The following is a 50,829-nucleotide window of genomic DNA, read 5'->3' on the forward strand; positions in this document are numbered from 1 at the left end:
AGCTGGAACAGGGTTCCGTGAACGGTAAGGTGCATACCGGCAACAAACGTTGCGCATCCCAGAACCACGACCAGAATAACCCTGGAAATGCCTCTAGTGATGCACAGCAAAACAGCGAGAACAAACGCACCGGCCAGGTCGCCGGCAATCATTGCCAGAGGATCGGGAACGACACCGCTTTGCAGCACATAGCTCGCCCTGACAACAACCAGCCAGCAGAAAGCCAAAACCAGTGTCTGGCGGAAATGTCTGGCCAGGAGCCCAGAGAAAAATGTCATAGTGTGGTCCGGTATCGAGCGGCGGTTGAGGTCGTCAGCATTGGCGTGAAAGGCCGGGCGCCAAACAAACAGGTTATCGCTACCGGCTGGAGGCTGGCAATGTCGCGGAACGTTTATGAATCACTGGTAATCGGATGGCTGATCATTTTTACCCTGTCAGGGTGCTCCAATGAATTGGACCCCACGCCTGCGGGAGCAGAATCGACAAGCGTGCAGGACCTAAGCGCACCTACGATTACGCTAAGTGACGCTGAACTCGACTGGGTAGGGCAGCAGATTTTTCGAAATGAATGTTCTGCGAAGAAAGCCTGCCTTGTGCACTGGAACAAAGGAGAAGCCTTTCCGTCGCTCGGTATCGGGCATTTTATCTGGTATCCGTCGGCAGTGGAGGGGCGGTTCGTAGAAAGCTTTCCCGCACTGATTCGGTACATGGCCAAGCGTGACGCACCATTGCCCCGCTGGCTTGCACGGCTGGATCCATTTGACGCGCCATGGCCCGACAGAGCCGCTTTTCTCGAGGTAGCAGATTCTGCCCGTGTTGCTGAACTGAGGGAGTTTCTGCTGGCGACCCGGGATCTCCAGGCCGGCTTTATTGTCCAGCGGGCAAGTAGCTCCCTGTTACGCGTCATACAGGCAGCTCCTGACGCCCAACGAGCACGTGTAAAGCGGCACCTTGAGGAACTGGTCAGCACGTCCGGCGGGGTTTATGCCGTCATTGACTATGTGAACTTCAAGGGGGAGGGGTTGTCCGCCACGGAGCAATACAACGGTGAAGGATGGGGGTTGTTGCAGGTCCTTCTTGCCATGAAAGGCGATGACCGGCCGACCCTTGACCAATTCCGAAGCGCAGCCGCTGAAGTATTGACCCGTCGGGCCGGGAACGCCGACGCTCCGATCGAACGAGAGCGCTGGCTGGCGGGCTGGCTCAGTCGTTTGGAAAGCTATCGGGAGCCGGATCATACTTTGGTCGCACCAAAATAATTCCTGAAAACTGGTTCAATTCGCGAACGCCTTCTACTTTATAGGGAAGTGGTTGAGAAATTGCCTGCCCTATGGTCTGTCAGCGCGTGCTGATGTGAGGCATTCGCTGCACAAAGTTGTGGCCCGTAGAGGTTGAAGGCGGTATTCGAGGCTGCTTATTTGATAAAACAAATACTATAAATCAACACGTTGGTATATCTGGCTCGTAAATTGCTCATATTCAGTGCACCTCTAACCAACGGAATTTTGGAGATAAGATAATGAAGAACGCCAAGTCGATTGCCGTCGGCGCAGCCATGCTGTGTGGAGTTTTTACCGCTTCGGTTGCTAGTGCGGCTACGACGCTTGAAAGCGTCAAGGAAAAAGGGCATTTGCAGTGTGGTGTCACAAGTGGTCTTCCGGGGTTTTCACAGCCGGACGACAAAGGTAACTGGACCGGTATAGACGTCGACACCTGTCGTGCCGTTGCCGCTGCGGTTTTTGGGGACGCGCAGGCAGTCGAGTTCACGCCTTTGACCGCGAAAGAGCGTTTCACCGCACTCCAGTCGGGTGAAATAGACATGCTGTCCCGTAATACCACGTGGACTCTTACCCGGGATGCATCGCTGGGTCTCAACTTTGCCGGTGTTAACTACTACGACGGTCAGGGCTTTCTGATAAACAAAGGTATTGGCGTGGACGATGCCACCCAGCTGGACGGTGCGACTGTTTGTATCCAGGCCGGTACAACTACCGAGCTCAACCTGTCGGATTACTTCCGGGCCAAGGGCATGGAATACAAGCCCATTGTGTTTGACACCTCTGAACAGACGGTCCAGGGCTTTGCGTCCGGTCGTTGTGACGTGCTGACCTCAGACCGTTCGCAGCTTGCGGCACTTCGCTCCAAGTTGTCTGATCCCGATTCCGCCAAGATCCTTCCCAACACCATCTCCAAGGAGCCTCTTGGACCGGTTGTGCGCCAGGGGGATGATCAGTGGTTCAACATCGTGAAGTGGGTATTGTCTGTGCAAATCAACGCGGAAGAGCTGGGTGTTACCAGCGACAATGTTGATGACATGATGAAATCTGACAACCCGAGTGTCCAGCGCCTACTGGGCACTGACGGCGACATGGGGGCCAAGCTTGGCCTGCCGGATGATTTTGGTGCCAAGGCCATCAAACAGGTTGGTAACTATGGCGAGATGTACGATCGTAACGTAGGCCCGGACACTCCGCTTGGCCTGGATCGGGGCATCAATGCCCTGTGGACCGAAGGCGGTGTTATGTACGCGCCTCCGGTACGTTAATACCTGAAAGCACCCAGTGGGCGCGCTCCCGTTGGAGCCGCCCACTGACATCTGTGATTCGTTTCGTCGCGGGCTAGCTTTCCGGGAACATGCATGAAAAAACAAACCTTTGATTCCAAACCTGCGGGGCCAAAGCCCTGGTACGACCCGCGGGTTCGCGCTATTTTTTTCCAGGTAGTAGCCATTGCCCTCGTCTTCTGGGGTGGCTGGATTCTTATCGACAATACGCTTTCCAATATGGAAAGCCGTGGCATAAGCACCGGTTTCGGGTTCCTTGATGAATCAGCCGGGTTCGGCATCATCATGAGCCTGGTCCCCTACGACGCCACCATGTCGTACGGTCGAACCTTTTGGGTCGGCCTGACCAATACCCTTCTGGTGTCGGCAATGGGTGTGGTGACCGCCACTATCCTCGGTTTCATCATCGGTGTCGCCAGGCTTTCAAGCAACTGGCTGGTTGCCAAAGTCTCACTGGCGTACATCGAAGTGATCCGCAACATCCCCCTGCTGCTGCAGATTTTCTTCTGGTACTTTGCGGTGCTCAGTAGCCTGCCTTCACCGCGACAAAGCGTGGACGTCGGCGGCGCCTTTTTCCTCAACAACCGTGGCCTGTATGTGCCGGAGCCGGTGACTCAGGATGGCTTTGGTCTGGTGTGGGGAGGCGTTCTCGCGGCCATTGCAGCCGTCATTGGCATTCGTATATGGGCCAAGAAGCGCCAACTGGCGACCGGAGCGATTTTCCCAACGTTCAAGGTGGGCGTGGGCATCCTGGTTCTGGTTCCGATAATGTCGTACCTCCTCGCCGGTCAGCCCCTGGAATGGGATTTGCCAGCGCTGAAGGGCTTCAATTTCGGTGGTGGCATTTCCATCATTCCGGAACTGGCGGCGCTATGGATTGCCTTGTCCCTGTACACCGCCAGCTTCATCGCGGAAATTGTGCGGTCTGGCATCCTCTCGGTCAGCAAGGGGCAGACTGAGGCATCGAAGGCACTAGGCCTTCCGAATGGTCTTACGCTCAGGTTGGTGGTGATTCCCCAGGCGATGCGGGTGATTATCCCGCCGTTGACGAGCCAATATCTTAACCTGGTGAAGAACTCCTCACTCGCCACGGCCATCGGTTACCCCGATCTGGTCGCGGTGTTCATGGGAACCACGCTGAACCAGACCGGCCAGGCCGTGGAAGTTGTGGCCATTACCATGGCTGTTTATCTCACCATCAGCCTGTTGATCTCCCTGTTTATGAATATCTATAACCGGGCTGTAGCGATTAAGGAGCGATGATGGCTGAGTCAACCATGAAGGCGCCGAAAAAACGCATTGATCCTGTCCGGTGGGCGCGGGAGAACCTGTTTTCAAGCTGGCACAACACGATTCTGACCCTGTTGGTGGGCTACCTGATCGTGACCAGCGTGGGTCCCTTGCTCAATTGGGTATTGCTGGATGCGAACTTCCAGGGCAGTGACCCGAGTGACTGTACCGGAGCGGGGGCCTGCTGGCTGTTTATCAATCAGCGGCTTAATTTCTTTATCTACGGGTTCTACCCCGAGGAATTCCAGTGGCGCGTGGACATTATGTTCGGCCTGCTGGCACTGTCTTTCGCGCCTCAGTTCATTGAACGCTTTCCGGGCCGTAAATGGCTGGGGTTGTTCGGACTGACCGGGCTGCCGATTGTCGGCTACTTCCTGGTTCCGGGTGGCGTATTTGGCCTGGAGGAGGTTCAGAGTTCGAAGTGGGGTGGGCTGATGCTGACGCTGATTCTGGCGTATATCGGCATCATTGCCTCGCTGCCGATTGGCACCTTGCTGGCACTGGGACGTCGCTCCGAGATGCCGATCATCCGTGGGCTTTGTGTGGTTTTCATCGAAGTGTGGCGAGCAGTTCCGTTAATCACAGTACTGTTCATGGCCTCGGTGATGCTGCCGTTGTTCCTACCGGAAGGTATGAACTTCGAGAAGCTGGCGCGCGCGCTCATCGGCATCACGCTCTGGCAGTCCGCCTATATGGCGGAGGTCATTCGTGGCGGCCTGCAGGCCATTCCCCGTGGACAGTACGAAGCCGCCAGTGCGCTGGGCCTTGGGTACTGGAAGAAAACGGGACTGATCATCCTGCCCCAGGCGCTCAAGCTCGTTATTCCTGGCATCGTTAACACGTTTATCTCGTTGTTCAAGGACACAACGCTGGTGCTGATTATCGGGCTGTTCGATATTCTCGGCACCGTTCAATCGACGGTTACGGACCCCGCCTGGCAGAACGTGGCTGTGGAGGGGTATGTCTTTGTGGCGTTCTGTTTCTGGGTGTTTTGCTTCGGCATCTCCCGATACAGCCAGAACCTTGAACGCAAACTCGATACCGGTCACAGAACCTGATGGGTAAACCAATGACAGAACAAACGCAAACTCCTGAAACACAATCGTCACCGTCCTCAGACGTTGGCAAGTCCGACATTATTCGGGTGGAGGGCATGCACAAGTGGTACGGCGATTTCCACGTGTTGCAGGACCTCAACCTGACAGTCCGCCACGGTGAGCGGATCGTTATATGTGGCCCATCCGGTTCGGGTAAATCCACGTTCATTCGCTGCATTAACCGATTGGAAGAGCATCAGCAGGGCAAGATCATTGTCGACGACGTGGAACTGACGGACGATGTGCGCCAGATCGACAGCGTCCGGCGAGAGGTTGGCATGGTGTTTCAGCATTTCAACCTGTTCCCGCATTTGACGGTGCTCGAGAACTGCTGCCTGTCACCGATCTGGGTGCGGAAAACGCCGCGCAAGGAAGCCGAGGCCACGGCGATGGAATACCTGGAGCGGGTAAAGATCCCGGACCAGGCCAACAAATTTCCAGGCCAGCTTTCCGGCGGTCAGCAACAGCGGGTGGCTATCGCCAGGGCGCTGTGTATGAAGCCGAAAATCATGCTGTTTGACGAGCCGACGTCCGCGCTGGACCCTGAGATGATCAAGGAGGTGCTGGACGTCATGATTGAACTGGCCGGTAGCGGCATGACCATGTTGTGCGTCACCCATGAAATGGGCTTCGCCAAGACGGTGGCTGACCGGGTGATCTTCATGGACGGCGGTGAAATCGTTGAAGAGGCGCCGCCTCACGATTTCTTCAACAACCCGCAGGAACCCAGAACCCAGAAGTTCCTGAAGCAGATCCTGCAACACTGAACGGCCTGCAACACCGAACGGAAGGAGCCGGGCATCGCCCGGCTCTTTTACAGGGGGTGTTTGGTAAGAACCGGTTCCTTATCCGGCTCTACCTCCAGCCACCAGACGTTCTCGTCCCAGTCTCCCAGCACAATCCGCTTTGCCGGCTTACCGCCTGCCTCCAGCTCGTGAACCGCCGGACGGTGGGTGTGGCCGTGGATCAGGCGTTGCACCCCGTGCGCCTCCATTTCCTTCACCACCTCATCCTCGGTGACGTCCATAATGAACTCTTCCTTGCCCTGGTTCTTGGCCATGCTGATTTCCCGTAATTGACGGGCCATCTGCTGACGTTCGGCCAGGGGTCGTTGGAGGATCATCTGCTGCCATTGCGGGTTGCGCATGTTGGCACGAAACTTCTGGTACTCCACATCCGCGGTACACAGACTGTCACCGTGCATCAGCAGGGTGGGCGTGCCGTAAAGGTCCACCACCGTCGGGTCGTCCAGCAAGGTGGCACCGATTCGGTTGCAGTACTCCTCGCCAATCAAAAAGTCCCGGTTTCCGTGCATCAGGAACAACCTGGTGCCCGAGTCGCTGACCGCGCGCAGTGCCGTCGCAATCTGCTCCTGCAGGGGCGTTCGTTCGTCATCGCCAATCCAGGCTTCGAAAAAATCGCCGAGAATGTAGAGTTGCTCCACCCCTCGGGCCTTTTCTTCAAGAAATCCCAGAAATGCAGTGGTGATGTCGGGGCGAGACTCTTCCAGGTGTAAATCTGAGATGAACAGCGTGGTCACGCCGCGCCTCCATCCCCTGTGATCTCGGCTTTCTCGATCACCACGTCCTCAGCTGGCACATCCTGATGGCCTGAGCGCATAGTGGTACGCACAGCGCGAATGGCGTTTACTGTTTCCATGCCTTCCACAACCTTACCGAAAACGCAGTAGCCCCAGCCTTCGGCGTTTTCCGCAGTGTGATCAAGGAAGCCGTTGTTCTCGACGTTGATGAAGAACTGCGCCGTGGCGGAGTGCGGGTCCATGGTTCGGGCCATGGCAACGGTACCCTGCATATTGCTGAGGCCGTTGTTGGCTTCGTTTTGAATGGGCTCGCGGGTCTTTCGCGGGGTCATGCCCGGTTCAAAGCCGCCACCCTGAACCATGAAGTTGCTGATGACACGGTGGAAAATCAGCCCGTCATAGAAGCCGTCACGAACGTACTGTTCGAAGTTTTTGGCGGTCTCGGGGGCATTGTCGTAATCCAGTTCCAGAGTGATGTCACCGTGGGAGGTTTTCAGCAGAATCATCAGGGTTTCCTGTTCAAGTAGGTATTAAAAGCAACGTGGCTGTTATTGTACTGAAGAGTTTGTACGCGTGCATGAGTTAGGCAATGATTTGTGAGTATAATACGCGGTTTCAGATACACACCCTACGATTGAGATTGTATGAGCGCCGAGTCCAAGAAAGCCCATAACTTCATCCAGAGCCTGATCGAAGACGCCGTTGCCAAAGGCGAACACACGGGTAAGGTTGTGACCCGTTTTCCGCCCGAGCCGAACGGTTATCTGCACATCGGCCACGCCAAATCCATTTGCCTGAATTTCGGCATTGCGGAAACCTTTGACGGCGAATGCACGTTGCGGTTTGATGATACTAATCCGGAAAAGGAATCCCAGGAGTACATTGACTCCATCAAGAAGGATGTTCATTGGCTGGGTTGTGAATGGAGCGGAGAGGTTCGCTACGCTTCGGACTATTTTGACGCCATTTACGACTTCGCCGTTGAGCTGATTGAAAAGGGCAAAGCCTATGTGTGCGCGCTGACTGCCGATCAGATGGCCGAGTACCGCGGCACGCTTAAAGAGCCGGGCCAGAACAGCCCCTATCGTGACCGTCCGGTAGAAGAAAACCTTCAGCTGTTCCGCGATATGCGCGCCGGTAAGTATCAGAACGGTGAGCTGGTGTTGCGCGCCAAAATCGATATGACCTCCCCGAACATCAATCTGCGGGACCCGATTCTGTACCGGATTCGCTACGCCGACCATCACCAGACTGGCGATAAATGGTGCATCTATCCGATGTACGACTTCACCCACCCGATTTCCGACGCCATGGAGGGGATTACCCATTCCCTGTGCACCCTGGAATTCGAGGATCATCGCCCGTTGTATGACTGGGTGCTGGACAACATCTCCGCTCCCTGCCAGCCACGGCAGATCGAATTTGCCCGGCTGAACCTCAATTACACCATCACCAGCAAGCGCAAACTCAAGCGTTTGGTGGATGAAGGCTTTGTGGATAGCTGGAATGACCCACGCATGCCCACCATCTCCGGCATGCGCCGTCGTGGTTATACCCCGGAGTCCATCCGCACCTTCTGCGACATGATAGGTGTCAACAAGGCCGGCGGTACCGTGGATATGGGAATGCTCGAGCACGCCATTCGCGAAGACCTGAACACCCGTTCGCCTCGCGCCATGTGCGTAATGCGTCCGTTGAAGGTGACACTGACCAACTACCCGGAAGACAAGACCGAAACCCTGGTGTTGCCGGTTCACCCCCAGAACCCGGACATGGGCGAGCGTGAAGTGACCTGGAGCCAGACCCTGTACATCGACAGGGAAGACTTCGCGGAAGAACCGCCCCGTAAATGGAAGCGTCTTGCTCCGGATCAGGCGGTGCGTCTGCGTGGCGGATACGTCATGACCTGCCGTGAGGTTATCCGTGACGACAGCGGTGAGATTGTTGAACTGAAATGTGAATACGATCCAAATACCCTGGGCGTTAACCCCGAAGGCTACAAACCGAACGGTGTCGTTCATTGGGTGTCGGCCACTGACAGCGTTGAGACGGATATCAATCAATACGACCGCCTGTTCAACCATGAGTCGCCGGACAGTGATAAAGAGACTGACTTTGTGGACCTGATCAACCCGGAATCTCTGGTGGTCCTCAAAGGCGCCAGAGTAGAGAAGAGCTTGGCCCAGCCCCGTACTGATTTGCCATATCAGTTCGAGCGTGAGGGGTATTTTTTCTGCGATCAGGAACTGACTGCGGCAGCAGGACGTCCGGTCTTCAACCGCACAGTGACCCTCCGGGATTCGTGGGGCAAGGGCAAGTAAGTTCGGTGATACATTTATTCAAACTTTTAACGAGCGTAGCGTGATTAGAATCTACAACACCCTTAGTCAGCAGAAGGAAGAGTTCAAACCGATAGAGCCGGGAAAGGTTCGCATGTACGTCTGTGGCATGACGGTGTATGACTACTGTCATCTGGGCCATGCGCGGGTGTTGGTGGCGTTTGATGTGATCACGCGGTACTTGCGTCACAGCGGCTACGATGTCCATTACGTGCGCAACATTACCGACATCGACGACAAAATCCTGCGCCGGGCCGACGAGAATGGCGAAGTTTATAGTGACCTCACCAAGCGCATGATCAAGGCTATGCACGAGGATGAGGCCAAGCTGGGTGTCCTGTCGCCTACCGAAGAGCCGTGCGCGACCGATTACATTAATGACATTGTGGCCATGATCCACAAGCTCGTTTCAAGCGGTCATGCCTATGCCGCTGGCAACGGCGACGTCTATTTCTCCGTCGAGTCGTATTCCGACTACGGCAAGCTCAGCAAGAAAAAGCTTGAGGATCTGGTGGCCGGTGCCCGCGTAGACGTGCAGGAGGCCAAGCGAAGCCCAGCGGATTTTGTACTTTGGAAAGCCGCCAAAGAGGGTGAGGTAAGTTGGCCTTCACCTTGGGGTGACGGCCGGCCGGGCTGGCATATCGAATGCTCTGCCATGTCCAATCGCTGTCTCGGCGAGACCTTCGACATCCACGGCGGTGGGCCGGATTTGTTATTCCCGCACCATGAGAACGAAATTGCCCAGTCCGAGTGCGCCAATGGCCACACATTCGTAAACACCTGGATGCACGCCGGCGCTATTCGGGTGAACAGGGAGAAAATGTCCAAGTCCCTGGGCAATTTCTTTACCATCCGTGAGATCTTTGAGAAGTATGCGCCGGAGGTGGTGCGTTACTTCCTGGTGTCCAGTCATTACCGCAGTCAGGTGGATTACTCGGAAGACAATCTCGCGGAAGCAGGGCGTACGCTCACCCGGCTCTATCATGCCCTGCGTGGTCTGGTACCGGCCAAAAACGTGGCGGAAACGGTACACGACCAGCGCTTTGCCGAGGCCATGAATGACGACTTCAACACCGCAGGAGCCATTGCGGTTCTTCATGCCGTCGCTAATGAAATCAACCTGGACCGCAGGGAAGGGCGCGACGAAAAGGCTAACCAGCAAGCGGCGGTGCTTGTAAGGCTCGGTGGTGTTCTGGGTTTGTTGCAGCAGGACCCGGAAGCCTACTTTCAGGCCGATACTGGCGGCGAGCTCAGTGCAGACGACATTGAGGCGATGATCCAGGCCCGTGCCGATGCGCGTAAGCGGAAAGATTTCGCCGAGGCGGACCGTATAAGGGATGAGTTGGCCGATAAAGGCATTATTCTGGATGACAGTCGCGAAGGCACCAGTTGGCGCAGAGGATGATGTCAACCAAAGGTCGTGTTGTTGGCGCGGGAATGACCTTGTAGGGAAATTCCCGTACAATACCGCCCTCGAATTATAACGGCCCTGGCGGGTAAATCCGTAAAAAGGGCAGGGAATACAGTAACCCACTGAGGCAAACAACGATGACTGAACGCGTACAAGTCGGCGACCTCCAGGTCGCAAAGAACCTGTTCGATTTCGTTAATAACGAAGCAATTCCGGGCACGGGTGTCGACGCTGACAAATTCTGGGCCGAGTTTGACAAGATTGTTCACGAATTGGCTCCCCGTAATAAAGAGCTGCTCGCCAAGCGCGATGACATCCAGGAGAAAATGGACACCTGGAATCGTGACCACAAGGGCCAGAAGCTCGACATCGCCGAGTACAAGTCCTTCCTGAAGGATATCGGCTACCTGGTTGATGAGCCCGGCGACTTCAAGATCTCCACCTCAAACGTGGATCCCGAAGTGGCCACCATGGCTGGTCCCCAGCTTGTGGTTCCGGTGATGAACGCCCGTTTTGCGCTGAACGCTGCCAACGCCCGTTGGGGTAGCCTTTACGACGCACTGTACGGCACCGATGCGATCTCCGAGGACAACGGCGCCGAAAAAGGCCGTGGCTACAACCCGGTTCGAGGTGCCAAGGTCATTGAATTTGCGCGCAACCTTCTGGACAGTTCCGCTCCGCTGGCTTCTGGCAGCCATAAAGACGCAGCCCAGTATCTGGTTGAGGGTGGCAAGCTGGTGGTCAAGTTGCAGAACGGTGAGTCTACTGGTCTGAAAGACGAGTCCGGCTTTGTGGGTTACACCGGCGCCGCCGATGCACCTACTGGCGTACTGTTGGTCAAGAATGGCATGCACTTCGAGATTCAGGTCGATGCCAGCCACCCGATCGGAAAGGATGACGGGGCACATGTAAAAGATGTGCTGATGGAGTCAGCTCTGACCACCATCATGGACTGTGAAGATTCTGTCGCTGCCGTAGATGCGGATGATAAGGCTCTGGCCTACCGCAACTGGTTGGGCCTGATGAAGGGCGACCTGGAAGAAACCTTCGAGAAAGGCGGCCGGCAAACCACCCGCACGATGCACGATGATCGTGCCTACACCAAGCCGGAAGGCGGAGAGCTGGTGCTGAAAGGCCGCAGCTTGATGTTTGTGCGTAACGTAGGTCACCTGATGACCAACCCGGCCATCCTGCTGAAAGACGGCAGTGAAGTGCCTGAGGGGCTGATGGACGGTCTGATGACCTCGCTGATTGCGATTCACGACCTCAAGAGCACGGGCAAGCTTCAGAACAGCACCGCTGGCTCGGTTTACATCGTCAAGCCGAAGATGCACGGTCCTGAAGAAGTGGCGTTTACCAATGAATTTTTCGGTCGCGTTGAAGATGCGCTTGGCCTGCCGGCTTTCACCCTGAAAGTTGGCATTATGGACGAAGAGCGACGCACCACCGTTAACCTCAAGTCCTGCATCCATGCCGCCAGGGAGCGTGCCGTGTTCATCAATACCGGCTTCCTTGACCGCACCGGCGACGAGATCCATACCTCCATGGAATTGGGGCCGTTTATCCGCAAGGGGCCGATGAAGCAGGCTGCCTGGATCCAGGCCTACGAGCAATGGAACGTGGACGTCGGGCTGGAAACCGGTTTCCGTGGTATTGCCCAGATTGGTAAAGGTATGTGGGCCATGCCGGACCTGATGGCGGGCATGCTGGAAGCCAAGATTGGTCACCCGAAAGCCGGCGCCAATACCGCATGGGTTCCGTCACCAACAGCGGCTACGCTGCATGCCACCCATTACCATCAGGTGAGCGTTGCGGATATCCAGCAAGAGCTGGAAAGCCGCACCCGTGCCAACCTGGATGACATCCTGACCGTGCCCGTGATGGACGATCCGAAATCCCTGTCGGCAGAAGAAATCCAGCAGGAGCTGGACAACAATGCCCAGGGTATCCTCGGCTATGTGGTGCGCTGGATCGACAGCGGTGTCGGCTGCTCCAAGGTTCCCGATATCAACGACGTGGGCCTGATGGAAGACCGTGCAACCCTGCGCATTGCTTCGCAGTTGCTGACCAACTGGCTTTACCACGGCATCTGCACCGAAGAGCAGATCAATGAAACCATGAGGCGCATGGCCGCGGTGGTTGATCGCCAGAACCAGAACGACCCGTCCTACCGCGACATGGCGCCGGAGTTTGAGGGCAGCATTGCCTTCCAGGCTGCCATGGATCTGGTTCTCAAGGGCCGCGAACAGCCAAATGGCTACACGGAGCCGCTTTTGCATGCCTATCGTCTGAAGGCGAAAGAGAAGTACGGTCAGTAATCAGGGCCGGCGATAAAAAAAACCCCGCGAATGCGGGGTTTTTTTATGAGGCCAGATTAATCCTTGTGTAGCTCGTTCGCTGCATAGAGCGTGTTCTGTAGTAGCGTGGCAATGGTCATCGGCCCTACGCCTCCCGGAACCGGGGTGATGTAAGCAGCCCGCTCCGACGCCGCTGCGAAATCCACATCGCCACGCAGTTTGCCGTCTTCCATCCGGTTGATTCCCACATCAATCACCGTTGCTCCGGGCTTGACCCACTCGCCCTTGATCAGTCCTGGCTTTCCGACCGCGGCAATCAGAATGTCCGCTTCCCGCACAAATTTCTCGAGATTGTCGGTAAACCGGTGGCATATTGTGACTGTGGCGCCTTTGAGCAGCAGCTCCATGGTCATCGGGCGGCCGACGATGTTGGATGCGCCGACGATAACCGCATGCTGGCCCTTATAAGGGGTGTCTACGCTGTCCAGCAGGGTGATGACGCCTGCGGGCGTGCAGGGTCTCAGGGCCGGTTTGCGCTGCATCAGGCGGCCGATGTTGTAGGGGTGGAAGCCGTCCACATCCTTGTCAGGGCGGATCTTTACCAGAATGGGGTCTGGGTCCATATGGTCGGGCAGGGGAAGCTGCACCAGGATGCCGTCTACGTCAGGGTTCTCGTTGAGCTCGTCAACCAGTGCCTCCAGGGCCTCCTGTGACGTGTCTTCCGGAAGGTCGTAGGAGAGCGACATGATGCCCGCCTCGTCACAGGCCCTGCGTTTGTTGCCTACGTATACGTGCGAGGCCGGGTCATTGCCCACCAGCACCACAGCCAGCCCCGGCGCACGAAGCCCCTGCTGTTTACGGGCCTCGGTTCCTGCCGCAACCTGTTGTCGCACAGAGGCGGCGATATCTTTTCCGTTGATCAGTTTGGCGCTCATGTCTTTGTCTTGTCGGTTGTGCGAAAATAAAGGCGCAGCATTGTCTCATGCTTGGGCTCCGTCGCCAATCGATGGGCGAAAACCCCAAATGCGTGTTGACGGACCGGTTCGGCGCCGGTAATATGCGCGCCAACTTTGCTGAGGTATCTGTTGTTCAGTTTAGACGGGGTATAGCGCAGTCTGGTAGCGCGCCTGCTTTGGGAGCAGGATGTCGGGAGTTCGAATCTCTCTACCCCGACCACTTTCTGGCCAGTCCAGGATATTGAACAGTCAGGTGGGCGAACGGTTTATGCGCTCGTAGCTCAGCTGGATAGAGCATCGGCCTTCTAAGCCGGTGGTCGCAGGTTCGAGTCCTGCCGGGCGCGCCATACCGCAGACGGTTTGATCCGTCCCGGAGACACCGAATCAGCAAAGTTAACCTGAAGTACCTGTTGGGGTCTGCCCGGCGGTAGTCTGGATGTGGTGGACGTAGCTCAGTTGGTAGAGCTCAGGATTGTGACTCCTGCGGTCGAGGGTTCGAACCCCTTCGTCCACCCCACTTTCCCGCTTACAGTGATGCGCAGCTCCTTTAGATTGAGAATTCCGATTTTTTTGCCTCGGTGGTGGAATTGGTAGACACGATAGGTTTAGGTCCTATTGCCGCAAGGCGTGGGGGTTCAAGTCCCTCCCGAGGTACCAAATCAAAAACCCCCTCAGAATTTCTGAGGGGGTTTTTTTATGGGTTATAGAAGTGGCTGGAGAGTGATTCCTGTCACATTGATGTTTATAGCCCCCTTTCTTTTTTGGTTTTAATCCCCAACTCTCGTTTCAGATAAAAGAGCGGGGCGCCCATATTCCCGGAAGTTGCCTGTAACAGGTGGATTCTCTCGGCACGGCAAACCGTGATAAACTACCCGCTTTTAAATTTACGTCCTTTTCAGGAAATTCGTCCTGAAATCGATTTTAGCTTTTATTTTCATTCACATACCGAACCTGTAATTTGAGGATCTTCCATGCAAGTGTCTGTTGAAACGACCTCCAACATCGAACGTCGGATGACAATCGGTGTGCCCGCCCAGGAAATCGACCAGGCGGTTCAGAAACGCCTGCAGGAAACCGCTCGCACGGTAAAGATGAACGGTTTCCGCCCGGGCAAGGTGCCCATGCGTGTGGTGAAGCGTCGTTTTGGTGACAGTGTCCGTCAGGAGATTGTCGGCGAGGTTATGCGCGACAACTACATCAAGGCGCTGCAGGAGCAGGACATCAACCCGGCGGGTTGGCCGAAGTTCGAGCCGAAAACCATGGAAGAGGGCAAGGACCTGGAGTTCGTCGCCATTTTCGAAGTACTGCCGGAAGTGGAGCTGGGTGACTTCAGCAAGATCTCCGTTGAGAAGCCGAAAGCTGAGATTGCCGATAAAGACGTTGACACCATGATCGACAACCTGCGTCGCCAGCAGGCCACCATGAAGTCGGTCAAGCGTAAGTCCAAGAACAAGGATGTGGTGCTGATTGATTTTAAAGGCACTGTTGATGGTGAAGAGTTCGAGGGTGGTGCTGCCGAGAATCACAAGCTGACCCTTGGCTCAGGCCAGATGATTCCCGGTTTCGAAAAGGGCATCGTCGGCGGCAAGGCCGGTGAAGAGCTTGAAATCGAAGTGACCTTCCCCGAGGACTACCAGAACGAAGAGCTGGCGGGCAAGCCGGCTAAGTTCGATATCAAGATTCACGAGGTTCAGGAGCCGCAGCTTCCGGAGCTGGATGCTGAATTCTTCAAGAAATTTGGTATCGACGCTGAAGACGAAGCCACGTTCCGTGAAGAAGTGCAGAAGAACATGGAGCGTGAGCTCAAGCAGGCGGTCTCCAACAAGGTTAAGAATGACGTGGTTGAGGGGCTTCTGGAAAGCACCGAGCTTGATGTGCCCACGGCCCTGGTGGATCAGGAGATTGATCGCCTGCGCCAGGATGCGGTACAGCGGTTCGGCGGCCAGGTAGACTTCCAGCAGCTGCCTAAGGAAATCTTCGAAGAGCAGGCCCGTCGCCGTGTGAAAACAGGCCTTCTGTTTCAGGAAGTCGTCAAGCAGAACGACCTGAAGGCAGATCCTGCTAAAGTGGATGAAAAGATCCAGGAAATTGCGTCAACGTATGAACAACCTGAAGAGGTTGTGGCGCATTTCAACAGCAGCCCTGAACAGAAGCAGCAGATCGAGTCATCTGTTCTTGAAGATGCGGTTGTTGATCTGATTCTTGACCAGGCCAAGGTCAAGGAGAAGAAGCTGAAGTACGAAGAGGCTATCCAGGCCGGTCAGCAGCAGCGCTAAAGACGGCAGGGCTATTACAGATTGGCCCTGCATGCCTGGGAAGTAGAACAGCCGGTACGTCCGGCTGTTTTCATCTTGGCCCGGTGCTGGCACAGTAATAGCGATAAGAAAAACGAGGCGTAGCTGATTTATAAGCGGTGGCGATAAAACGCCACTCCATTGTCCAGAAGGAGTTCACGCGCATCATGACGCAGACACCAATTGATGGTCCCGCAATGGTTACCAATTCCGGCCTGGTACCAATCGTTATCGAGCAGACCGCACGAGGCGAACGTTCTTTTGACATCTTTTCCCGTCTGTTAAAGGAGCGGGTAATCTTCCTGGTGGGCCCGGTTGAAGACCATATGGCCAACCTGATTGTGGCTCAGTTGCTGTTCCTTGAGTCCGAGAACCCGGACAAGGACATTCATCTGTACATCAACAGCCCGGGTGGCTCCGTTACTGCGGGTATGTCTATCTATGACACCATGCAGTTCATCAAGCCCGATGTGGCCACGCTGTGCGTGGGTCAAGCTGCCAGCATGGGCGCTTTTCTGCTGGCGGGCGGTGCAGAGGGCAAGCGTGCCTGTCTGCCGAATTCGCGGGTTATGATTCATCAGCCGTTAGGCGGTTACCAGGGGCAGGCTACGGATATTGAGATCCACACACGTGAGATTCTGAAGATCCGTCACACCCTGAATTCTATCCTGGCCCATCATACCGGCCAGAAGCTGGACACCATCGCCAAGGATACGGACCGTGATAATTTCATGGATCCTCAGCAGGCGAAGGACTACGGGCTGATTGATTCTATACTTGATAAGCGTGTACCGAATAAATAATACTGAAGGTAATCGCAACATTCCCTGCCGGCGTATTGAGGTGAGTGCGCCGGCAAACCAAGCTCAGAGGTATTTCAATGGCAGATGAAAGAAACGGCAGGGGCGACGATAACGGCAAGTTGCTGTACTGCTCGTTTTGTGGAAAGAGCCAGCATGAAGTCCGTAAGCTCATTGCAGGGCCCTCGGTGTTCATCTGCGACGAGTGCGTCGATCTGTGCAACGATATTATCCGGGAGGAAATCCAGGAAAATGCACAGGAAGAGGCCAGTGATCGTCTTCCGACACCCGCTGAAATCCGCGACACGCTGAATGAATACGTGATCGGCCAGGACCGGGCCAAGGTGGTGCTGTCTGTAGCGGTTTATAACCACTACAAGCGCCTCCGCTACGGTGAGGGCAAGGCCGAGGTAGAACTTGGCAAGAGTAATATCCTGCTGATCGGCCCGACGGGTAGTGGTAAGACCCTGCTTGCCGAAACGCTGGCTCGGATGCTGAATGTTCCCTTCACTATTGCCGACGCAACCACGTTGACCGAGGCGGGCTACGTCGGTGAAGACGTCGAGAACATCATCCAGAAACTTCTGCAGAAATGCGACTACGATGTCGACAAGGCCCAGCGGGGCATTGTGTACATCGATGAAATTGACAAGATTTCCCGCAAGTCTGATAACCCGTCCATTACCCGGGATGTGTCCGGTGAGGGCGTTCAGCAGGCCCTGCTCAAGCTGATTGAGGGCACCGTGGCGTCCGTTCCTCCCCAGGGCGGCCGCAAACACCCGCAGCAGGAATTCCTGCAGGTGGACACTGGTAACATGTTGTTTATCTGCGGCGGCGCCTTTGCCGGCCTGGATAAGGTGATTCAGGAGCGCTCAGAGCGCAGCAGTATTGGTTTCTCTGCGCTGGTGAAGAGCCCGGACGACACCAAGAACACGGGCGATATCATTAAGGATGTCGAAACCGAGGATTTGGTCAAATATGGCCTGATCCCGGAGTTCGTCGGTCGTTTGCCGGTGGTGGCGACTCTGACGGAACTGGATGAAGAGGCGCTTGTCCAGATACTGACTGAGCCCAAGAACGCTCTGACCAAACAGTACCAGAAGCTGTTTGACATGGAAGGCGTGGAACTGGATTTTCGTGAAGACGCGTTGCGGGCTGTTGCTCGCAAAGCCATGGAGCGCAAAACCGGCGCCCGTGGTCTTCGTTCCATCATGGAGGCGACATTGCTGGACACCATGTATCAGATACCGTCTGAACATGATGTCTCCAAGGTGGTGATTGACGAGAGCGTCATCAGTGGCCAATCCGAGCCCTTCAAGATTTATGCGAGCAGCGACCACGCCAAGGCGGTACCGGAAGATTAATGCTCCGGTCAGTCGGCGTTTAAAAAAGGGCGGAAACGCCCTTTTTTTATGCCCGCACCGTGCCGGGAAATGGTGCCTGGGCGCGTAAAAAGATTGCAATTTTTGCTGTCGCCCCAATGAAGGGTGATATGCTGAATCAAACATCGTCAGAGGATTTTCTATGACCCTGATACCTGAAGAGTCCGTGCAAGAATACCCGCTGTTGCCGCTGAGAGATGTGGTGGTGTTCCCGCACATGGTGGTGCCGCTGTTTGTGGGCCGAGAGAAGTCCATACAGGCACTGGAAGCGGCCATGGAGGGCAACAAGGAAATCCTGCTGGTGGCTCAGAGAGATGCGTCGACGGACGAACCAGGCCCGGATGATGTGTTTGCCATGGGTACTGTAGCCACAGTATTGCAAATGCTCAGGTTGCCGGATGGCACCGTCAAGGTCCTGGTTGAGGGCAACGCCCGTGCAACCGTTACCGGCATCGCTGAAGGCGAGTATCTCGCCGGTACGGCCATGCTGATGGATGAGGACTCGCTGCCAGCCAGGGAAGAGGAAGTACTGGTCAAAACCCTGATGGACGAGTTCGAGAAGTACGTGAAGCTCTCCAGGAAGGTGCCCTCGGAAGTCTCCAATGCGCTGACCGGCATCAATGAGCTTGAGCGCCTTGCAGATACCATGGCAGCCCATCTGGAGCTGAAGATTCCCGAGAAGCAGGAGCTTCTTGAAGCCCTCGAGATTCGCCAGCGCGTTGACTTGCTGCTAGGCAAGCTGGACGGCGAAATTGACCTGATCGAAGTTGAAAAACGCATCCGCGGCCGCGTCAAGAAACAGATGGAGCGGAGTCAGCGGGAGTACTATCTCAACGAGCAGATGAAAGCCATCCAGAAGGAGATGGGCAGCCTCGGTGAGGGCAACAACGATTTTGAAGAGCTTGAGCAAAAGCTGGAGGAAGCCGGCCTGCCCGAAGAGGCCCGCAAGAAAACCGAAGCGGAACTGAACAAGCTCAAGATGATGTCACCGATGTCTGCAGAGGCAACGGTGGTGCGTGGTTACATCGACTGGATGCTGGCCATTCCCTGGAAAAAACGCAGCCGTGTTCGCCACGATATAGAGAAGGCCCGCGATATCCTGGATGAGGATCACTACGGGCTGGACGAGGTGAAGAAGCGGATTCTTGAGTATCTGGCGGTTCAGAGCCGGGTGAAAAAAGTGAAGGGCCCGGTTCTCTGTCTGGTAGGTCCTCCCGGTGTTGGTAAGACGTCTCTTGGCCAATCGATCGCCCGCGCAACAAATCGCAAGTACACGCGTATGGCGTTGGGCGGCGTCCGTGATGAAGCGGAGATTCGTGGCCACCGCAAAACCTACATTGGTGCCTTGCCCGGCAAGCTGCTTCAGAAGCTGTCCAAAGTGGGTGTGAAGAACCCGTTGTTCCTGTTCGACGAGATCGACAAGATGGGCATGGACCATCGTGGCGACCCGGCATCAGCGTTGCTGGAAGTGCTCGACCCGGAACAGAATCACACCTTCAACGACCATTACCTGGAGGTCGACTACGATCTCTCCGACGTAATGTTCGTGTGCACGTCGAACTCCATGGACATTCCGCCGGCGCTGCTGGACCGCATGGAGATTATTCGTATCCCCGGGTACACCGAGGACGAGAAGGTCAACATTGCGCTGAAGTATCTGCTGCCCAAGCAGGTCAAGGCCAATGGTCTGCGCAAGAACGAACTCGACATGCCGGAGCAAACGCTTCGTGACCTGATTCGCTACTATACCCGTGAGGCCGGCGTACGCGGCCTTGAGCGTGAGATTGCCAAGATCTGCCGCAAAGTGGTGCGGGATCACGTTGAAAGCGGTGACAAGGCCTCTGTGACGCTCTCGCCCGAGATGCTTGAGGACTATTCCGGCGTCAAGAAGTTCAAGTATGGCCTGGCCGAGGAGAAGAATCAGGTCGGACAGGTGACAGGCCTTGCCTGGACCCAGGTCGGTGGTGAGCTGCTGACTCTCGAATGCGCGTTGACCAAAGGCAAGGGGCGGGTGGTCAAGACCGGCTCCCTGGGTGATGTGATGCAGGAGTCTATCCAGGCCGCCCTGACAGTGGTCAGAAGTCGCGCACTGGGGTTGGGTATCAGTGACGATTTCCATGAAAAACACGATCTGCACGTTCACGTTCCTGAGGGCGCAACGCCAAAAGATGGTCCTAGCGCCGGTATCGGCATGTGCACGGCACTGGTTTCTTCATTGACCCAGATTCCGGTTCGGGCCGATGTGGCGATGACCGGCGAGATCACCCTGAGGGGCCGCGTGCTGGCCATCGGCGGCCTCAAGGAAAAGCTTCTGGCGGCACACCGGGGTGGCATCAAGACGGTGATTATCCCGGATGAAAATGTTCGTGATCTCAAAGAGATACCGGAGAACATCAAGGAATCACTGGAGATCCGTCCGGTCAAATGGATTGACGAGGTTCTGGACATTGCGCTGGCCTATCCGCCCGAACCGCGCGCCGAAGATTCGTCTTCGAAACCGGGTGCAGGTAAGCCCCGTGACGAAGACGGCGACGCTGCAGAGCGCATAAATACACATTAAACCCGCGTTGAATTGTTGACATGCGAGAGAGCCCATTGGTATAACTGTTTCGCCGTGAAGCAGCCAATATCAAGGGCTCCCGCGCAGTTAATGCCTATTCCGAACACCGGTTAGTAACCGAAAGGAATAAAAATAGTGAAGAATGGAATTCTCTGACCGCTTATGCGATAGTCGGGAACGTCCAGGAAACAACAAACCAACCTATAACATCTTCAACCTGAAATCGAAGGGGTTTAGTGTGAACAAGTCCGAACTGATCGATGCAATTGCAGAATCCGCAGATATCTCCAAAGCCGCTGCTGGCCGTGCTCTGGATGCCATGACCACCTCTATCACCGGTGCCCTTAAAAAAGGCGATCAGGTAACCCTGATTGGTTTTGGTACTTTCTCTGTTAAAGAGCGTGCCGCTCGTACTGGCCGTAACCCGCAGACGGGTGCCGAGATCAAGATCCCGGCCTCCAAAGTGCCTGGGTTCAAGGCAGGTAAGGCCCTGAAAGACTCCGTTAAGTAACGGACTCTTTCATCTGGCAATGTCCGGGATTCCCGGTCATTGTCGGAGCGGTTGGCCCGGTGGCGATACCGCTGCCAGCCTGCTCCAGATGAATTCAAGGCGCATTCCTGAAAGAATGCGCCTTTTTACGTTAAGAGACCCTCACAGACTTTGATCAGGGATCCGGGAGAGACATGCTTCAAGATATTCGGGAAAATGCCCAGGGCACCATTGCCAAAATCATCATTGGCCTTCTGATTGTTTCACTTTCTATCTGGGGAATGGACGCGATTGTCGGTGGTTTTTCCGGCGAGCCTGAAGTGGCGACGGTCAATGGGGAAGACATTACCGAGAGGGAATTCCTCCGGGTTGTACAGATTGAGAGTCAACGCCGCCTGTCCGAGATGGAGAATCCAGATCCGTCGTTGCTGGATGAGGATCAGGTTCGTCAGGATGTTCTCGATGCCCTGATCCAGCAGAAAGTGATGACCCTGAACGCCGAAGACCAGGGGCTGGAACTCTCTGATGCCGATATTGACTCCCTGATCACCCAGATGCCCCAGTTCCAGGTAGACGGTACCTTTAACCGCGACCGGTTTGTCTCTGCGGTCAGGAATATGGGAATGGGCGTTGCCGAGTTTCGCGAAACCATGCGCAAGCAGTATGTGGTGAACCAGATCCGTGCCGGTATCTCTCAGAGTGGCGTAGTGACGGATGAAAATGTGGCCCAGTTGCTGCGCATCCAGAACCAGACCCGTGACTTCCGTGTGACGACGCTTTCTGCAGACGCTGTGAGCGATCAGGTGGAGGTGACCGAGGCCGATGTGGAAGCGTACTACGATGAGAACCAGAACGCCTTCAAGCTTCCTGAGAGCGTGGATGCCAGTTACATCGTTCTGTCACTGGCAGCACTTGCCGAAACCATCGATGTCAGTGATGACCAACTGCGTGACTATTATGAACAGCGGTCCTCTGAGCTGGCCCGCGAAGAACGACGTGCCTCACACATCCTGATTGAGGATGGAGAGAACGCTGAAGAGACCATGGCGACAATTCAGGAGCGTCTGGCAGCCGGTGAGTCGTTTGCAACGCTGGCTGAAGAGTTCTCCGTGGATACGGTCTCCGCAGAGCAGGGGGGCGATCTGGGCTTTGCTGAGCGTGGTGTCTACGATCCGGCCTTTGAAGAAGCCCTATTTGCACTTGAAGAAGGGGAAGTATCCGATCCGGTGTCCACCAGCTTCGGTGTTCATCTCATCAAGCTTGAGGACGTGCAGAAAACCGAAGCACCCCCATTGGCAGAATTGGAAGATCAACTCCGCCGTGAGCTTGCCCAGCGTGAAGCCACCGAGCGTTTTGCCGAAGTTCGCTCAGAGCTTGCTGACCTGGCTTATGCGGCTGATGATCTGGCCGGTCCAGCAGAAGAACTGGGTCTTGAAGTGCGGGAAAAGAGTGGTATCACCCGGAACGGGGGTGAAGCGCCCTTTGATCACGCGGGTCTGATCCGCCAGTTGTTTTCCGAGGATGTATTGACCGAAGGCTTTAACACCGAGCTGATTGACGTCGGCGACAACATGTCCGTCGTAGCTCGGGTGGGTGAGTACCAGGAAGCACAACAGCAGCCGCTTGAAGAAGTGGCCGATGAAATTCGTGCGGCGCTGACCAGTCAGAAGACTCGTGAAGCGCTCAGAGAGCGTGCTGACGCGATCATCGCTGACCTTGAATCCGGCAAGAACATTGAAGAGCTGGGGCTTGAGGAGTGGCAATCCTATGAGGATCAGCCCAGGAGCAACCCATCGCTCGGTGGTGCTGTCATGTCCCAGGTGTTTTCACTTCAACGCCCTGGTGACGGAGACAATGTCTACGGCTCGGTGGTGTCCAATGACAGCGCGACCATCGTGGCCCTCGATGCGGTTAACGAGGGTGACGTGAACCGGGATGGTGGTGAATTCCGGCAGCTTCGCGGTTTCCTGGCATCGCTTGAGGGGCAGCGCGAGTATCAGGCGTATCAGCAGTTCCTCAGAGAGAACGCCGAAGTAGAACGGCCGTAACAACAAGGCACCCGGTATCGGGTGCCTTGTTGCATTGCACGAGAGGCCCGGGCAACGTCCCGGGCTTTTTTAGTTGGCTTCGTCGATGTAGATTTCGGGGGTCTCCCCGCGTACATCGAAGTAGAACCCATAGGTACCGGTCTCGGGCGGGGTAAAGCGGAAGTTTTCGAAGACCGCGGAGCAATTAGTCTTTACCGGTTTGTTCAACTGAACATCCTTGTCTTCTTCCGACAGATAGCCGCAATTGGTGCCTGACGTCCAGTTGGCATCACCAAACTTGAACTCGTAGGGTTGCCCGTCAGCCTTGAGTTCCACTTCCGTGCGATAGAGCCCGTTGTCCACTTTCTTGACCTTGTACTCCGGCAGTGCATCCCACCAGGCAAATTGCCCGCGTAGGTACAAGGATTTGCTGTAGTCGCGTTCACCACCGGTGGTGGCGCAACCGGCTGTGATGGCCATAACCGAGGCCAAAGCCAATGTTGTGAGTTTCCTGTTCATGATTGTCTCCTTTATGGTTGCTGGCCCCATGGGATCTGTTCCTCCATGGGGCCGCCAGGGCCGTTGTCAGCGGCCTTATCGATTGAATACAGCCACTGACAGGGCCGGTACCGTGAAGGTGCCGTTCGCTGCTGCAGCGGTCTGTTCCGGGGAGGTGTCCGCCATCACGGAAAAGGCCTCATTTAGGCTGGTGTCCAGTGCCTGTTGGGTCCCTGTGCTGTTGATCACCACGACGACCTGATCCACGTCGCTGTCCAGATCGGTCAGGCCGTTGTCGGGGCCATCGTCCAGACTGAAGGCAATCACGCCGGGTACCTGGCTGGGTCCGGTGTTGTGGAACGACAGTCGTTCACTGACCTGTTCAGCGGTGCGTAGACGGAAAAGCTCGCTTTCGTTACGAACGATCAGCAACTTCTCGACCTGCTCGCGGGTGTAGTCGATCTCGCTTGGCGTTGGGCCGGCCTGGAACTGGCCGATGATCTCGGTGATCAGGTCCCAGTTCGCGCCGTCCTTGTCCTGACGGGGCAGGCCACGATTCCAGGCGGTTTCCTGGTAACTGAAGTCGACTTCATTAAACCAGTCGCCGGAATCGTAACTGTCCCTTTCCATGGATTTGGAACGCAGCAGTTCCGAGCCCATATGGATGAAGGGAATGCCCTGGCTGAGGATGGGGACGGAAAGGCCCACCACCTGCATCTGGGCACGTTCCTGAAGCGTGGCGGCGAAATCCGCCTTGTACTGGTTGTTGTCCCAGAGCGTCTGGTTGTCGTGCTTGGAGACGTAGTTGATGATTTCCTGGGGATCGCTGGTATACCCGGCACTCTGACCGTTGTAATCGATCTCCGCGCCGGTTCTGGTGGTGCCATCGGCGGTGATCAACGAATAGTCGCTCAGGCTGCCGGCAATGCCAACGCGGATCCAGTCGCTGATCTGCAGCAGGCGGGTTTTCTCAGCGTCGCTGCCGCTGTTTCGGTCGTTGGGGATGCTGAACAGACCATTGCTGAAGCCCTGGTTGGCGCGCAGTGCGTCACCGCCATCGAAGGGGCCGCCACCACGTACGGCGTCACGCAGGCGATCGTTGAAGGAGCCGATGCCCGTTCCGGCCATGTTTGGCTGGATGGCGTTGACGCCACGCGCATTATTGGCGACTTCACCGAAGTTCCAGCCCTCACCGTAGAAGTAGGTGTCTGGATCGACCGCAGTTACGGCATCCAGCGCCTTTTCCATATTCGACAGCATGTGATGCCCCATCAGGTCAAAGCGGAACCCGGAAATGCCGTACTCCGACGCCCAGGTGACCAGGGAGTCGATCATCAGCTTTTCCATCATCCGGTGCTCGGACGCGGTGTTTTCACAGCAGGTTGACTGCTCAACAACGCCGGTTTCGGGGTTCTGGCGGTGGTAGTAGCCGGGGACCAGTTTGTCGAGAACCGACTTGTCGGCAAGCCCGGAGGCGTTGGTGTGGTTGTAGACCACATCCAGGACCACGTTCAGACCCAGATTGGTGGCAGACTGCACCATTTCACGGAATTCCCGTATCCGGGTCACCCCGTTGGCATCGGAGGCGTAGCTGCCCTCGGGAACGGTGTAGTGCACCGGGTCATAGCCCCAGTTGAAGCTGTCGAGGCCACGAAAAGTGCCATACAGCGCCTGGGCATCGCCGGTTGCAGGGTCGAAGGATGCCAGGACCGTGCGGATGGTGTCGCCACTGCCGCAGAGGTCCGCATAGTTCGCTGCGGCTTCGTCAGACAGGTCGCACAGTTTGCTGAAGTCGTCGTCGATATTGACCACCTCGGCCGGGTTTTCGTTGATCGTTGCGATATCGAAAGACGGCAGCAGGTGGAGATGGGTGATGCCGGCGTTCGCCAGGCTTTCCAGGTGAGTGACGCCATCGCTGATGGATTCCGTAAAGGCGGCGTACTTGCCCCGGTTGGCAGCTGCAACGGTTTCGTCGGTGGCGCTGAAATCGCGAATATGGGTCTCATACACCACGACATCCTCGGGGGCCTGCACTGTCGGTGGGGTCAGGCTGTCCCAGTTGGCCGGTTTCAGGTCGCTGTCAGCCAAATCGACGACCTGCGCATACACGCCATTTTCAGAAAGGCTCAGGGCATAGGGGTCCGATGTCATGGTGGTTTCGATGGCATCGGTACGGGGGTGGTAGACCGTCACCTCATACTGGTAGAACTTACGGTCGACATCGGCGGTGTTGCCGGTATGCCTCCAGACACCGTTATCCCGGGTCATGTCTACCGGATAGCCGCTCACCATGCTGCCGTCGGCATTGAACACGTGCAGGCGCAGGCTCTGGGCCGTTGGGGCCCAAACCGCAAACCCGGTATCGGCACCGCTAACGGTTGCGCCCAGAGTGCCGTCATAGGCATAGAGATCGTCGAGCACACCCGGGATCTGAAGGCGGGTAGCCGACATCAGCTCATCATTGCCATTGTAAGCGCCGGCAATCAGTTGGCCGCGCAAAGCGTCCATTTTGGTCTGACTGTCGGTGTCCACGCTATAGGCTGGCCAGTCTGCAAGATGGGGGAAGGCCTCTTCCAGCTCTGGCGAGAGGGTGGTTGCGCTCAGCTCAATAACGGTGCCCCCGTTCAGGGTTTTATCGGTGTTATCGACAGTGATGCCGGCGCCAGCGTCATATCGAAGTTCGACTCGGGTCGCCGCGGCGGTGTCGGCAAAGACGAGCGTATTGGCGTCCAGCCAGTGAGCCTTGGCGCCGTCGACGGCCAGTTCCTCGGCTTCGATCGGGTCGGGGGAGAGCAACTGACTGCCGCTGATCGTGAAAATACGATTGCCCAGGGCGCCGAAGTGCCAGCGTTTATCATTATCACCCAGGTCTTTTTCATCGCCCTTGTGCATGATGAAGTTCATGCAGTCGCCGCCGTCGCGCATGGGAATGATGTAATAGGCGCCGTAGGTGTCGTTCACGCCACTGGCGGTGTGTGGGTCGGTCCACTCGGTCGGCACGCCTTCCGCCAGACCATCGCAACCGGCTGCGGCGTCGTTCCAGAGATGGAGCCCCCAGCCGTCATAGTCGCCGGCGGGGCGTTTGTAATAGAGGATGGCTTCGTTGTCGCCGGGTTCCAGCAGGGCGGTGGAGTCCCCGCCTCCGCCGTCGCCGGAGTCTGAAGATGAGCTGTTGCTACCGGAGTTGCAACCGACAAGAGCCAGGGACAAAGCCAAGGCCCAGCCGCCTGCAACCAGTTTATGGTCAGGCATAACGCGTATCCTTTTTCCATTGTTGTTGTTTGGGATGTTGCTTGCGAACCGGCAGAACCTGTACGCAAACGTTGCAGGATCATGGTTGCGCGAAGAGCTCGGCCACACATCCTTCGGCAATGGACTTTTGCGGGCGTAGTCTGAGGGGAGTATGGGGAGTAGAGAATAGAGGAGTGGTGCGTACAAAAAAGGGCCGGCTGAAAAGCCGGCCCAAGGAGGTCCAACGAGAGTGTGTGGTGTTTAGAGCCTTACCACCAGGCTTCGATCTGGGCACCGATCTGGATGTCGCCATCGATGCCTTCACTACGAGCGGCTTCCGCCTGATCGCCGAAGAACGCTGCCGCGTAGGCACGAATCACCGGGCGCGCCCAGTAACCGGGGCCTGCGCTCCACTGTTGCGCAATGGCAACTTTCTGCAGGTCGGTTTCTTCGTCGTTGTAGGGGTGGTGCACATCCTCATAGCCGATTTCCAGAGCTGTGCTGGTCACGGAGTTCCAGTTGTAGATCGGGCGAGCAACAACACTCAGGCGGGTGGGTTCCTCTTCGTTGATCGGGCCGTAGGTTTCACCTTTGGAGTACAGGGCGGAGTAGCCAAGCTCCCAAGGGCCTCCGAGCTTGACCACGCCGTGGTTCAACACGCGCCAGCTCTTCTCGAGCGTGCCGTCGTAGTAAGGGGCGTTGAGGCTCGCGTTGCCGCCCTGGTTGGCAAAGGCGGCTTCGCCCAGGGAGTCGGTCGCATACTGCAGGACGAATTTGTTAAAGCCACCCATGAAACCAGATGACAGTTCAATGGTACCGAAGAAGCCGTCTTCGTCCATGATGCCAGCGGCCTCCTGCTCATCGGTCAAGTCAGCCATGCCATAGATGCCCGCCAGTGTCAGCGTGCTTTCGCCAACCGGGAAGGCGTAGCGCAGGTCCAGCTTGTTGTTCTGAACGATGGTGTCGCTTTCCTGCTTGTCAAAGTTGATCCATGCAGCAGAGAACTGGCCAGCACCGGCCTGAATGTTTTCAACGCCCGCGCCGTAGCCGGAGTTGTTGATGTAGAACAGGTCTAGCTGGTGCACGTCATGACGCTTGTAGAAGCGCTTGCCAGCCCAGAGTGTGGCTCCAGGCAGAGATTCGATGACGTTGGTGCCGGACACGTAAAGCTGACGCACCGCTACTTCGCCGCCGCTATAGGGGTTGCCGTTGTTGCGAGTGGTTTCCTCGCCGGCAAAATCGACGCCGTTGACATCGTCGGCGCCGTCAAATGCCTGGTAGTCGTTACCCTGGTTGATGGCTTCGTAGGAGACCATGGAGTCGAAGCGGAACGTTTTACCGTCCTGGCTGAAGAGCTGGTCACCAAAGGCCAGTTCCGCATAAGTGTCGCATTCGTCTGCAAGGCGTCCGACAAAGTGGCCGTTGGCACCGCTACCGAAACAGGTTTGTTCCCCGCCACTGCTGGTGTTGGTGGAAAGACCTGAGCGGGCATAGCCATGAAAATCAACGGCGATGGCGGGCGTAGCCATGATGGCAGCTGTGACTGCAGCCGCAAGCGGGAGTTTGTTCGGGAAAAAGCGCTTATTGTTTTGCATCATCTGTGTCCTGTGCTTTTTGTCTTTTTTGAATGTCAGGGAAGCGGAAGTTCCGGCATCGTGTCGTGGACAGTCAGTTCCGGATCAGGCTTCCGGTTCCCTTGATTGCAGCTTCTGCCAATCAGACATTGGGAAACCGGATTTCATAGTCCTGTAACGGGAGGGGTAGTGCATCCTCCGCCCTGAAGAAAAAGGGGGGTGAGTTTTCAGGGGGAGGAGGGGCGTAGAAGGATGAGACACTAAATCAGTGGCTTTGCTACCTTTGAAAGCCGCGCGTTTAGGTCATTGGGAAGCGGGTAGGTTTCAGGCTTTCCTTGATTTTTTTCAGATGGCCCAGGAAATCCGCCCCGCGCTTGAGGGTGACGCCGGTCGCGAGGATGTCGATCACTGTCAGGTGAATAATACGAGAGGACATCGGCATGTAAACCTCGGTGTCCTCCGGCGCCGTTACTTCAATGACCACCGTGCAGACGTCTGCCAGTGGCGAGTCAGGCATGGTGATGCCGATAACGGTAGCGCCGTTGGTGCGGGCGTGCTGTGCAATTTCAACGGTTTCACGGGTGCGCCCGGTATAGGAAATAAGCACGATGACATCGCCCTTGGTGGCCCCTGCGGCTACCATGCGCTGCATCAGGGCGTCATCGTACGACATGACCGGGATATTAAAGCGGAAGAACTTGTGCTGGGCGTCCATGGCAACCGGTGCGGAGCCGCCCATGCCGAAGAAGTTGATCTGCTTGGCCTGGATCAGATAGTCGATGGCCGACGCCAGTGCTTTTGGATCAAGGGCCTGACGTGCCTTGTCGAGGCTGGCAATGGTGCTGAGCATGATCTTGTCAGAGAACTCTGCGACAGTGTCGTCGGGCTCCACGTTCTGACCAATGTACGGCGTGCCAGTGGCAATGCTCTGGGCCAGGCGTATCTTGAAATCGGGAAAGCCGGTGGCTGAAAAGCCGCGACAGAAACGGTTGACGGTCGGTTCACTGACGTCCGCCGCCCTGGCCAGAGCGGCAATGCTGTAACGGGTGGCGGCACTTGGGTCGCGAAGAATCGCCTCGGCAACCTTGCGCTCTGATTTATTGAGCGTGTCCAGTCTTAGCTGGATATCTTCGAGCAGGTTGTCATCGCGTTGCGCCTGGTTCGCAGCCATTTGGGATACTCCCTGAATCATCGGCGTTCTTGTGAAAATCCGCGCTGATTATAGCGTGTTTTTGGTAGGTTTGTGGTAGTAAAAGTGTCATTAATTGGAAAATATCCTTGGAAAATTTAATTTCGGGTGTCATTATTTGCATAAAATTACTACATTGACGCCTCGAGTCGTGCGGCGGTGTATTGCTGCATGAAAACAAAGAGAGAAGGAACCGATGGCTGATCCGATAAATACCCGCTGTGACTTGATGATGTTTGGTGCGCTTGGTGATCTGGCGCAACGCAAACTGTTTCCCGCGCTGTATCAGCTTGAGCGGGCCGGACTGCTCCACAAGGGCACTCGTATTCTGGCAATCGCGAGAAACAAGGCAGACAGCGGCGAGGTTCGTAAGACGCTTCTTGGTAAGTTGAAAGAGCATGTCAGGAAAGACGAGTTTGATACCGACGTGGCCGAGAAATTCCTGCAGCGCGTGGATTACCAGTTCCTCGATTTCACCAACCCTGAAGGTTACAGCGTCCTCAATGACTGGCGCAGCAAGGAACCCAGCAATCTGATCGTCTACATGGCCACACCACCGGCCATGTACGGTGAGATTTCACGCAACCTCCGGGGAAATAACTGTTGCGACCAGAACACCCGGGTGGTTGTAGAGAAGCCGATTGGTCACGACCTTGAGTCGTCCAAGGTCATCAATGACGAGTTGGGTGAGGTTTATAACGAGAACCAGTTGTTCCGTATCGACCATTACCTGGGTAAGGAAACGGTACAGAACCTCATCGCGCTTCGGTTTGCTAACAACCTATTCGCTTCCCAGTGGGACCAGAACCATATTTCCCATGTTGAAATTTCGGTGGCTGAGAGCGTCGGTATTGAGGGCCGCTGGGGCTATTTCGATAAAGCCGGTCAGGTTCGCGATATGGTTCAGAACCACCTTCTTCAACTCCTGTGCCTGATCGCCATGGATCCACCGTCGGACCTGTCTGCAGACAGTATCCGCAATGAGAAGGTGAAAGTGCTGAAGGCGATGCGCCGCATCACTCCGGACATGATGGATACCCATGTGGTGCGCGGGCAGTACACCGCTGGCACCAGTGGCGGAAAGCCCGTGCCGGGCTATCTGGAGGAAGAGGGCGCGGCGCGCGGCAGCAAGACCGAAACCTTTGTGGCCCTGAAAGCCGAGATCGATAACTGGCGCTGGTCTGGCGTACCGTTCTACATCCGTACGGGTAAGCGCCTGCCGGAGAAGCTGTCGCAGATCATCATTCACTTCAAGCCGGCGCCACACTACATCTTTGATCCGGATCAGAAGCACCTGGCGAACAATAAACTCATCATCCGTTTGCAGCCGGACGAGGGTATGTCCCTGCAAATTCTGACCAAGGACCAGGGGCTGGATAAGGGAATGCGCCTGCGCCAGGGGCCATTGGAGCTGACGTTCTCGGAAACCTTCGAGACCGACCGCATACCGGATGCTTACGAGCGTCTGCTCTGGGAGGTCATGAAGGGTAATCAGTATCTGTTCGTCCGTCGTGACGAAGTGGAGCACGCCTGGCAATGGGTTGACCAGATCATGCGCAACTGGGACGACAGTGGCATACCGCCAAAACGCTATGCCGCAGGAACCTGGGGGCCGGTTGCCTCCATCGCCATGATTACCCGTGACGGAAGGAGCTGGTATGAAGATGCATGACCTGAACCTGCCGGAGTCAGTGGATGCGTATTTTTTCGACACCCCTGGTGATACGGCGGTTGCGCTGGCGGATGCAGTCGCAAAACACCTCTCGGAACGGCTGCTGATTGCACCCCGCGCCAGTCTGGTGGTGTCTGGCGGCTCAACCCCGCTGCCTTTTTTCGAGGCCTTGCGGGAGAAGCCGTTGGATTGGGCGCGCATTGACGTGCTGCTGGCGGACGAGCGCTGGGTCTCCGAAGACGATAACGACAGCAATACCCGCCTGGTGCGGGAAAGTCTGTTACAAGGCCCTGCCTCGGAAGCCCGGTACCTGTCCCTCAAGCAGCCAGGCGACACGCCGGCTGACGGCTTGGCGGCCGCGGAAACAGCCCTTGAGGAGCTCCACCTTCCGCTGGATGTGCTGATCCTGGGTATGGGCAACGACGGCCATACGGCGTCATTGTTTCCAGATGCGCCGGAGTTGGATCAAGCTCTTGATACGGATTCGGCTGCCATCGTGGCCCCCATGACGCCACCTTCCCAGCCCCAGAAGCGCATTACGCTGACGCTGCGTGCCCTGAGCCGTGCGGGTTTTACGGCATTGCACCTGAAGGGGGACGACAAGCTGAAAACCCTGCAGGGTGCCTGCAGCGATATCGAAAACATCCGCGAAATGCCCATCCGCGCTTTCCTGAAACCGGGGCTGCAGGTTTATTGGAGCGCTTAAGGCTGTTCGCCCGAGATTTGTTATACCGGAGATATGTATGAACCAATTGTCTGACTTCCACCGCGAGCGCGTCCAGGCGGTCTTGAACGCTTCCCCGCTTGTTCCGGTGATTACCATTAACCACCCGGACGAAGCGCTGCCACTGTGTCAGGCTTTGGTTGATGGTGGCATTCGAGTACTGGAAATCACCTTGCGTACCCCTCATGGCGTGAAGGCCATTGAGCAGGTACGAAAAGCGATCCCGGATGCCTGGGTTGGGGCGGGCACGGTCACCAGTATTGCCCAGTACCGGCAGGTTGAAGCCGCCGGCGCCCAGTTCGTGATCACGCCGGGTGTCACCGAGGCCATTCTGGAATTCGGTGTGACTTCGGAAGCGCCGTTGCTGCCGGGCATTTCAACGATTTCGGAGCTGATGGTTGGCTACAACCTTGGCTACCGTGAATTCAAGTTCTTCCCAGCCGAAGTCGCCGGCGGTATCCCCGCCCTGAAGGCGTTCTCTGGCCCTTTCCCGGACGTTACCTTCTGCCCGACCGGCGGTATCCGCCGCAACACTGCCAAGGACTATCTGGCCCTTAAGAACGTCTCGGCCGTTGGTGGCACCTGGTTGACCCCTGGTGATGCCGTTGCTTCCGGTGATTGGGGGCAGATTTCTGAGATTGTTCGTGGGAGCCTTGCTGACCTTTAAGTTTTCCTATTGGTCTGTAGCCTGATTGATTGGAGTTTTCGCGGTTGGTGGCAGGGCCGTTCGGGAAACGCTACGAGCACATCCATGTGCGCTTGGAATTGGCCATCCGTGGCCAATTACATTCCCGAACGGCCCTGCCACCAACCGCTTGTTCTGACTCTTAAGATAGCGCTTTCGGTGCTTTGGTCATGTATAAGGTGTGGATACGGCAAGTGTTTTAAGCAGATATAAGATTCGGCACGAATAACACGAACGCTAAAAGTGCTGTCTGGCGATAACTGGTCAGTTCAAACAAGAGGCTGCGGGGCGGGGCTTCCCAAAATGTAATTGGCCAAGGATGGCCAATTCCAAGCGCACATGGATGTGCTCGTAGCGGTTTTGGGAAGCCCCGCCCCGCAGCCTCAAGGCACCAAAACCATCAGGCTACAAAAGACGACACCTCCCAATTCCCGTCTAGCGAATATCAGCCCCAACACGAACAATCTTCATAGTGTTCGTGCCGCCCTGGGCATTCACATAATCGCCCTTGGTAATCACCACCAGGTCACCCTCTTTGACGGCCCCCATCCGAACCAGCTCAGCCACCGCGCGCGAGTTTGTCTGCTCGGGCGGAATCGTCGCCGAATCAAAGGGTACCGTCTGTACACCACGGAACATCGTTACCCGATGCTGGGTAGAGTGATTGCGCGAGAAGGCAAAAATCGGAAGGCTGGATTTGATGCGCGACATCAGCAGGGGAGTGGCACCGGTTTCCGACATGCAGATAATCGACGTCACACCGTCCAGGTGATTGGCCGCGTACATGGCAGACAGGGCGATCGCCTCATCCACATGCTCCATGCTTTCATGAATGCGGTGCTTGGACTGATGCATCGACGGATGCTTTTCTGCGCCCATGCAAATTCGCACCATGGCTTCCACCGCTTCCGTGGGGTAGTCGCCGACCGCCGTTTCTGCAGACAGCATGACCGCGTCGGTGTAGTCCATCACCGCGTTCGCCACGTCGGAAACCTCCGCCCGGGTCGGCATCGGGTTTTCGATCATCGACTCCATCATCTGGGTGGCGGTAATCACCACCGTGTTCAGGGCGCGGGCGCGGTTGATGATGTGCTTCTGAACGCCCACCAGCTCGGCGTCGCCAATCTCAACAGCTAGGTCGCCCCTGGCCACCATAACCGCGTCCGACGCATCGATGACCGCATCCAGGGCGGCGTTATCGTGGGCCAGTTCCGCGCGTTCAATCTTGGCAACCAGGCGTGCTTCCGAGCCAGCTTCCTTCAGCAGGCGGCGGGCAACGTGCATGTCTTCGGCAGTGCGTACAAACGACACCGCGACATAATCGGCGCCCAGGCGGGCGGCGGTTTTGATGTCCTGCTTGTCTTTCTCGGTCAGGGCTTCGGCGGAGAGGCCGCCGCCGCGCTTGTTGAGGCCCTTGTTGTTGGACAGGGGGCCGCCGATAAGAACGCGGGAGGAGATGCTGGTGCCGTCAACGGACTCGACTTCCATCTCGATGCGGCCGTCGTCCAGTACCAGGATGTCGCCTGGCTTGACGTCTTCAATCAGTTGCTCGTAGTCAATGCCGACGCGCTCTTCATTGCCGGCTTCCTTGTCCATGCTGGCGTCCAGGATAAACTGCTGGCCGGCCTTGAGGGTCACCTTGTTTTCCGCGAAGCGTGCGATACGAAGTTTTGGCCCCTGAAGGTCGGCGAGCAGGGCGACAAACCGGCCGTTGGCGGCGGCAGATTCCCGCACCCGCAGGGCGCGTTGGATGTGGTCTTCCGCACTGCCGTGGGAAAAATTCAATCTCGTAACATCGACGCCTGCAGCAATAATAGCCGACAGTGATTCCGGTGAATCGGTGGCGGGGCCGAGAGTGGCGACGATCTTGGTGCGCCTTAACATGGTTCCAGTTTCCTTTTGTTTTTCAGTGAAGCTTTCCGGTTGTGCTGGACGAAGTGGCAGGTGAGCAGAGTTACTGGCTCGCCTTTTTCATCAGTGCAACAGCGTTGTCGAGCATCCGGTTGGAGAAGCCCCATTCATTGTCGTACCAGGCCATGACTTTCGCGTGACGGCCCATGGCCCGTGTGTGATTGGCGTCGAAAATGCTGGACAGGGCGTTGTGGTTGAAGTCCACACTAACCAGTTTCTCTGCGTTGTAGCCAAGGACCGGGTTGTTTTCCGCTGCAGCTTTCACGACCTCGTTGATTTCTTCCACGGTGGTGTCGCGGCTGGCGATGAAGCCGAAATCCACCAGGGAAACGTTGATAGTAGGAACCCGCACGGCCAGTCCGTCAAGTTTTCCGGACAGTTCCGGGATCACCTTGCCAATGGCTGCGGCTGCACCGGTTTTTGTCGGGATCATGGACTGGGTGGCCGAGCGCGCGCGATACAGGTCAGAGTGGTAGACGTCGCTCAGTTTCTGGTCATTGGTGTACGAGTGGATCGTGGTCATCAGGCCACTCTCAATGCCAATTTTCCTGTGCAATGCTTCAACAACCGGTGCCAGGCAGTTGGTGGTGCAGGAGGCGTTGGAGATGATGTTGTGTTCGGCGGTCAGAACGTCGTCGTTGACCCCGTAGACAACCATCGCGTCGGCGTCAGAAGAGGGGGCTGAGATAATGACTTTGCGTGCGCCGGCCTTGAGGTGACCCTCTGCCTTGTCACGGGCGGTAAACAGGCCAGTGCACTCGAAGACCACATCCACATGGTAGTCTTTCCACGGCAGTTCTTCGGGGTTACGGATGGCGGTGATGGCGATGCGGTCACCGTTGACGGAGAGTGATTCGGCATCGTGGTTCACAATGCCGTTGAAGCGACCGTGCACGCTGTCGTATTTGAGTAGGTGAGCGTTGGTTTCCGCGTCTCCCAGGTCGTTGATGGCAACCACCTGAAGCTCATTTCGGTAGTCGTTTTCATAAAGTGCGCGGAGAACATTGCGGCCAATGCGACCAAAGCCGTTAATTGCGATACGAATAGTCATGTTCTGGCTCCAGATTTGTTTGTTTATTGTTCGTTTCAGTTTCTGATGTAGTAAATATAACAACAAATAATGGAAAAATGAATGGCTGGCGGGTGAAAGTAGCAAAAAAAGAAAGTAAACTTACGGGAATAAAAAAGTAATTAGATAACAAGTTTCAGGAGACCCACTATGCACCCGACCGTAGACGCGGTTACCAAGCGGATCATCGAGCGCAGTCGCGCTACCCGGCAGGATTATCTGGACAGGATGGGCGAGCTCAAAGCCCAGTCACCCCAGCGCAGCACGCTGTCCTGCGGCAACCTGGCTCATGGCTTTGCCGCCTGTAACCAGTCCGATAAAGACACCCTCAAATTCATGAACAAGGCCAATGTGGCCATTGTCTCCGCCTACAACGACATGTTGTCGGCCCACCAGCCTTATCAGGACTTTCCGGACGTGATTCGCAAGGCGGCCAACGGAATGGGCTCGGTGGCGCAGTTTGCCGGTGGCACCCCGGCCATGTGTGACGGTGTGACCCAGGGCCAGCCGGGCATGGAGCTGAGCCTTTTTTCACGCGACACCATCGCCATGAGTACGTCGGTCGCCCTGAGTCATAATATGTTCGATGCCACCATGTTGCTCGGCATCTGCGACAAAATCGTTCCTGGTTTGCTGATCGGGTCGCTGAGCTTCGGCTACCTGCCGACCATTCTGGTGCCGGCTGGTCCCATGCCGTCTGGGCTGCCCAATAAAGAGAAGCAGCGCATTCGCCAGCTCTACGCCGAGGGCAAGATCGGTAAAGACGAGCTGCTGGAGGCGGAATCCCAGTCCTACCACAGCCCCGGTACCTGCACGTTCTATGGTACCGCCAACAGTAATCAGCTTCTGGTGGAGGTAATGGGGCTGCATCTGCCAGGGTCGGCCTTCGTGAACCCGGGTACGCCACTACGTGAAGCCTTGACCCGTGAGGCAACCGAACAGGTTATCCGGCTGTCCAAGCCCCACGGAGGCACGTTGGGTCTGGGCGACATGGTGGACGAAAAGAGTATCGTGAATGCGCTGGTGGCGCTGCTGGTGACCGGTGGCTCCACCAATCACACCATTCACTGGATCGCCATCGCCCGAGCCGCCGGCATCATTGTCGACTGGAACGACTACTCCGAGTTGTCATCGGCGGTACCTTCGATGACGCGTATTTATCCCAACGGCCAGGAAGACGTGAACGCCTTCCACGAAGCGGGGGGAACGCCGTTCCTGATCCGTGAGTTGCTGAGTGCCGGTCTGCTTCATAATGACGTTGAGACGGTTGTGGGGCATGGGCTGGAACAGTACGCACGAATGCCGGAACTGGAGAATGACAAGCTGGTGTGGAAGCCGGCGCCTGAGAAAAGTGCCAAGCCGGATGTGCTGAGTACGGCGGCGGAGCCCTTTGCGCCGGACGGCGGGTTGCGGGTTCTGGATGGCAATCTTGGCCGTGGCGTGATCAAGGTGTCGGCCGTGGCGGAGGAGCACCGCGTAGTGAAGGCACCGGCTGTTGTGTTCAATGACCAGAACGAACTCAAGGCGGCCTTCGATGCGGGTGACCTCAACCGCGATTGCGTTGTGGTGGTCCGGTTCCAGGGCCCGAAAGCCAACGGCATGCCTGAATTGCACAAGCTGACGCCGTATCTTGGTGTGCTTCAGGACCGTGGCTATAAGGTTGCGCTGGTTACCGATGGTCGCATGTCCGGAGCGTCCGGTAAGGTGCCGGCAGCCATACACGTCTATCCGGAAGCGGCGAATGGTGGGGAGCTTTGCCGGGTGCGCAATGGCGACGTGATCAATCTGGACGCGGTTGCCGGAACACTGGAGATTGAGGTGTCGGCTGAGGAATTTGCCAGCCGCGAGGCAGAAAAAGCGGACCTGAGCAGTTATCATCACGGCCTGGGCCGGGAGCTGTTTGGCTGGATGCGCAAAGCCGCCAGCAACCCGGAAGAGGGCGCCAGCTTTTTCTGGAATCACGACGCATGACGAAAGACAACTACTCGCTGGTAGGAGACATCGGGGGTACCAACGCCAGGTTTGCTCTCGTTCGCTCCGGTGACGTTACCCCTGAGGCTGTTGAAGTCCTTGCCTGCGGGGACTACGACAATCTTGATGCTGCCATCGTTGATTACCTTGCCCGCTGCGGCGTAGGGGAGGTGCAGGATGTCTGTCTTGCGGTAGCATCGCCAGTCCAGGGTACCCAGGTGCGGATGACCAACAACCACTGGCGTTTCGACAGCGAGGAGGTTCGCAGGCGGTTTGGTTGGGGTGCGTTCAAAGTGATCAATGACTTTACTGCCATGGCCCTCGGGGTTCCCCATGTCAGTGCCGATAAGCTGGTCCACGTTTGCGGCGGCCCGGGCAATGCGGCGCGCCCCCGGCTGGTTATCGGTCCGGGTACCGGCCTGGGAGTGTCGGGGTTGGTTCCGTTGCAGCATGGCTGGGTGCCGCTGATGACTGAGGGTGGTCACGTGGACTTTGCCCCGACAGACGACACCGAGATGGCTATCCTGCGGATTCTGAAGGCCCGGTTCGGTCGCGTTTCCGTCGAACGTATCCTGTGTGGTCAGGGTTTGCTGAACCTTTACCAGGCCCACGCAGAGATACAGGGCGTGGCCGCCCCCCTGGATGCGCCGGAGAAAATAACCGCCGCCGCGTTGGATCAGTCTGATCTGCTTGCCCGCCAGACTTTGCGGCACTTCTGCGAGATTCTTGGGCGCGTTGCCGGCAATGGGGTTCTGACTCTCGGCGGCACTGGGGGTGTTTACCTGTGCGGAGGCATTCTCCCCAGGTTCATCGATTTCTTCCTGGAAAGCCCGTTCCAGAAAGGTTTCGAAGACAAGGGGCGGATGCGTCCCCTGCTGGAATCAACGCCGGTTTACGTGGTGATGGATGGGTACACCGGTTTGTTGGGGGCTGCCGAAGCGCTGGCCAACCCGGAAGTGTAGTCCGGCGCTCATTCACAGGTAGTGAATGAGCGTATCCCTCTCAAAGCGGTATTGGCGGTTATACACGCCCTTGTCTGAGCGTTTCCCCGCCGCCAGTACCATGGTCACCAGGCCCTTTCGCGGTAGCTTCAACAGCCGTCTTACCCGGCATTCGTCAAAGCCTTCCATGGGGCATGAATCGTAACCGTGGGCCCTCAGCGCCAGCATCAGGTTTTCAGCCGCAAGTGCGGTGGATTTTGTGGCCCAGACTTTCATCTCACTCTTTGAATAGGGGCCCCTGGGAACAGGGCGGGAAAGGCCTACAAACAATCCGGCGGCTTTCTTGGCGGCACCGAGCAGGCCGAAAGGCCCCTGGTTGTAGTGGATGGGTGCGATTCTGGAATAGTACTTCTCGACGATGCCCGGCAGCTTTTCCTCCGGCCATTGTTCCAGCGCCATACGGGAGTGCTCTCGCCAGGTGTCAGTACGGGCGACTACGACAATCAGTAGGGGAGCGGTTTTGGCCGCGTTCTGCCCAAGGCAGGCGTCGGCCAGACGCGTTTTGAGGTCTGGGGTCCTGACCACGAAAAATTCCCAGGGCTGAAGATTGCTGGAATTTGGCGCCAGCATGGCCAGCTCAAGGCAATCATCCAGCACGTGTTCCGGCACTGGCTCGTCGGTAAATCGGCGTACTGAACGCCGGCTGCGAACGACCTCGCGAAACGCATTCAGGGTGGCGTTGGAGTCAACATCTGACTTGGCATTCATGGGCGGAGCAGTCCTTGTGCCGTTCTCGGAATCGTCGATTTGTGGCTAACGGGTTGAGGCTTTATGGTTACGTTAAGTGGCTGTGTATGCAATGGCCTATTCTTCTGGAGTGGTTGGCACAAATGACCAGTCTTTATTCCCGGATGCCGTTTGGTGAATTGGTGGAGAACGTTCGCCAGTGCCGGATCTGTGAAGCTCAGTTGCCCCTCGGGCCCCGGCCGGTGATCCAGATCTCGCAGTCAGCGCGTTTGCTGGTGGTGGGGCAGGCGCCCGGGCGCCGTGTTCACGATACCGGATTGCCGTTCAACGACCCCAGCGGCGACCGGCTGCGCAACTGGATGGGCATTGACCGGGACACTTTCTACGACGAACAGCAACTGGCGATCTTGCCCATGGGGTTCTGTTATCCCGGCACAGGAAAGAACGGTGACCTGCCACCACGGCCGGAGTGTGCGCCTGCCTGGCGGGACCTGCTACTGGAGCGCCTGGAGCATGTGGAGCTGACGTTGGTGATTGGACAGTACGCTCATGCCTGGCACTTGCCAGGGGCGAAAACGTCGGTGACGGAGCGGGTGAGGCAATGGCGGGAGGTGTGGCCGGCCATGTTGCCGTTGCCACACCCCAGCCCGAGAAACAACCTTTGGCTACGGCGCAATCCCTGGTTCGAGCAGGAGGTTATTCCCGAGCTGCGCCGCCGGGTAAAGGATATTCTGGACGACTGAGCTCCCAGGTGTCTGTCGTACACCTATCGGGCTTCTTCCCAGCGCGCAAGAAGATCTTCGTAGCGAATGGTTTTCCCCGGTGGCTTTTCGTTCTTCAGCTTCGGCTTCGGAGCTCCTGGTTGTGCGAGCCACCAGTCGCGACCTTTTGCATCGTCGTCTGATGCGATACGGGGTGGGCAATTCTTGACTGTGTAGTTGCGTTCCATCACCGCCATCGCCCTGTCCTGACTTTCGGCCAGTTTATCCATGGCCTGCTGAGCTGTGCGTTCTCCCGACATTGCATCGGCGATGTTCGGCCACCAGAGTTTGGCCAGTTTGGGATAGTCGGCGATATTAACACCGGTCGGTGTCCAGGCTTCACGGGCGGGGCTGCGGTAGAACTCCACCAGCCCGCCCAGTTCCGCGCTTCTGGCCTGCATTTCCGGGGAGTCCAGGTCCGATTCGCGAATCGGCGTCAGGCCCACGAGCGTTTTTTGAAGTGATACCGATTTTGAGACCGTGAACTGGGCGTAGAGCCAGGCCGCTTTCTGGCTGCGATCACTCATCACTCTGGGAATGGTCCAGGCGCCTACGTCCTGATAGCCGAGTTTCATACCTTCCGACCAATAGGCGCCGTAAGGGGAGGGTGCCATTCGCCATTTCGGCGTACCGTCGTCATTGACCACGGGTAGCCCAGGTTTGGTCATGTCGGACGTGAAGGCGGTATACCAGAAAATTTGCTGGGCAATCTGGCCCTGAGCGGGAACGGGACCAGCCTCGGAAAAGTTCATCTCTGGCGCTTCCGGTGGCGCGTAGCTTCTGAGCCAATCTATGTACTTCTGCAAGGCATAAACAGCGGCCGGCCCGTTGGTGGCGCCGCCTCTCTCGACGGAGGAGCCAACAGGATGACATTCCTCCATCCGGATTCCCCATTCATCCACTGGCAGGCCATTGGGCAGCCCGGGGTCGCCAGCGCCCGCCATGGATAGCCAGGCATCGGTGAAGCGCCATCCAAGTGACGGATCTCGTTTGCCATAGTCCATATGGCCGTACACGCGCTCGCCGTCGATCTCCTTCACATGGACGGTGAAGAACTCGGCAATATCCTCATAGGCGGACCAGTTCAATGGCACGCCAAGCTCATAGCCATAGCGCTCCAGGAACTTTGCGCGTAACTCGGGGCGCTGGAACCAGTCGTAACGGAACCAGTAGAGGTTGGCGAATTGCTGGTCCGGCAACTGGTAGATTTTTCCATCCGGGCCCGTCACGAAGCTCAGGCCAATAAAATCCTTCAGGTCCAGCGTGGGCAGCGTGTACTCGCGCCCCTTGCCTTCCATGTAGTCACTCAGTGCCAGTGCCCAGCCGGTGCGCGCGTGGGTGCCAATCAGGTCTGAGTCGTTGACGAAGGCGTCATACCGACCCTTGGCAGCCATGATCCTTTGCAGGTTGACCTGCCGGATGACCTCGCCTTCCGGTTTCAGGTCGTGAGTCACCTTTATGCCGGTAATGTCGGAAAACGCTTTCGCGAGTACTTCGGATTCGTAACGGTGCGTTGCCAGGTTCTCTGACAGAACCGAAATCTCAAGGCCTTCCAGCGGCTTGGCGGTGTGTGCAAACCAGGCAAGCTCTTCTGCCTGTTGCTCCGTAGATAGCGTGGACGCCTGAAAATTTTCTGAAATCCACTGATTGATGACCTGCTTGCGTGCTTCCGGCAACGCACTAAACGTATCTGAACCGTGACCGGCTGCGCTGAAGCACAGCAGGCAGGTGGTCGCAGCGACAATTGGCCATTTCCTCATGGAACACCTTTCTTGTTGTTAGTTACATGTGTTTTTGTTGGTTTTACTACATTATTGAGAGTAATGTTCGTTTTATGGTTCGTCAACGAAAATTTATAGATATTTCTGTATCTGTAAATAAGTAAATAAAAACAACAATATATGGATTATTTCGTTGTTTTTTGCGCCATGAAAGGGCGTAAATTTCAGATAAAATATGTTCTAAAACTTTCCATTTTTTCTTTAGCGCGCTAGATTTGTTCTGTCTCGAAAACAGAAAGCGGCCGAAAACCGCAATGAATGTTCGAGATGACAGTGTCTGTTAGCAAGAGGTAGCCCATCAAGTTATTGATATAAAGGTTATTTCAGGTTCCAACGAGAGGAAGTGCTGATAGGCCAGAAAATCTCAAACAATAATAGGAAGCTATCATGATCGAAAACAAAAACTGCGCGAATATTAAGTCTTTCAAATTGTCTGCGCTGGCGGCCGGGGTTGCGATGGTTGCCGGAGCGTTTGCTACGCCGGCATATGCTGACACCACGTTCGAATCCGACAGCGGTTGGAAAGCGGGATTCAACGGTCACATTCCAATCTTCGCGGTACTTGGCAACTACGACGATCCAACGGACGAAGACTCGTTTACCATCACCACAGGCTTTAACCCGGCTACGCTGCAAACCAACATCTACGCTCCCACCCAGAATGGCCTGGAAGTATCGGGTCACTTCCAGATGAACGCAGACATAGCGCCTGGTGATGCCAATGCGAATTTCCGCAGCCGCGTGTCCGAGATCGCGGTTGCCGGTGATTTCGGTCAGGTCAACATTGGTAAGGGCTTCGGGATCTTTGGTGTTCCAGCTATCGGGGACAACGGCAGTGCCCTGGGTGTCGGCCTGATCGGCGGCCCGGATCAGGTGGCTGCAACGGCGGGACGTATTGGTAATGGTTACTTCTACGCCAACTTCACGCCGCGTGTGATGTATACCTCGAATAGCCTGGGTGGTCTGCAATTCAAGGTGGGTGTATTCAGCCCCTCCAAGGTGGATGGCGTAGCTGATGCGGAATACAGCGCGCCCCGAATTGAGGGCAACGTGGTCTACACCGCGGATATGTTCTCGTTGTGGTCAAGTGCCTTTACTCAGGATGTAGACTCGAAGACCGGCACCTTTGACGACTACACCATGTCTGGTGTCGATTTTGGTGGTTCGGTGTCGCTCGGCAACCTGAATGTTCGTGGTAACTATTCCATGACGTCCGGTACCGGGAACGGCGTATTTGCCGCTCGCCTGGATCCGAACGAGGAAGACGCCAGTCAGTGGTACGTTGAGACGACATACGGCTTCAACCGCACCACATTGGGTGTCAGCTACGGCGAGGGTGAAGACGACATCAACTCGAGCGCGAACGATACGGATCTGACCATGGTGTTTGCGCGTTACGCCGCTACGGACGCCCTGACCCTGATGGCCGAGTACACGACGCTGGGCACAGAGGGTGGTCAGGGTGAATACGATGCGTTCATTGTTGGCTCACAGCTGACGTTCTGATAGAAGCGGAAGAGCCTTATACACCCTACTGACTGGACGAAGGATGGGGCAGGAAAAGCCGGGTGCCGTAAGGCATCCGGCTTTTTCGTATCCAGGGATACCGGGGAGTGCTTGCCAGTAAAGGGGCACAAAAAAGCTCCGGGCGGGGGAGGCCGGCCGGAGCGAAATGCCTGAGAGAGTGATTCAGGCGCTGTGGTGGAGAGCAACGGTTTGCGGTTGCGGGGTTGCCTGGGCGGATAGATATCTGTCCAGCTCCCGAACATCGTCTTCAGTGGCATAGAGCCCCTGTTTGGTGCGGCGCCAGAGAATGTCCTCCGACGTCATCGCCCATTCATGCTTGATAAGATACTCGACTTCGCGCTCGTAGAGTGTGCCGGCAAACCGAAATCCCAGATCCTGGATGGATTTTGCGTCGCCCAGAAAGTCGTATGCCTTGGTGCCGTAAGTACGCACGTAACGGCTGTATACCGCTTCGGGAAGCCACGGGTATTCGGCTGACAGGCTTGCCTCGAGAGTGTCGTGATTCTCGAAATCACCGCCGGGCAGGATGCCTGTTTTCGTCCACGGACCGCGGGCGTGTGGGAAAAACTGGCAGAGTTTGTCCGTCGCAGCTTCTGCAAGTTTGCGGTAGGTAGTGATCTTGCCACCAAAGACGGAGATGACCGGCGCCTTGCCCTTTTCCCGGCTGACCTCAAACGAGTAATCGCGGGAAGCCTTCTTGGCATCGCCCTCTTCGTCGTCCATTAAAGGTCGAACGCCGGAATAGGACCACACCACATCGCTTTCCGTTAGCTGGCGTTTAAAGTGCGAGTTGACGATATCCAGCAGATATTCGGTTTCTTCCGGTGATATTTTCGCTTTTTTCGGGTCGCCTTCGTAATCCACGTCGGTGGTGCCTACCAGGGAGAACTCGTCCTCGTAGGGGATGACGAACACAATGCGTTCGTCTTCATTCTGGAGAATGTAGGCCTCGGTTTCCCGATTGAGGCGAGGCACCACAATATGACTGCCCTTGACCATGCGAATGGTTTTTGGCGCTTTCATGGACAGGCTTTCGCTGAACAGCCGGCTTACCCAGGGGCCCGACGCATTGACAATCACCTTAGCGGAGACGTGGTGGATACTGTCGTCATTCATATCCTGAAGCGATACGTTCCATGAATCCGCGCCGCGCTCGGCATTGATGCACTTGGTTCTGGTCAGGATGGTGGCGCCGCACTCCTGGGCTTTCTTGGCGGTCAGTACCACCAGGCGAGCATCATCCACCCAGCCGTCTGAATACTCAAAACCCTTGGTGATATCCGACTTGAGCGGATCCTTCTCATCGAACTTTATGGAGCGCGACCCAGGAAGGACCTCTCGCTTGGCCAGATGGTCATAAAGGAACAGCCCGGTCCGGATCATCCAGGCGGGGCGAAGGTGAGGGCGGTGTGGCAACCGAAAGCGCATTGGCCACATGATGTGTGGCGAATTTCGCAGCAGCGACTCCCGTTCTGCCAGGGCTTCACGTACCAGGCGGAACTCGTAGTGCTCAAGGTATCGGAGACCCCCATGAATCAGCTTGCTGCTGCTGGACGAGGTGGCTGAGGCGAGGTCGTTCATTTCGCAAAGCAACACCTTCAGTCCGCGGCCTGCGGCGTCCATGGCGATACCTGTGCCGTTGACGCCACCGCCCACAACGACAACGTCAAATGTATTGTTCTCCTCGGTCATCTCGAGTCATCTCCTGACGCCAATGAAAGGACGCTTCCGGCGCTCTTTCCGATTTTCACAGAAACGTATACCCACATTATGCGAAAGCAAAATATATTCGTAAAGGAAAATACAGAAAAAAAACGAAAAAAAGTGGGCGAAGGCTTTGGGAGTCACGCTGCCAGGCTATGACTGGGTGATGGTTGCGGCGATGGAGGGGTCAGACCAGGTGCAGTTCCACGTTGTTTTCACGCAGGAGCTGGCGGATTTCGACGGGAGGCGGTTCATCGGTAAACACATGATCTGCCTGGGCAATGCTGCCGAGGCGCACCATGGCGTTGCGGCCGAACTTGGAATGGTCCGCGGCCAGCAGTACCTGGCCGGAATTCTCGATGATGGACTGGGCAACCCGCACTTCCCGGTAATCGAAGTCCAGCAAAGAACCGTCACTGTGGATGCCGCTGATACCGATAATGCCGAAATCCATCTTGAACTGGTTGATGAAGTCCCGAGTGGCTTCACCCACGATGCCGCCGTCGCGGTTACGCACTTCGCCGCCGGCAATAATGATGTGGAAGTCTTCCTTGGCGGAAAGAATGGATGCGACGTGAAGGTTGTTGGTGACTACCTGGAGGTTGTTTTTCTCAAGCAGGGCCTTGGCAATGGTTTCCGTGGTGGTGCCGATGTTGATGAACATGGATGAGTTGTCGGGGATCATGTCGACCAGTGCTTCAGCGATGCGCTCCTTGGCTTCCAGGTCCATGATTTTGCGAGCCTGGTAGGCAGTGTTCACCGTGCTGGAGTCGATGCCGGCGCCGCCGTGATGCCGGCGCAGTTTCTTCTGGCTGGCCAAGTCGTTCAAATCCCGGCGGATGGTTTGCGGCGTTACCTTGAACTGATCAACCAGTTGCTCGGTGGTCACGAAGCCGTTCTGCTGGATGAGCTCCATGATCAGGTCCTGTCGGCGTCGTTGTGCCATTCAACTTCCTCCGGTTCACGGTTTTTCTGTAACGAACGAAATAGCGATTTCAAACCTGAACTCAGTTTAGAGTGTTTTGTGCCTTTGTGCAGCATTTTTAGGGGCTTGTGTGAGGCTTGCGAAGTGCGGGTAAGTTTTCGCCCGTAAAAAGGGTTGGCTTTTGTTTTCAAAAAAGTAAAAATACGAAAAAATAAGAACACTGGCCCGAGGCAAAACAACTATGACTCAGTACATTCTGTCGATCGACCAGGGGACAACCAGTTCCCGCGCCATCCTTTTCACCCTGGATGGCAACATCCACGCGACGAGCCAGCAGGAGTTCCCTCAGCATTTTCCCGCGAGCGGCTGGGTCGAGCATGAGCCGGAAGACATCTGGCGTACTGTCCAGGAAACCTGCGATGACGTGATGGCCAAGGGGTGTGGTGACAACGATGAGGTTGTCGCAGTTGGCATAACGAACCAGCGTGAAACCACGGTGTTGTGGGACCGCGCAACGGGCGAGGCCATCTACCCGGCGATCGTCTGGCAGGACAGGCGAACCGCGGACTGGTGTGAATCGCTCAAGAAGCAAAGCCTTGAACCTTCAGTGAACAACAAGACAGGGCTGTTGATTGACCCCTATTTTTCGGCGACGAAAATTCGCTGGATACTGGACAACGTACCGGGCGCCCAGCAACGGGCGGAACGCGGAGAATTGGCGTTCGGCACGATCGACAGTTTTCTTCTTTGGCGACTGACCGGCGGCAGGGAGCACAGGACCGATGCGACCAATGCCAGTCGCACCCTGTTGTTCAACATTCACGATCAGGATTGGGACCCGGAGCTACTTGACCTGTTCGGCATTCCTGCCTCGTTGTTGCCGCAGGTGATGGATTCGGCAGCCGACTTCGGCCAGATCGTCGGTAACGGTCGGCTGGGTGGTACGTCCGTCATGGGTATGGCGGGGGACCAGCAGGCGGCCCTGTTCGGCCAGACGTGCTTTGAAACCGGAATGGCGAAAAGCACCTACGGTACCGGCTGTTTCCTGATGCTGAACACCGGCGACAAGGCTCTGACGTCAGAGCACCGCCTGCTCACAACGGTAGCCTATCGCCTCAACGGAAAGCCTGCCTACGCGCTGGAGGGGAGTATCTTTATCGCCGGTGCGGCTATCCAGTGGCTGCGAGACGGATTGCAGCTGATTCGGGACGCCTGTGAGACCGAACCCCTGGCGGAAGGCACACCGGTGGACCACGGGGTCTATCTGGTGCCAGCGTTTACGGGCCTGGGCGCACCGTACTGGGACCCCAACGCCCGTGGGGCGATTTTCGGGCTGACCCGTGATACCGGGATCAAGGAAATCGTGACCGCTGGCCTGCAATCGGTTTGCTATCAGACCAAGGATCTGCAGAAGGCGATGGAGAAGGATGGCATAAGGCCCATTACCCTGCGTGTGGACGGTGGCATGGTGGCCAACAACTGGGTACTGCAGTTCCTGGCGGATATCCTCGGGGCGCGGGTCGATCGGCCTGCATTGGTGGAGACCACCGCGCTGGGCGCGGCCTATCTGGCTGGCCTGCAGGCGGGTGTCTACAAAAGCCTGGAGGATCTGAGCAGTATGTGGCGATGCGACCGCAGTTTTGAGGCAACGATGACTAAAGCCCAGCGTGACAAGCTCTACGACGGCTGGCTTAAAGCCATTCGCAAGCTATGACTACCTTACACCCAGATCCCGAAGTCGCTTGTACAGGGTGTTGCGGCTGACAGCCAGTTCCCTGGCTGCACGGGACACGTTGCCCATGCACTGTCGGTAGACCACCAGTGTCTGATCCATGGTGTCATTCCGGGAGTTGTCATTCGCCTGGGGCGATTCTCTGTAGGGCGATGCATCGAATACCGGTTTGCGCTCGGGCCTGGTTTGACTCTCATAATCCGCCAGGAAATCCTCCGGCAGATGCCAGAGTTGCACGTCGTCGCCGTCGGCAATGGCCACGGCGACGCGGACGATGTTCACCAGCTGGCGAATATTGCCGGGCCAGGGGTGATTCTCAAGCGCCGCCATTACCTCATTGTTCAGAGTGTCCGATTGGCCGCTGTCACGATGCTCCAGATAGATTCTGCGGATCAGCTCGCGCCGGTCCATTCGATCCCTGAGTGCTGGAAGCTCAAGGCTGAGGCCATTGATGCGGTAGTAGAGGTCCGCTCTGAACTCACCATTGTCGATTCGATCTGCGAGCGGGCGGTTGGTCGCAGACACCAGCAGTAGGTCCACGGGAATGCGTTCCGTGGAGCCCACCGGTGTCACTTCCCGTTCCTGCAGCACGCGCAATAGCCGGGATTGGGCGGCCAGGGGCATTTCTCCGATTTCGTCCAGGAACAGAATGCCCTTGTCGGCCTTGCGTATCAGGCCCAGAGAACCCTGGGCGCGGGCGCCGGTGAATGCGCCGGCCTCGTAGCCAAACAGTTCGGATTCGACAAGCTCCGGTGGGATCGCCGCACAGTTAACGGAGACCAGAGGCTGCGCGCATCGTTGGCTGGTTCCATGCAGGGCTTTGACCATCACTTCCTTGCCCACACCGGTTTCACCACAAATCAGTATCGGAACGCCTCTCTCCAGAACCTTCCTCGCCTGGTCGGCACAGCGTCGGACCAGTGGATCCCCATGTTCAATATCGTCCATGGAAACGCCAGCCATGCCTGGCTCCGTGGGCCTGGCACGGGGTATTGCGCGCGCGGGCTTTGTGGTGACGGTGTCGAGCGAGACCGGCCGCTTCAACAGTCCTGACAGCCGCACTCGTTTCGTGGTCGTGAGCTGTATGGGGGTGTTGTGGGAGTGATTCAGTATCAGGTTCCGGTTTTCAATGAACAGCGAGTTCAGGTTGCGCCCTGACAAAGGCTCGCCGAGTAGTTGATCTGCCCGCTGATTGGAGGCAACTATGCGGCCGTTGGGGTCAAATGCGATCAGTCCCGACCAGGGGCTGTCGATATTGTCCGCCGTGGTGTTGAGGGTGAGGATAAAATGATTGCCCCCCAACTGCCTGACGATCAGACGGTTTTCAACCGATTGCGAAAGAAGACGAACCATCCCCAGCGTATGCGCCTGCGGTAGGTAGGCATCACTGAAGGCACTGAGAACCCCCACCAGGGTTCTGTCGGTATCGAATATCGGCGCCGCAGAACTGATGATGCTCCGGTTGAGTTTGAGAAAGTGTTCGTTTCGCTGGACCTGGACGGGCGAGCGGGTGGCGATGGAAGTGCCGATGGCGTTGGTGCCAGCGTAGCGTTCGTGCCAGCTGGCGCCTGCGCTGAACCATGGCCGCAGATGGCTTTCGGTAATGCGTTTGTCGCCCCAGCCCTTCAGGACCTGGGCATGGGAGTCGGCCAGCAGGATCAGGCAGCGGCTGTTGGACATGATGTTGTTGTAGTAGGGAAGTACTTCCGTCTCTGTTGTGCTGAGTAACGCTTCGTAGTCTTTTTCCAGCGTTTCCCGGGCACGGTCGTCGAGGTTCGCGGGTTCGGGTTCGTAGTCATGGTGAAGCCCGTAACCAATACAGCGGTTCCAGGAATCCGCGATGATGGATCGGTATTCCGCCCTCTCTTGTTGCCTTTTCACGCGAATCCTCCGCGTTCCTGAAGTTCGTTTTGTTTTTTCGCACCCCGCCAGGGTGGCCCGAGGCCGCGAATCTGTTCGCTACGATGTTCAATAATGTGCTCATTGGTTGTTCAGGTCAATGTTCAAACTGAACAAAAAGTTTGATAGCGAACATTTTTGTTTTCAATAAAGAAATTTTCCAGAAATTTAATGGCAATAAAAACAATGGTCTACGTATTTGCTCGTGGTTTTCACCTACATTGGTATGCTCATTGCCTTTATGTATTCGAAATCGAATTTTCGCCGGTCGCCTGCGGTGACGGCGGATAACGTGCCACAAGAACAACAAAGGAAAGCCTATGTCCTTAACGCTGGAGAACCTCTCCCGTGTCGTGGATGGAGTCGATTACATCCGCGACGCGAACATCACGTTTGAGGCAGGTTCGTTCAACGTTCTGCTCGGGCGTACATTGGCCGGCAAAACCTCGTTGATGCGGCTGATGGCCGGGCTGGACAAGCCCGATGACGGCCGCCTCATCTACAACGGCAACGATGTCACCGGGCAAAGCGTTCAACAACGCAATGTCTCAATGATCTATCAGCAGTTCATCAACTATCCCAACCTCACGGTGTACGAAAACATCGCCTCGCCCCTGCGTCTGGCCAAGATGAAGGAGAGTGAGATTGACCGACGGGTCAAGGAAACCGCGAACATGCTGCAGATTGACCCCTTGCTGAAGCGGTATCCGCTGGAGCTTTCCGGGGGGCAACAGCAGCGCACGGCGATGGCCAGGGCCCTGGTCAAGGACGCGACCCTGATCCTGTTTGACGAACCGCTGGTGAACCTCGACTACAAACTGCGGGAAGAGTTGCGCGCTGAGTTGCGGGAACTGTTCCGCGAACGCCAATGCATTGCCGTATACGCCACCACCGAAGCCAACGAGGCGCTGGCGTTGGGAGGTGTCACCACGCTCCTGAACGAGGGACGGATCGTTCAGAGCGGCCCGGTGATGGACGTTTACCGCAACCCAGTGAACACCCTGGCGGCACAACTGTTCAGTGAGCCGCCCATGAATATGATCAAGGGCCGGGTCACCGACACGGAAGTGACCTTCGACGAATACTCCCATCATGCGTTGACTCAGGAACTCGCACGGCTCGAACCCGGCGATTACTGGTTTGGTATCCGCCCGAGTCACATCGGACTGGTCCCCAACAATGAGGATGATCTCGAGATGTCGATGGAGGTTGAGCTCAGTGAAATCAGTGGCTCCGAAACCT

At 56.5% G+C, this 50,829-nt stretch carries 38 protein-coding genes and 4 tRNA genes; 27 read left to right on the forward strand and 15 right to left on the reverse strand.

From position 1 onward, the window contains the following. Window positions 1–278, reverse strand: a 278-nt coding sequence (locus AXW11_RS11115; RefSeq protein ID WP_286792280.1) for a hypothetical protein, incomplete at its 3' end; no start/stop codon positions are given. Between the two features lie 99 nt (window positions 279–377). On the opposite strand from AXW11_RS11115, the gene AXW11_RS11120 reads away from it, so the two are divergent. The 5 genes from AXW11_RS11120 to AXW11_RS11140 all read left to right on the forward strand — a co-directional run bounded on the left by AXW11_RS11120 (window position 378) and on the right by AXW11_RS11140 (window position 5,717). Further along, window positions 378–1,259, forward strand: coding sequence for a hypothetical protein (locus AXW11_RS11120; RefSeq protein WP_227544180.1), 882 nt, complete (start codon window positions 378–380; stop codon window positions 1,257–1,259). A gap of 260 nt (window positions 1,260–1,519) precedes the next feature. Then, on the forward strand, window positions 1,520–2,545 hold the full coding sequence (locus tag AXW11_RS11125; RefSeq protein ID WP_091641437.1) for an amino acid ABC transporter substrate-binding protein: 1,026 nt from the start codon (window positions 1,520–1,522) through the stop codon (window positions 2,543–2,545). A gap of 93 nt (window positions 2,546–2,638) precedes the next feature. Then, a complete protein-coding gene (locus AXW11_RS11130; protein WP_091641434.1) occupies window positions 2,639–3,826 on the forward strand; it encodes an amino acid ABC transporter permease in 1,188 nt (395 codons plus the stop codon). Further along, the gene (locus AXW11_RS11135) at window positions 3,826–4,911 is read left to right on the forward strand and encodes an amino acid ABC transporter permease (protein ID WP_091641431.1); all 1,086 of its coding nucleotides are present in this window, start codon (window positions 3,826–3,828) and stop codon (window positions 4,909–4,911) included. The genes AXW11_RS11130 and AXW11_RS11135 overlap by 1 nt, the downstream gene beginning before the upstream one ends. A gap of 95 nt (window positions 4,912–5,006) precedes the next feature. After that, on the forward strand, window positions 5,007–5,717 hold the full coding sequence (locus AXW11_RS11140) for an amino acid ABC transporter ATP-binding protein (RefSeq protein ID WP_087149016.1): 711 nt from the start codon (window positions 5,007–5,009) through the stop codon (window positions 5,715–5,717). Between the two features lie 47 nt (window positions 5,718–5,764). Here AXW11_RS11140 and AXW11_RS11145 read toward each other — a convergent pair whose 3' ends face one another. Together AXW11_RS11145 and AXW11_RS11150 are read right to left on the reverse strand one after the other, a co-directional pair. Beyond that, entirely contained in the window at window positions 5,765–6,490 is a 726-nt protein-coding gene (locus AXW11_RS11145; RefSeq protein WP_085680119.1) for a UDP-2,3-diacylglucosamine diphosphatase, read from the reverse strand. Then, window positions 6,487–6,996: a peptidylprolyl isomerase gene (locus AXW11_RS11150; protein ID WP_085680121.1), complete on the reverse strand. Its 510-nt coding sequence runs from the start codon at window positions 6,994–6,996 to the stop codon at window positions 6,487–6,489. Before AXW11_RS11150 ends, AXW11_RS11145 begins: the two co-directional genes overlap by 4 nt. A 138-nt stretch (window positions 6,997–7,134) precedes the next feature. On the opposite strand from AXW11_RS11150, the gene AXW11_RS11155 reads away from it, so the two are divergent. The 3 genes from AXW11_RS11155 to AXW11_RS11165 all read left to right on the forward strand — a co-directional run bounded on the left by AXW11_RS11155 (window position 7,135) and on the right by AXW11_RS11165 (window position 12,558). Then, window positions 7,135–8,811, forward strand: coding sequence for a glutamine--tRNA ligase/YqeY domain fusion protein (locus AXW11_RS11155; protein WP_085680123.1), 1,677 nt, complete (start codon window positions 7,135–7,137; stop codon window positions 8,809–8,811). 40 nt (window positions 8,812–8,851) lie between these two features. Next, complete coding sequence (cysS, locus tag AXW11_RS11160) at window positions 8,852–10,234, forward strand: cysteine--tRNA ligase (RefSeq protein WP_091641428.1); 1,383 nt, start codon at window positions 8,852–8,854, stop codon at window positions 10,232–10,234. A gap of 143 nt (window positions 10,235–10,377) precedes the next feature. After that, the gene (locus tag AXW11_RS11165) at window positions 10,378–12,558 is read left to right on the forward strand and encodes a malate synthase G (RefSeq protein WP_091641424.1); all 2,181 of its coding nucleotides are present in this window, start codon (window positions 10,378–10,380) and stop codon (window positions 12,556–12,558) included. A gap of 56 nt (window positions 12,559–12,614) precedes the next feature. Here the strand turns inward: AXW11_RS11165 and folD are convergent, their stop codons facing one another. Beyond that, window positions 12,615–13,472 carry a bifunctional methylenetetrahydrofolate dehydrogenase/methenyltetrahydrofolate cyclohydrolase FolD gene (gene folD, locus AXW11_RS11170; protein WP_075196075.1) on the reverse strand — a complete coding sequence of 286 codons (858 nt, stop codon included), beginning with the start codon at window positions 13,470–13,472 and terminating at the stop codon, window positions 12,615–12,617. A gap of 164 nt (window positions 13,473–13,636) precedes the next feature. Between folD and AXW11_RS11175 the strand changes: the two genes are divergently transcribed. The 10 genes from AXW11_RS11175 (at window position 13,637) to AXW11_RS11220 (ending at window position 23,067) form a co-directional block, all read left to right on the forward strand. Next, window positions 13,637–13,713 (forward strand) — tRNA-Pro (locus AXW11_RS11175). A 50-nt stretch (window positions 13,714–13,763) separates the two neighbouring features. Further along, a tRNA-Arg gene (locus tag AXW11_RS11180) sits at window positions 13,764–13,840 on the forward strand. A 94-nt stretch (window positions 13,841–13,934) separates the two neighbouring features. Then, window positions 13,935–14,010 (forward strand) — tRNA-His (locus AXW11_RS11185). A 55-nt stretch (window positions 14,011–14,065) separates the two neighbouring features. Next, window positions 14,066–14,150, forward strand: a tRNA-Leu gene (locus AXW11_RS11190). A gap of 314 nt (window positions 14,151–14,464) precedes the next feature. Next, window positions 14,465–15,769 carry a trigger factor gene (gene tig, locus AXW11_RS11195; protein WP_036205090.1) on the forward strand — a complete coding sequence of 435 codons (1,305 nt, stop codon included), beginning with the start codon at window positions 14,465–14,467 and terminating at the stop codon, window positions 15,767–15,769. A 185-nt stretch (window positions 15,770–15,954) separates the two neighbouring features. Next, window positions 15,955–16,590, forward strand: a complete 636-nt coding sequence (gene clpP / locus AXW11_RS11200) for an ATP-dependent Clp endopeptidase proteolytic subunit ClpP (RefSeq protein WP_036205091.1) — start codon at window positions 15,955–15,957, stop codon at window positions 16,588–16,590. A 77-nt stretch (window positions 16,591–16,667) separates the two neighbouring features. Next, window positions 16,668–17,951, forward strand: coding sequence for an ATP-dependent Clp protease ATP-binding subunit ClpX (gene clpX / locus AXW11_RS11205; RefSeq protein ID WP_007154039.1), 1,284 nt, complete (start codon window positions 16,668–16,670; stop codon window positions 17,949–17,951). 160 nt (window positions 17,952–18,111) lie between these two features. Next, on the forward strand, window positions 18,112–20,529 hold the full coding sequence (gene lon, locus AXW11_RS11210) for an endopeptidase La (RefSeq protein WP_036205093.1): 2,418 nt from the start codon (window positions 18,112–18,114) through the stop codon (window positions 20,527–20,529). Window positions 20,530–20,767: 238 nt separating this feature from the next. Next, on the forward strand, window positions 20,768–21,040 hold the full coding sequence (gene hbs / locus AXW11_RS11215; protein WP_036205867.1) for a non-specific DNA-binding protein Hbs: 273 nt from the start codon (window positions 20,768–20,770) through the stop codon (window positions 21,038–21,040). 173 nt (window positions 21,041–21,213) lie between these two features. Then, the gene (locus AXW11_RS11220) at window positions 21,214–23,067 is read left to right on the forward strand and encodes a SurA N-terminal domain-containing protein (protein ID WP_091641421.1); all 1,854 of its coding nucleotides are present in this window, start codon (window positions 21,214–21,216) and stop codon (window positions 23,065–23,067) included. A 69-nt stretch (window positions 23,068–23,136) separates the two neighbouring features. On the opposite strand, the gene AXW11_RS11225 is transcribed toward AXW11_RS11220, so the two are convergent. From AXW11_RS11225 to AXW11_RS11240, 4 genes are all read right to left on the reverse strand, one after another. Further along, window positions 23,137–23,565, reverse strand: coding sequence for an early set domain-containing protein (locus tag AXW11_RS11225; RefSeq protein WP_085680126.1), 429 nt, complete (start codon window positions 23,563–23,565; stop codon window positions 23,137–23,139). Between the two features lie 75 nt (window positions 23,566–23,640). After that, entirely contained in the window at window positions 23,641–26,796 is a 3,156-nt protein-coding gene (gene pulA, locus AXW11_RS11230) for a pullulanase-type alpha-1,6-glucosidase (protein ID WP_091641418.1), read from the reverse strand. A gap of 248 nt (window positions 26,797–27,044) precedes the next feature. Continuing rightward, entirely contained in the window at window positions 27,045–28,370 is a 1,326-nt protein-coding gene (locus tag AXW11_RS11235) for a carbohydrate porin (protein ID WP_085680128.1), read from the reverse strand. Between the two features lie 277 nt (window positions 28,371–28,647). After that, window positions 28,648–29,520 carry a MurR/RpiR family transcriptional regulator gene (locus AXW11_RS11240; RefSeq protein ID WP_007155673.1) on the reverse strand — a complete coding sequence of 291 codons (873 nt, stop codon included), beginning with the start codon at window positions 29,518–29,520 and terminating at the stop codon, window positions 28,648–28,650. A 214-nt stretch (window positions 29,521–29,734) separates the two neighbouring features. Between AXW11_RS11240 and zwf the strand changes: the two genes are divergently transcribed. Genes zwf through AXW11_RS11255 form a run of 3 tightly spaced genes read left to right on the forward strand, consistent with a single transcriptional unit; the run spans window position 29,735 to window position 32,601 of the window. Next, window positions 29,735–31,210 (forward strand): glucose-6-phosphate dehydrogenase, encoded by a 1,476-nt coding sequence (gene zwf, locus AXW11_RS11245; protein WP_091641416.1) that lies wholly within the window; start codon window positions 29,735–29,737, stop codon window positions 31,208–31,210. Then, window positions 31,203–31,916, forward strand: coding sequence for a 6-phosphogluconolactonase (gene pgl / locus AXW11_RS11250; RefSeq protein ID WP_091641474.1), 714 nt, complete (start codon window positions 31,203–31,205; stop codon window positions 31,914–31,916). Before zwf ends, pgl begins: the two co-directional genes overlap by 8 nt. Window positions 31,917–31,953: 37 nt before the next feature. Continuing rightward, entirely contained in the window at window positions 31,954–32,601 is a 648-nt protein-coding gene (locus tag AXW11_RS11255) for a bifunctional 4-hydroxy-2-oxoglutarate aldolase/2-dehydro-3-deoxy-phosphogluconate aldolase (RefSeq protein WP_091641413.1), read from the forward strand. Between the two features lie 453 nt (window positions 32,602–33,054). Here AXW11_RS11255 and pyk read toward each other — a convergent pair whose 3' ends face one another. Continuing rightward, on the reverse strand, window positions 33,055–34,503 hold the full coding sequence (pyk, locus tag AXW11_RS11260; RefSeq protein ID WP_041335519.1) for a pyruvate kinase: 1,449 nt from the start codon (window positions 34,501–34,503) through the stop codon (window positions 33,055–33,057). A gap of 70 nt (window positions 34,504–34,573) precedes the next feature. Then, a complete protein-coding gene (gap, locus tag AXW11_RS11265; RefSeq protein ID WP_036205115.1) occupies window positions 34,574–35,581 on the reverse strand; it encodes a type I glyceraldehyde-3-phosphate dehydrogenase in 1,008 nt (335 codons plus the stop codon). A gap of 168 nt (window positions 35,582–35,749) precedes the next feature. On the opposite strand from gap, the gene edd reads away from it, so the two are divergent. Then, a complete protein-coding gene (gene edd, locus AXW11_RS11270) occupies window positions 35,750–37,570 on the forward strand; it encodes a phosphogluconate dehydratase (RefSeq protein ID WP_036205117.1) in 1,821 nt (606 codons plus the stop codon). Next, window positions 37,567–38,532: a glucokinase gene (locus AXW11_RS11275; protein WP_041335516.1), complete on the forward strand. Its 966-nt coding sequence runs from the start codon at window positions 37,567–37,569 to the stop codon at window positions 38,530–38,532. The genes edd and AXW11_RS11275 overlap by 4 nt, the downstream gene beginning before the upstream one ends. Window positions 38,533–38,544: 12 nt before the next feature. Here the strand turns inward: AXW11_RS11275 and AXW11_RS11280 are convergent, their stop codons facing one another. Beyond that, a complete protein-coding gene (locus AXW11_RS11280) occupies window positions 38,545–39,279 on the reverse strand; it encodes a nitroreductase family protein (RefSeq protein WP_041335514.1) in 735 nt (244 codons plus the stop codon). Window positions 39,280–39,401: 122 nt separating this feature from the next. Between AXW11_RS11280 and AXW11_RS11285 the strand changes: the two genes are divergently transcribed. Then, window positions 39,402–40,001: a uracil-DNA glycosylase family protein gene (locus AXW11_RS11285; RefSeq protein ID WP_091641411.1), complete on the forward strand. Its 600-nt coding sequence runs from the start codon at window positions 39,402–39,404 to the stop codon at window positions 39,999–40,001. 23 nt (window positions 40,002–40,024) lie between these two features. On the opposite strand, the gene AXW11_RS11290 is transcribed toward AXW11_RS11285, so the two are convergent. After that, a complete protein-coding gene (locus AXW11_RS11290; protein ID WP_177190596.1) occupies window positions 40,025–41,779 on the reverse strand; it encodes an ABC transporter substrate-binding protein in 1,755 nt (584 codons plus the stop codon). A 408-nt stretch (window positions 41,780–42,187) separates the two neighbouring features. Between AXW11_RS11290 and AXW11_RS11295 the strand changes: the two genes are divergently transcribed. Further along, on the forward strand, window positions 42,188–43,306 hold the full coding sequence (locus AXW11_RS11295; RefSeq protein ID WP_091641408.1) for a porin: 1,119 nt from the start codon (window positions 42,188–42,190) through the stop codon (window positions 43,304–43,306). Window positions 43,307–43,489: 183 nt separating this feature from the next. Here AXW11_RS11295 and glpD read toward each other — a convergent pair whose 3' ends face one another. Continuing rightward, the gene (glpD, locus tag AXW11_RS11300) at window positions 43,490–45,019 is read right to left on the reverse strand and encodes a glycerol-3-phosphate dehydrogenase (protein ID WP_085680137.1); all 1,530 of its coding nucleotides are present in this window, start codon (window positions 45,017–45,019) and stop codon (window positions 43,490–43,492) included. A gap of 199 nt (window positions 45,020–45,218) precedes the next feature. After that, window positions 45,219–45,977 carry a DeoR/GlpR family transcriptional regulator gene (locus tag AXW11_RS11305; RefSeq protein ID WP_007155657.1) on the reverse strand — a complete coding sequence of 253 codons (759 nt, stop codon included), beginning with the start codon at window positions 45,975–45,977 and terminating at the stop codon, window positions 45,219–45,221. A gap of 220 nt (window positions 45,978–46,197) precedes the next feature. Here AXW11_RS11305 and glpK point away from each other — a divergent pair, with 220 nt between their 5' ends. Further along, complete coding sequence (glpK, locus tag AXW11_RS11310) at window positions 46,198–47,670, forward strand: glycerol kinase GlpK (protein WP_085680139.1); 1,473 nt, start codon at window positions 46,198–46,200, stop codon at window positions 47,668–47,670. Here the strand turns inward: glpK and AXW11_RS11315 are convergent, their stop codons facing one another. Further along, complete coding sequence (locus tag AXW11_RS11315; protein ID WP_091641405.1) at window positions 47,671–49,569, reverse strand: sigma-54-dependent Fis family transcriptional regulator; 1,899 nt, start codon at window positions 49,567–49,569, stop codon at window positions 47,671–47,673. Window positions 49,570–49,907: 338 nt separating this feature from the next. On the opposite strand from AXW11_RS11315, the gene AXW11_RS11320 reads away from it, so the two are divergent. Beyond that, a partial coding sequence (locus AXW11_RS11320; protein ID WP_286792285.1) for an ABC transporter ATP-binding protein occupies window positions 49,908–50,829 on the forward strand: 922 nt, incomplete at its 3' end.

Source organism: Marinobacter sp. Hex_13, from assembly GCF_001566815.1.
GTDB classification, from domain to species: Bacteria; Pseudomonadota; Gammaproteobacteria; order Pseudomonadales; family Oleiphilaceae; genus Marinobacter; species Marinobacter salarius.

Bases quoted from the DNA above. Each gene is read 5' to 3' on its own strand.
- folD (WP_075196075.1), bottom strand. From the start codon at position 13,472: ATGAGCGCCAAACTGATCAACGGAAAAGATATCGCCGCCTCTGTGCGA.
- tig (WP_036205090.1), top strand. From the start codon at position 14,465: ATGCAAGTGTCTGTTGAAACGACCTCCAACATCGAACGTCGGATGACA.
- pyk (WP_041335519.1), bottom strand. From the start codon at position 34,503: ATGTTAAGGCGCACCAAGATCGTCGCCACTCTCGGCCCCGCCACCGAT.
- AXW11_RS11290 (WP_177190596.1), bottom strand. From the start codon at position 41,779: ATGAGGAAATGGCCAATTGTCGCTGCGACCACCTGCCTGCTGTGCTTC.
- glpK (WP_085680139.1), top strand. From the start codon at position 46,198: ATGACTCAGTACATTCTGTCGATCGACCAGGGGACAACCAGTTCCCGC.
- lon (WP_036205093.1), top strand. From the start codon at position 18,112: ATGACCCTGATACCTGAAGAGTCCGTGCAAGAATACCCGCTGTTGCCG.
- AXW11_RS11235 (WP_085680128.1), bottom strand. From the start codon at position 28,370: ATGCAAAACAATAAGCGCTTTTTCCCGAACAAACTCCCGCTTGCGGCT.
- AXW11_RS11135 (WP_091641431.1), top strand. From the start codon at position 3,826: ATGGCTGAGTCAACCATGAAGGCGCCGAAAAAACGCATTGATCCTGTC.
- AXW11_RS11240 (WP_007155673.1), bottom strand. From the start codon at position 29,520: ATGGCTGCGAACCAGGCGCAACGCGATGACAACCTGCTCGAAGATATC.
- AXW11_RS11295 (WP_091641408.1), top strand. From the start codon at position 42,188: ATGATCGAAAACAAAAACTGCGCGAATATTAAGTCTTTCAAATTGTCT.
- AXW11_RS11275 (WP_041335516.1), top strand. From the start codon at position 37,567: ATGACGAAAGACAACTACTCGCTGGTAGGAGACATCGGGGGTACCAAC.
- AXW11_RS11280 (WP_041335514.1), bottom strand. From the start codon at position 39,279: ATGAATGCCAAGTCAGATGTTGACTCCAACGCCACCCTGAATGCGTTT.
- glpD (WP_085680137.1), bottom strand. From the start codon at position 45,019: ATGACCGAGGAGAACAATACATTTGACGTTGTCGTTGTGGGCGGTGGC.
- edd (WP_036205117.1), top strand. From the start codon at position 35,750: ATGCACCCGACCGTAGACGCGGTTACCAAGCGGATCATCGAGCGCAGT.
- AXW11_RS11305 (WP_007155657.1), bottom strand. From the start codon at position 45,977: ATGGCACAACGACGCCGACAGGACCTGATCATGGAGCTCATCCAGCAG.
- clpP (WP_036205091.1), top strand. From the start codon at position 15,955: ATGACGCAGACACCAATTGATGGTCCCGCAATGGTTACCAATTCCGGC.
- AXW11_RS11225 (WP_085680126.1), bottom strand. From the start codon at position 23,565: ATGAACAGGAAACTCACAACATTGGCTTTGGCCTCGGTTATGGCCATC.
- AXW11_RS11285 (WP_091641411.1), top strand. From the start codon at position 39,402: ATGACCAGTCTTTATTCCCGGATGCCGTTTGGTGAATTGGTGGAGAAC.
- gap (WP_036205115.1), bottom strand. From the start codon at position 35,581: ATGACTATTCGTATCGCAATTAACGGCTTTGGTCGCATTGGCCGCAAT.
- pgl (WP_091641474.1), top strand. From the start codon at position 31,203: ATGCATGACCTGAACCTGCCGGAGTCAGTGGATGCGTATTTTTTCGAC.
- AXW11_RS11125 (WP_091641437.1), top strand. From the start codon at position 1,520: ATGAAGAACGCCAAGTCGATTGCCGTCGGCGCAGCCATGCTGTGTGGA.
- AXW11_RS11165 (WP_091641424.1), top strand. From the start codon at position 10,378: ATGACTGAACGCGTACAAGTCGGCGACCTCCAGGTCGCAAAGAACCTG.
- clpX (WP_007154039.1), top strand. From the start codon at position 16,668: ATGGCAGATGAAAGAAACGGCAGGGGCGACGATAACGGCAAGTTGCTG.
- pulA (WP_091641418.1), bottom strand. From the start codon at position 26,796: ATGCCTGACCATAAACTGGTTGCAGGCGGCTGGGCCTTGGCTTTGTCC.
- AXW11_RS11220 (WP_091641421.1), top strand. From the start codon at position 21,214: ATGCTTCAAGATATTCGGGAAAATGCCCAGGGCACCATTGCCAAAATC.
- AXW11_RS11155 (WP_085680123.1), top strand. From the start codon at position 7,135: ATGAGCGCCGAGTCCAAGAAAGCCCATAACTTCATCCAGAGCCTGATC.
- AXW11_RS11120 (WP_227544180.1), top strand. From the start codon at position 378: ATGTCGCGGAACGTTTATGAATCACTGGTAATCGGATGGCTGATCATT.
- AXW11_RS11150 (WP_085680121.1), bottom strand. From the start codon at position 6,996: ATGATTCTGCTGAAAACCTCCCACGGTGACATCACTCTGGAACTGGAT.
- AXW11_RS11130 (WP_091641434.1), top strand. From the start codon at position 2,639: ATGAAAAAACAAACCTTTGATTCCAAACCTGCGGGGCCAAAGCCCTGG.
- AXW11_RS11140 (WP_087149016.1), top strand. From the start codon at position 5,007: ATGCACAAGTGGTACGGCGATTTCCACGTGTTGCAGGACCTCAACCTG.
- AXW11_RS11255 (WP_091641413.1), top strand. From the start codon at position 31,954: ATGAACCAATTGTCTGACTTCCACCGCGAGCGCGTCCAGGCGGTCTTG.
- zwf (WP_091641416.1), top strand. From the start codon at position 29,735: ATGGCTGATCCGATAAATACCCGCTGTGACTTGATGATGTTTGGTGCG.